Annotated in this window: 53 protein-coding genes (1 of these 53 running past the window's edge); 34 read left to right on the plus strand and 19 right to left on the minus strand. The window is 60.4% G+C overall.

The genetic code is table 11. From position 1 onward, the window contains the following. Nucleotides 1-150: 150 nt before the first annotated feature. Together ACOZK9_RS14205 and ACOZK9_RS14210 are read right to left on the minus strand one after the other, a co-directional pair. On the minus strand, nt 151-1542 hold the full coding sequence (locus ACOZK9_RS14205; RefSeq protein ID WP_058411654.1) for a sensor histidine kinase: 1392 nt from the start codon (nt 1540-1542) through the stop codon (nt 151-153). Continuing rightward, nucleotides 1520-2203: a response regulator transcription factor gene (locus ACOZK9_RS14210; RefSeq protein ID WP_003173528.1), complete on the minus strand. Its 684-nt coding sequence runs from the start codon at nt 2201-2203 to the stop codon at nt 1520-1522. Before ACOZK9_RS14210 ends, ACOZK9_RS14205 begins: the two co-directional genes overlap by 23 nt. 412 nt (nt 2204-2615) lie before the next feature. On the opposite strand from ACOZK9_RS14210, the gene ACOZK9_RS14215 reads away from it, so the two are divergent. Then, entirely contained in the window at nt 2616-3521 is a 906-nt protein-coding gene (locus ACOZK9_RS14215) for a hypothetical protein (RefSeq protein ID WP_421556071.1), read from the plus strand. 195 nt (nt 3522-3716) lie between these two features. On the opposite strand, the gene ACOZK9_RS14220 is transcribed toward ACOZK9_RS14215, so the two are convergent. Continuing rightward, entirely contained in the window at nt 3717-4637 is a 921-nt protein-coding gene (locus ACOZK9_RS14220; protein ID WP_058411651.1) for a MurR/RpiR family transcriptional regulator, read from the minus strand. A gap of 284 nt (nt 4638-4921) precedes the next feature. On the opposite strand from ACOZK9_RS14220, the gene ACOZK9_RS14225 reads away from it, so the two are divergent. The 15 genes from ACOZK9_RS14225 to ACOZK9_RS14295 all read left to right on the plus strand — a co-directional run bounded on the left by ACOZK9_RS14225 (nt 4922) and on the right by ACOZK9_RS14295 (nt 21676). Beyond that, on the plus strand, nt 4922-6859 hold the full coding sequence (locus tag ACOZK9_RS14225; protein WP_421556072.1) for a bifunctional 5-dehydro-2-deoxygluconokinase/5-dehydro-2-deoxyphosphogluconate aldolase: 1938 nt from the start codon (nt 4922-4924) through the stop codon (nt 6857-6859). A 46-nt stretch (nt 6860-6905) separates the two neighbouring features. Beyond that, complete coding sequence (iolE, locus tag ACOZK9_RS14230) at nt 6906-7796, plus strand: myo-inosose-2 dehydratase (RefSeq protein WP_421556073.1); 891 nt, start codon at nt 6906-6908, stop codon at nt 7794-7796. Then, a complete protein-coding gene (gene iolB, locus ACOZK9_RS14235) occupies nt 7796-8584 on the plus strand; it encodes a 5-deoxy-glucuronate isomerase (RefSeq protein ID WP_058411648.1) in 789 nt (262 codons plus the stop codon). Before iolE ends, iolB begins: the two co-directional genes overlap by 1 nt. Nucleotides 8585-8609: 25 nt before the next feature. Beyond that, a complete protein-coding gene (locus ACOZK9_RS14240; protein ID WP_058411647.1) occupies nt 8610-9431 on the plus strand; it encodes a TIM barrel protein in 822 nt (273 codons plus the stop codon). Between the two features lie 149 nt (nt 9432-9580). After that, nucleotides 9581-11512 (plus strand): 3D-(3,5/4)-trihydroxycyclohexane-1,2-dione acylhydrolase (decyclizing), encoded by a 1932-nt coding sequence (gene iolD / locus ACOZK9_RS14245; protein WP_421556074.1) that lies wholly within the window; start codon nt 9581-9583, stop codon nt 11510-11512. A gap of 19 nt (nt 11513-11531) precedes the next feature. Then, nucleotides 11532-12557, plus strand: coding sequence for a bifunctional inositol 2-dehydrogenase/D-chiro-inositol 1-dehydrogenase (gene iolG / locus ACOZK9_RS14250; protein ID WP_058411645.1), 1026 nt, complete (start codon nt 11532-11534; stop codon nt 12555-12557). Between the two features lie 301 nt (nt 12558-12858). Beyond that, nucleotides 12859-13719 carry a sugar phosphate isomerase/epimerase family protein gene (locus ACOZK9_RS14255; protein ID WP_421556075.1) on the plus strand — a complete coding sequence of 287 codons (861 nt, stop codon included), beginning with the start codon at nt 12859-12861 and terminating at the stop codon, nt 13717-13719. Nucleotides 13720-13745: 26 nt separating this feature from the next. Continuing rightward, nucleotides 13746-14774: a Gfo/Idh/MocA family protein gene (locus ACOZK9_RS14260; RefSeq protein ID WP_122250005.1), complete on the plus strand. Its 1029-nt coding sequence runs from the start codon at nt 13746-13748 to the stop codon at nt 14772-14774. Between the two features lie 127 nt (nt 14775-14901). Next, nucleotides 14902-15087: a hypothetical protein gene (locus ACOZK9_RS14265; RefSeq protein WP_421556076.1), complete on the plus strand. Its 186-nt coding sequence runs from the start codon at nt 14902-14904 to the stop codon at nt 15085-15087. A 48-nt stretch (nt 15088-15135) separates the two neighbouring features. Further along, complete coding sequence (locus ACOZK9_RS14270) at nt 15136-16071, plus strand: sugar ABC transporter substrate-binding protein (RefSeq protein ID WP_122250004.1); 936 nt, start codon at nt 15136-15138, stop codon at nt 16069-16071. Nucleotides 16072-16138: 67 nt separating this feature from the next. Next, complete coding sequence (locus ACOZK9_RS14275) at nt 16139-17692, plus strand: sugar ABC transporter ATP-binding protein (protein ID WP_058411641.1); 1554 nt, start codon at nt 16139-16141, stop codon at nt 17690-17692. 58 nt (nt 17693-17750) lie between these two features. Then, on the plus strand, nt 17751-18773 hold the full coding sequence (locus tag ACOZK9_RS14280) for an ABC transporter permease (protein WP_421556077.1): 1023 nt from the start codon (nt 17751-17753) through the stop codon (nt 18771-18773). A 399-nt stretch (nt 18774-19172) separates the two neighbouring features. After that, complete coding sequence (locus ACOZK9_RS14285; protein ID WP_058411639.1) at nt 19173-19577, plus strand: TraR/DksA family transcriptional regulator; 405 nt, start codon at nt 19173-19175, stop codon at nt 19575-19577. A gap of 547 nt (nt 19578-20124) precedes the next feature. Further along, complete coding sequence (locus ACOZK9_RS14290) at nt 20125-21357, plus strand: methyl-accepting chemotaxis protein (RefSeq protein ID WP_421556141.1); 1233 nt, start codon at nt 20125-20127, stop codon at nt 21355-21357. 115 nt (nt 21358-21472) lie between these two features. Further along, nucleotides 21473-21676 carry a hypothetical protein gene (locus ACOZK9_RS14295; RefSeq protein WP_421556078.1) on the plus strand — a complete coding sequence of 68 codons (204 nt, stop codon included), beginning with the start codon at nt 21473-21475 and terminating at the stop codon, nt 21674-21676. A gap of 6 nt (nt 21677-21682) precedes the next feature. On the opposite strand, the gene ACOZK9_RS14300 is transcribed toward ACOZK9_RS14295, so the two are convergent. From ACOZK9_RS14300 to ACOZK9_RS14310, 3 genes are all read right to left on the minus strand, one after another. Further along, complete coding sequence (locus tag ACOZK9_RS14300) at nt 21683-21919, minus strand: DUF2789 domain-containing protein (protein ID WP_058411636.1); 237 nt, start codon at nt 21917-21919, stop codon at nt 21683-21685. 121 nt (nt 21920-22040) lie between these two features. After that, complete coding sequence (locus tag ACOZK9_RS14305; RefSeq protein WP_058411635.1) at nt 22041-22271, minus strand: hypothetical protein; 231 nt, start codon at nt 22269-22271, stop codon at nt 22041-22043. Nucleotides 22272-22395: 124 nt separating this feature from the next. Further along, nucleotides 22396-22632 (minus strand): hypothetical protein, encoded by a 237-nt coding sequence (locus ACOZK9_RS14310; protein ID WP_058411634.1) that lies wholly within the window; start codon nt 22630-22632, stop codon nt 22396-22398. 407 nt (nt 22633-23039) lie between these two features. Between ACOZK9_RS14310 and ACOZK9_RS14315 the strand changes: the two genes are divergently transcribed. The 4 genes from ACOZK9_RS14315 (at nt 23040) to ACOZK9_RS14330 (ending at nt 27718) form a co-directional block, all read left to right on the plus strand. Beyond that, nucleotides 23040-23489 carry a hypothetical protein gene (locus ACOZK9_RS14315; protein ID WP_058411633.1) on the plus strand — a complete coding sequence of 150 codons (450 nt, stop codon included), beginning with the start codon at nt 23040-23042 and terminating at the stop codon, nt 23487-23489. A gap of 132 nt (nt 23490-23621) precedes the next feature. Then, nucleotides 23622-24638 (plus strand): ABC transporter substrate-binding protein, encoded by a 1017-nt coding sequence (locus ACOZK9_RS14320; RefSeq protein WP_421556079.1) that lies wholly within the window; start codon nt 23622-23624, stop codon nt 24636-24638. Nucleotides 24639-24804: 166 nt separating this feature from the next. After that, nucleotides 24805-27297 carry a TonB-dependent siderophore receptor gene (locus tag ACOZK9_RS14325; RefSeq protein ID WP_421556080.1) on the plus strand — a complete coding sequence of 831 codons (2493 nt, stop codon included), beginning with the start codon at nt 24805-24807 and terminating at the stop codon, nt 27295-27297. Between the two features lie 91 nt (nt 27298-27388). Continuing rightward, the gene (locus ACOZK9_RS14330; protein WP_058411689.1) at nt 27389-27718 is read left to right on the plus strand and encodes a hypothetical protein; all 330 of its coding nucleotides are present in this window, start codon (nt 27389-27391) and stop codon (nt 27716-27718) included. 33 nt (nt 27719-27751) lie between these two features. On the opposite strand, the gene ACOZK9_RS14335 is transcribed toward ACOZK9_RS14330, so the two are convergent. Beyond that, a complete protein-coding gene (locus ACOZK9_RS14335; protein ID WP_058411630.1) occupies nt 27752-28114 on the minus strand; it encodes an NUDIX hydrolase in 363 nt (120 codons plus the stop codon). 127 nt (nt 28115-28241) lie between these two features. Here ACOZK9_RS14335 and ACOZK9_RS14340 point away from each other — a divergent pair, with 127 nt between their 5' ends. Further along, the gene (locus ACOZK9_RS14340) at nt 28242-29222 is read left to right on the plus strand and encodes a Gfo/Idh/MocA family protein (protein ID WP_058411629.1); all 981 of its coding nucleotides are present in this window, start codon (nt 28242-28244) and stop codon (nt 29220-29222) included. Nucleotides 29223-29312: 90 nt separating this feature from the next. Then, complete coding sequence (locus ACOZK9_RS14345; protein WP_152750976.1) at nt 29313-29954, plus strand: ribonuclease T2 family protein; 642 nt, start codon at nt 29313-29315, stop codon at nt 29952-29954. A gap of 62 nt (nt 29955-30016) precedes the next feature. Here ACOZK9_RS14345 and ACOZK9_RS14350 read toward each other — a convergent pair whose 3' ends face one another. Next, the gene (locus ACOZK9_RS14350; protein WP_152750974.1) at nt 30017-30370 is read right to left on the minus strand and encodes a hypothetical protein; all 354 of its coding nucleotides are present in this window, start codon (nt 30368-30370) and stop codon (nt 30017-30019) included. 158 nt (nt 30371-30528) lie between these two features. On the opposite strand from ACOZK9_RS14350, the gene glsB reads away from it, so the two are divergent. After that, a complete protein-coding gene (glsB, locus tag ACOZK9_RS14355) occupies nt 30529-31437 on the plus strand; it encodes a glutaminase B (protein WP_058411627.1) in 909 nt (302 codons plus the stop codon). A 155-nt stretch (nt 31438-31592) separates the two neighbouring features. Here the strand turns inward: glsB and ACOZK9_RS14360 are convergent, their stop codons facing one another. From ACOZK9_RS14360 to ACOZK9_RS14370, 3 genes are all read right to left on the minus strand, one after another. Beyond that, the gene (locus ACOZK9_RS14360) at nt 31593-31928 is read right to left on the minus strand and encodes a DUF6124 family protein (RefSeq protein WP_152750972.1); all 336 of its coding nucleotides are present in this window, start codon (nt 31926-31928) and stop codon (nt 31593-31595) included. Between the two features lie 743 nt (nt 31929-32671). After that, entirely contained in the window at nt 32672-33916 is a 1245-nt protein-coding gene (locus ACOZK9_RS14365; protein WP_122249997.1) for a saccharopine dehydrogenase family protein, read from the minus strand. 28 nt (nt 33917-33944) lie between these two features. Next, nucleotides 33945-35042, minus strand: coding sequence for a carboxynorspermidine decarboxylase (locus tag ACOZK9_RS14370; protein ID WP_152750970.1), 1098 nt, complete (start codon nt 35040-35042; stop codon nt 33945-33947). A gap of 855 nt (nt 35043-35897) precedes the next feature. On the opposite strand from ACOZK9_RS14370, the gene ACOZK9_RS14375 reads away from it, so the two are divergent. From ACOZK9_RS14375 to ACOZK9_RS14405, 7 genes are all read left to right on the plus strand, one after another. Beyond that, nucleotides 35898-36917 carry a LacI family DNA-binding transcriptional regulator gene (locus ACOZK9_RS14375; RefSeq protein ID WP_099238605.1) on the plus strand — a complete coding sequence of 340 codons (1020 nt, stop codon included), beginning with the start codon at nt 35898-35900 and terminating at the stop codon, nt 36915-36917. Next, on the plus strand, nt 36901-37905 hold the full coding sequence (locus ACOZK9_RS14380) for an ABC transporter substrate-binding protein (protein ID WP_058415434.1): 1005 nt from the start codon (nt 36901-36903) through the stop codon (nt 37903-37905). Before ACOZK9_RS14375 ends, ACOZK9_RS14380 begins: the two co-directional genes overlap by 17 nt. Then, nucleotides 37906-38724, plus strand: a complete 819-nt coding sequence (locus ACOZK9_RS14385) for an ABC transporter permease (protein ID WP_058415433.1) — start codon at nt 37906-37908, stop codon at nt 38722-38724. Then, entirely contained in the window at nt 38721-39515 is a 795-nt protein-coding gene (locus ACOZK9_RS14390; RefSeq protein WP_421556081.1) for an ABC transporter permease, read from the plus strand. The genes ACOZK9_RS14385 and ACOZK9_RS14390 overlap by 4 nt, the downstream gene beginning before the upstream one ends. Beyond that, a complete protein-coding gene (locus tag ACOZK9_RS14395; RefSeq protein ID WP_152750597.1) occupies nt 39512-40543 on the plus strand; it encodes an ABC transporter ATP-binding protein in 1032 nt (343 codons plus the stop codon). The genes ACOZK9_RS14390 and ACOZK9_RS14395 overlap by 4 nt, the downstream gene beginning before the upstream one ends. Nucleotides 40544-40553: 10 nt before the next feature. Then, the gene (locus tag ACOZK9_RS14400) at nt 40554-41387 is read left to right on the plus strand and encodes a metallophosphoesterase (protein ID WP_172979875.1); all 834 of its coding nucleotides are present in this window, start codon (nt 40554-40556) and stop codon (nt 41385-41387) included. Between the two features lie 138 nt (nt 41388-41525). Further along, nucleotides 41526-42845 carry an OprD family porin gene (locus ACOZK9_RS14405; RefSeq protein ID WP_152750602.1) on the plus strand — a complete coding sequence of 440 codons (1320 nt, stop codon included), beginning with the start codon at nt 41526-41528 and terminating at the stop codon, nt 42843-42845. Nucleotides 42846-43016: 171 nt separating this feature from the next. Here the strand turns inward: ACOZK9_RS14405 and ACOZK9_RS14410 are convergent, their stop codons facing one another. Continuing rightward, nucleotides 43017-44660: a sensor domain-containing diguanylate cyclase gene (locus tag ACOZK9_RS14410; RefSeq protein ID WP_152750604.1), complete on the minus strand. Its 1644-nt coding sequence runs from the start codon at nt 44658-44660 to the stop codon at nt 43017-43019. A 248-nt stretch (nt 44661-44908) separates the two neighbouring features. Between ACOZK9_RS14410 and metE the strand changes: the two genes are divergently transcribed. Then, nucleotides 44909-47200, plus strand: coding sequence for a 5-methyltetrahydropteroyltriglutamate--homocysteine S-methyltransferase (metE, locus tag ACOZK9_RS14415; RefSeq protein WP_421556082.1), 2292 nt, complete (start codon nt 44909-44911; stop codon nt 47198-47200). Between the two features lie 234 nt (nt 47201-47434). On the opposite strand, the gene ACOZK9_RS14420 is transcribed toward metE, so the two are convergent. Further along, the gene (locus ACOZK9_RS14420; protein ID WP_152750606.1) at nt 47435-48589 is read right to left on the minus strand and encodes an acetyltransferase domain-containing protein; all 1155 of its coding nucleotides are present in this window, start codon (nt 48587-48589) and stop codon (nt 47435-47437) included. A gap of 110 nt (nt 48590-48699) precedes the next feature. After that, nucleotides 48700-48945, minus strand: coding sequence for a hypothetical protein (locus ACOZK9_RS14425; RefSeq protein WP_122249496.1), 246 nt, complete (start codon nt 48943-48945; stop codon nt 48700-48702). A gap of 143 nt (nt 48946-49088) precedes the next feature. Here ACOZK9_RS14425 and ACOZK9_RS14430 point away from each other — a divergent pair, with 143 nt between their 5' ends. Continuing rightward, nucleotides 49089-49733, plus strand: coding sequence for an ATPase (locus ACOZK9_RS14430; protein ID WP_421556083.1), 645 nt, complete (start codon nt 49089-49091; stop codon nt 49731-49733). Between the two features lie 45 nt (nt 49734-49778). Beyond that, on the plus strand, nt 49779-50120 hold the full coding sequence (locus ACOZK9_RS14435; RefSeq protein ID WP_152750609.1) for a hypothetical protein: 342 nt from the start codon (nt 49779-49781) through the stop codon (nt 50118-50120). Nucleotides 50121-50244: 124 nt separating this feature from the next. Here the strand turns inward: ACOZK9_RS14435 and ACOZK9_RS14440 are convergent, their stop codons facing one another. Continuing rightward, entirely contained in the window at nt 50245-50991 is a 747-nt protein-coding gene (locus ACOZK9_RS14440; protein WP_058414058.1) for a creatininase family protein, read from the minus strand. 30 nt (nt 50992-51021) lie between these two features. Further along, nucleotides 51022-51735, minus strand: coding sequence for a murein L,D-transpeptidase catalytic domain family protein (locus ACOZK9_RS14445; protein ID WP_058414057.1), 714 nt, complete (start codon nt 51733-51735; stop codon nt 51022-51024). A gap of 40 nt (nt 51736-51775) precedes the next feature. On the opposite strand from ACOZK9_RS14445, the gene ACOZK9_RS14450 reads away from it, so the two are divergent. Further along, complete coding sequence (locus tag ACOZK9_RS14450) at nt 51776-53362, plus strand: L,D-transpeptidase family protein (RefSeq protein WP_152751648.1); 1587 nt, start codon at nt 51776-51778, stop codon at nt 53360-53362. A 73-nt stretch (nt 53363-53435) separates the two neighbouring features. Here ACOZK9_RS14450 and ACOZK9_RS14455 read toward each other — a convergent pair whose 3' ends face one another. The 3 genes from ACOZK9_RS14455 to ACOZK9_RS14465 form a co-directional block, all read right to left on the minus strand. Then, entirely contained in the window at nt 53436-53939 is a 504-nt protein-coding gene (locus tag ACOZK9_RS14455; protein WP_152745946.1) for a P-loop nucleotide/nucleoside kinase family protein, read from the minus strand. 25 nt (nt 53940-53964) lie between these two features. Further along, entirely contained in the window at nt 53965-55026 is a 1062-nt protein-coding gene (locus ACOZK9_RS14460; RefSeq protein WP_421556084.1) for an alginate lyase family protein, read from the minus strand. Between the two features lie 113 nt (nt 55027-55139). Next, nucleotides 55140-55799, minus strand: partial view of a PAS domain-containing sensor histidine kinase gene (locus tag ACOZK9_RS14465; RefSeq protein ID WP_421556085.1) — the 3' portion only. 474 nt of this gene lie beyond the right edge of the window; only the last 660 of its 1134 coding nucleotides appear in the window; its start codon lies beyond the right edge, outside the window; it ends in the stop codon at nt 55140-55142.

A 55799-nucleotide genomic window follows, 5' to 3' on the forward strand; every position in this document is an offset into this window, starting at 1 on the left:
AAAAAACCAAAACCCACCTCCGGGGGGGCCGGCCCATCCCGGTTGGGGGGTGGCTCAAATAAAACCCCCCCACCCCCCCCCCCCCCCCCCCCCCCCCCCCCCCCCCCCCACAACAGCCCTTTTGATCTGCTTTAACCACTCAAGCCTGGTCTATTCGGGCATCAATTGCTGCCGGCATTCCAGCACCAGGCGCGCACCGCCGCGCTGGCTGCTGCCGACCACCAGCTTGAAGCCGTGCAAGTTGATGATCGCCGCCACAATCGACAACCCCAAACCGAAGCCGCCTTGTTGGTCGCTTTCATCCACGCGATAAAAACGCTGGAACACCGCATCGCGCTCCGCCGCCGGAATGCCCGGGCCGGAGTCGTGCACTTCGATGCGCGTGCTACCGGCATCATTGACCCCGCGCAAGATCACTTCACCGCCGGCTGGCGAAAACTTGATTGAGTTGCTCAACAGGTTCGACAGCGCTTCAAATAACAGCGCGCGGTCGCCGGTGATCCATGGCAGCGACTCGGGCACTTCGAGCAGCAATTGCAATTCGCCTTCTTCGGCCAAGGGCAGGTAGAAGTCATGCAGCTCGCGCAACAGCGGCAGCGGGTCCATCACCAAAAAGCCTGAGCGGCGCTGATGGTCTTCGAGTTCCGAGATGCGCAACAGCCCGCGAAAACGCGCCATCAGCGTGTCGGTTTCGGCAATCGCGTCGTCGAGTTTTACCGCGTAGACCGAATCTTCCTCGGCCTGTTGCTTGATGCGGTAGAGCTGCGCACGCAAGCGCGTGAGCGGTGTGCGCAGGTCATGGGCGATGTTGTCGCACACACCCTTGACCTCGTTCATCAGCTTCTCGATGCGGTCGAGCATGGCGTTGACGATCGCCGCGAGCATGTCCAGTTCGTCACGCCGGTCCGACAGCGGCAGGCGATGAGTCAGGTCCCCGGCGACGATTGCCTCGGCGCTGGCTTGTATCCCGCGAATACGCCGCAGCGGGCGGCGGCGTAATAAATGCCAGCCGGCAGCGCCCGGAATAATCGTCAGCGACAGTGCCCACAACAGCGCGTGCCAGATAATGCGGGTCACACCGAACAATGAACCGTTGGCGCGCACCAGTACCAGCCAGCGGCCGTCTTCGGTGTGGGTGGCCACGGCGTCGCAGCTGTCCTTGGGCAGTTTTGGGTCGTCGGAGTCGACGCAGTTGGCCAGCGCGTGGATCTTGCCGTCCAGCGGCAAGTCGGGCGGCACCGCGCGGATCGGCCCGCTGATAGGGCGAAATTGCTCGTCGAACAGGCCGTAAGCGTCTACGCCCTTCATGTCGAAGGTCATGCTGGTGGTCAGCGCTTCCACCAGTTCTTCGCCGTCGAAACGCTGGAACAAGTGCTGGCGCTGCAGCAGCGAGTGGCGCGACAAGTCGCTCAAGTAGCCGGATACTTCGTAGTACAGCACCCCCATGAGGATGCAGCTCCACGCTACAAACAGCGAACTGTACAGCGCCAGCAAGCGGCTACTGGAGGAACGCCAGCCTTTAGAGGGGTTCAGCAATGACATAACCGGAACCTCGTACCGTGCGAATCAGCGGCGTGAGGCCCGGCGGGTCGATTTTTTTGCGCAGGCGGCCGATGTGCACGTCGATCAGGTTGGTGCCGGGGTCAAAGTGATACCCCCAGACCTCCTCGAATATCATCATCCGCGAGAGGATCTGCCCGGTGTTGCGCATCAAGAATTCGAGCAGTTTGTATTCGGTGGGCAGCAGGGTCAGCGGTTGGTCGGCGCGGCTGGCTTCGCGGCTGATCAGGTTCAGTTCGAGGTCGGCCACGCGCAAGGCGGTTTCGAATTCCTTGACCGTGCTTTTGCGCCGCAACAGCACTTCGACGCGTGCGGCCATTTCATCCGAGGCAAACGGCTTGGTCAGGTAGTCGTCACCGCCAGCGCGCAGGCCGCGTACGCGCTCGTCGACGTCGGAGAGGGCGCTGATCATCAGGATCGGCGTCGACACACCGATGGTGCGCAGGGTGGTGACGATGGCCAAGCCATCGAGTTCGGGCAGCATGCGGTCGAGGGTGATGAGGTCGTAATCACCACTCACGGCACGCACCAGGCCTTCACGGCCGTTGTCTACCCAGTCTACGTCCAGTCCATGGCTGCTCAGCTCCGCGACAATCTCGCGGGCGGTTACGGCGTCATCCTCGATGGTCAAAATACGGGTCATAGGATTACCTGGTGAGCGATTCACACTAGAAGTAAGTGCATTTTGCCAATAAATCCCTGAACGCTTCCTAAATTAAACTTCATCTTGGCAAAACCGCTACACAGGATCGTCCCCACGCTGTGCCCGGGGAGGCCGCCTTGGACGCTCTGCGTCCAATGGTGGAGGCTGACGCGCAGCGTCACGGGGTGCGTTACCCACGCAGAGGTGGGAGCGATCTGTTTACCCACGCAGCGAGATTGCATAACGCCCGCTCCGATCAGGCATTTCTTGCATCTTGCATGGTTTAACTAAGTTCAATTTACTTAACTTGTTGAAATACAACGATTTTAATTTTTACCCCGGCTGGCACGCCGCCTGCACTGTCCTTTTTGAGACTTGTAACACTATTTTTCCTGCCGGGAGCAAAACAACAATGATCACCTCATCATCCACGCTACAAGAGTCGAGCACGCTCTCCGGGGTTTCCTGGGGGGCGATCTTTGCTGGCGCCGCCGCCGCCGCCGCATTGTCGCTCATTCTGGTATTGCTCGGCTTCGGCCTGGGCTTTTCCGCAGTATCGCCATGGGCCGACAGCGGCATCAGCGCCAAGGGCCTTGGCATTTCCACGATTATCTGGCTGGCATTCACCCAGATCGTTGCATCCGGCCTGGGCGGTTACATCGCCGGTCGTCTGCGCGTGAAATGGGCCAACATGCACGGCGATGAAGTGTACTTTCGCGACACTGCGCATGGTTTCCTCGCTTGGGCCGTCGCCACGCTGGTTACCGCAGTACTGGTAGTGGGTTCCGTCAGCAGCGTGGTCAGCGGCGGCGTTAAAGCCGGTGCAGGTGTTGCTTCAAGCGCCGCCAGTGGCCTCACTCAAGCCGCCGGCAGTGCCGCTCAAGGCGCCAACAGTGGCGACTTCGGCTACTACGTCGACAGCCTGTTCCGTGATGACCGCCCAGCCGCCGTCAGCGATGACGCTGTGCACGGTGTAGTGGCGCGCATCTTCACGCGCACCCTGAGCAACGATGGCCAATTGGCCGCCGAAGACCGTACCTACCTGGCCCAGTTGATCAGCCAGCGCACCAACCTGAGCCAAGCTGATGCCGAAGCGCGGATTGACAAGGTGTACGGCGATGCCAAAAAAGCCATCGAAGACGCCAAGCTTAAAGCCAAGCAAGCCGCCGATACCGCTGCGAAAGTCGCTGCTTACACCTCGCTGTGGACCTTCGTTGCGCTGTTGATCGGTGCGTTCTTCGCAAGCTTCGCTGCGACCTTCGGCGGTCGCCGCCGCGATGCGGTGGTGTATGTCGAAACCGAACACTTTACCCGTTAATTCCAGGCCCCTAATTTAAGGAAAACATCATGCGCTCATTACTGCTTTGGTTCCTCGGCGTACCGATCCCGCTGATCATCCTGATCGCGATCTTCATGCACTAAGCCCGAGCCTCGCTCGGTCCAATGTGGGAGGGGGCTGCCCCCGATAGCAACTGCTATCGGGAGCAAGCCCCCTCCCACTTTTTTTGCGCGTTTAATCGTCGAAGCCGACCTGCTCGTGAATCTCATCCACCTTCAATTCCAACCGGTACGCCACCGCAATAAACAGCGCCTGGCAAAGGCACAAGGTGGCGCTCAACGAGCGGAAGGCAAACGACGAACCCTCATTGACCAACAGCACTGCATTCGCGCGCTTGGCCAGTGGCGACAAGTTGCTGTCAGTAATGATCAAGGTTTTAGCCTGGTGGTGCTGGGCGATGCGCAGGCAGTGCTGGGTCTCTTTGCCGTAGGGCGTAAAGCTGATCGCAATCACCAGGTCATTCGCGCGCACGCTGCGCATCTGCTCGCGGTAGCTGCCGCCCAGGCCCGAGATCAGGTGGATACGCTTGTTGGTGTGTTGCAGGTTGTAGACCAGGTAGTCGGCCACCGCAAACGAGCGGCGCACGCCGACCACGTAGATATTGTCGGCGTTGACCACCAGGTCCACGGCTTTCTCGAAGGCTACGTCATCCAACTCCAGCCCCAAGCGCTCGATGCCCGAGAGGGTCGCGTTGACGCATTCGCGCGCGAGGTCGCCGCCGCTGGCCTTCTGCGATTTGTTGGCGATCATGCTGCGGATGCGCTGCTGGTAGTTCTGCACCGGCGTGGTTTTGTGGGTGTAGGCCTCGCGAAACAGCGCCTGCATTTCGCTGAACCCGCTGAAGCCGAAACGCTGCGAAAACCGCACGATGGCTGACGGGTGCACTTCGCATTCGCGAGCGATGTCGCTGATGCGGTCGACCATGATCCGGTCGCTTTGCTGGCTCATGTAGCTGGCAATGCGTTTGAGCTGGCGCGGCAGGCTTTCGTATTCGTCGGTGATCAGCTGCAACAAGCGCTCGGCATTGATCGGGGGGCTGGCGAGAGCGTCCTGCTGGGTGGTCTCGGGCGTGGCCGGCTGATCGGTGCTGGGCATGGGCAATCCTTCTGACGGGTTGTTCTGGTGCGCTGATAATGGGCGCAAGTCTACAGGGTAGGCGCAAAAAAATACCCCGGCATCACGGCGCGGGTGGCCTGCTGAAACGATCCACCCGGGTTGGCATGCCATTATGCCGAGGTATTGGAAAAAATATTCCACTAAAAATAATTATGGAATAAATATTGATTGGCGCCGCTGAACGTTCTAGTCTGCTTTCACCAAGAGCGTGTGCCGTCACCACGGTGGCACCACGCAGGCTGATAAAAATAACAGGAGCCAGCATGGGCCAGACTCGTTTTGCCAGTGGGCGTCAATTGGATCTGATTTGCCTCGGGCGCCTGGGCGTCGACCTCTACGCACAACAAGTGGGTGCGCGGCTTGAGGACGTGACCAGCTTTGCCAAATACCTCGGCGGGTCCTCCGCCAACATCGCCTTCGGCACCGCGCGGCTGGGGCTTAAGTCGGCAATGTTGAGCCGCGTGGGCGACGACCATATGGGCCGTTTCCTGGTGGAATCGCTGGCCCGCGAAGGCTGCGATGTCAGCGCCATCAAGGTCGACCCGGAACGCCTCACCGCGTTGGTGCTGCTGGGCCTCAAAGACCGCGAAACCTTCCCCTTGGTGTTCTATCGCGAAAACTGCGCCGACATGGCGTTGCGCGCCGAAGACATCAGCGAAGCCTTTATTGCCTCCAGCAAAGCCTTGCTGATCACCGGCACGCATTTCTCCACCGACGGCGTCTACACCGCGAGCATCAAGGCGCTGGACTATGCCGCCAAGCACAACGTCAAACGCGTGCTGGATATTGATTACCGCCCGGTACTGTGGGGCCTCGCGGGCAAGGCGGATGGCGAAACGCGGTTCGTCGCCGACCAGAACGTCAGCCAGCATGTGCAGAAAATCCTGCCGCGCTTCGACCTGATCGTCGGCACCGAAGAAGAGTTTTTGATCGCCGGCGGCAGTGAAGACTTGCTCACCGCGTTGCGCACCGTGCGCGAACTGACCCCGGCCACGCTGGTGCTCAAGCTCGGCCCGCAGGGTTGCACGGTGCTCCACGGCGCGATTCCCGCGCGGTTGGAAGACGGCGCGATCTACCCGGGCGTGCGCGTTGAAGTGCTCAACGTGCTGGGTGCCGGCGATGCATTCATGTCGGGTTTTCTCAGTGGCTGGCTGAATGACGCCGACGATGAGCGCTGCAGCCAACTCGCGAATGCCTGCGGCGGCCTGGTGGTGTCGCGCCACGCGTGCGCGCCGGCCATGCCCACGCCTGCCGAACTGGATTACCTGTTTAATAGCCCGGTGCCGATCACCCGGCCTGACCAGGACGCAACCCTGCAACGCCTGCACCGCGTCACGGTGCCGCGCAAACGCTGGAAGCAGTTGTTTGTGTTTGCCTTCGACCACCGCTGGCAACTGGTGGAGCTGGCGCAAAAAGGCGGCCAGGCCCCGGCGCGCATCAGCGACATCAAGCAGTTGTTTATTCAGGCCATCGAACGTGTCGAAAGCAAGCTGCGCGAGCAGGGTGTTGAAGCCGATGTGGGCCTGCTGGCCGACCAGCGTTTTGGTCAGGACGCGCTGAATGCCGCCAGCGGTCGTGGCTGGTGGATCGCGCGCCCGGTAGAAGTGCAGAACTCGCGGCCGCTGGCGTTTGAACACGGCCGCTCGATTGGCAGCAACCTCATCGCCTGGCCGCAGGAGCAAATCATCAAGTGCCTGGTGCAATTTCACCCGGACGATGAGCCGATGCTGCGCCTGGAACAAGAAGCGCAATTTAAGGCGGTGTACGAGGCCTCGCTGGTCAGCGGGCATGAACTGCTGCTGGAAGTCATCCCGCCCAAGGATCACCCGTCGACTTATCCCGACGTGCTCTATCGCAGCCTCAAGCGCTTGTACAACCTGGGCATCTACCCGGCGTGGTGGAAGATCGAAGCGCAGTCGGCTGAGGAGTGGAAAAAGCTCGACGCGCTGATCCACGAGCGCGACCCGTATTGCCGTGGCGTGGTGTTGCTGGGCCTGAACGCTTCGGCTGAATGCCTCGCCGAAGGGTTTCGCCAAGCCAGCCAGAGCAGTACGTGCCGAGGGTTTGCCGTGGGCCGCACGATCTTCCACGAACCGAGCCGCGCGTGGATGGCCGGGGAGATCGATGATGAGCGGCTGATTCAGCACGTGCAGGCTACCTTCGAACAGCTCATCACTGCCTGGCGCAGTGCCCGAAGCTAGACGCCGGTCCACATCTTAAGTCAGATAAAAACAAAAAGGTGCAGCCATGCCCGCAATCCGAATTGGCATCAACCCGATCTCCTGGAGTAACGACGACCTGCCGGCACTGGGCGGTGAGACGCCGCTGAGCACCGCCCTGAGCGAAGGCAAGGACATCGGCTACGAAGGGTTTGAACTCAACGGTAAATTCCCCAAAGACGCCAAAGGTGTTGGCGATGTGTTGCGCCCCTACGACCTGGCGCTGGTCTCCGGCTGGTACTCCAGCCGCCTCGCGCAGCGCTCGGTGGCCGAAGAAATCGAGGCCATCGCCGGCCACGTCGAGTTGCTCAAACACAACGGCGCCAACGTGCTGGTGTACGGTGAAGTCGCCGACTCGATCCAGGGTTCACACGTTCGCCTGATCGAACGCCCGCGCTTTCACAGCGAACACGCCTGGCAGGACTACGCCGACAAACTTACCGAACTGGCGCGCTTCACGCTGTCGCAAGGCGTGCGTTTGGCCTATCACCACCATATGGGCGCCTACGTTGAATCCCCGGAAGACATCGACCAGCTGATGCGCCGTACCGGCCCGGAAGTCGGCCTGTTGTTTGACTCGGGCCATTGCTACATGGGCGGCGGCGAACCTATCGAGGTGCTGCGCCGGCATATCGAGCGCATCTGCCACGTGCATTTCAAGGACGTGCGCAAGCCGGTGGTGCAGCTCGCGCGCAACCAGATGTGGAGCTTTCCCGACTGCATCGTCAACGGCACCTTCACCGTGCCCGGTGATGGCGACATCGACTTTGCCGCGTTGCTCGACGTATTGCTGGCCGCCCATTACAGCGGCTGGCTGGTGGTCGAAGCCGAGCAAGACCCTGCCGTGGCGCCCAGCTATGCCTATGCGAAAAAAGGCTATGACACCTTGCGGGCGCTGCTCAACCAGAGGACTAAGTGATGAGCTTGTTGGTAAAAAGCAGCAAACGCGGGCAAACCATGGTCGCGCTCGAAGCCGGGCGCCTGGAGTACGTGGGTTTTGCCGCCTACCGCTTGAGCCTCGGCGAAACCTTGCCGGTCACCGCAGGCGATCAAGAACTGTGCCTGGTGCTGCTGAGCGGCCGGGTGAATATCCAGGGCGAGGGTTTCAACTGGCAAAACCTCGGTGATCGCCAGTCGGTGTTCGAAGATAAATCACCCTTCGCCGCCTACCTGCCGCAGGGCACCGATGCCGAGGTTACGGCCTTGAGCGACGTGCAAATAGCCGTGTGCGCCGCGCCCGGTGCAGCGGGCTACGAACCCCGCTTGATTCGCCCGCAAGACTGCAAGCGCAGCGTGCGCGGCAAAGGCGCCAACACCCGCTATGTGTGCGACATTTTGCCCGACAGCGAACCCGCGCATTCGCTGTTGGTGGTGGAAGTGCGCACGCCCTCCGGGCATTCGTCGAGCTACCCGCCGCACAAGCACGACACCGACGATTTGCCGCATCAAAGCTTTCTTGAAGAAACCTACTACCACCAGATCAACCCGCCGCAGGGCTTCGTGTTCCAGCGCGTGTACACCGACGACCGCAGCATCGACCAGGCCATGGCCGTGGAACACAGCGACCTGGTGGTCGTGCCCAAGGGCTACCACCCGGTCAGCGTGCCGTACGGCTACGAGTCTTATTACCTGAACGTGATGGCCGGGCCAACGCGCGCCTGGCATTTCCATAACGACCCGCAGCACAGCTGGCTGCTGGACCTCTAACTGGTTTGAACGGAGAACAATAACAATGAAGTCGCCGCTACGTTTTGCCCTTAACCGTATGGTCGCGCCCAACCTGTCCTTGCCGGATTTCATCCAGTTGGCGGTGGCCCTCAAATGCGACGCCATCGAGATCCGCAATGATCTCAAGGGCAACCAAATCGAATACGGCACCCCGGCCAGCCGCGTGCGTGAGTTGTGCGCGGTGCAGGGCATCAGCGTGCTGTCGATCAACGCGCTGTACCCGTTTGATGTATGGAACGACGAGCGCCGCGCGCAAGCGGTCAACCTCGCCAGCTATGCGCGTGAATGCGGCGCACAAGGCCTGGTGATGTGCCCGCTGAACGAGCGTGGTGATACGCGCACCGAAGCCCAGCGCGCCGCCGGTTTGCGCACCGCGTTGAGCGAGTTGGCGCCGATCCTGCGTGAGCACGGCATTCTGGGGTTTATCGAACCTTTGGGCTTTGAAGAATGTGCGCTGCGCCGCAAGCGCGTGGCGGTCGACGCGATCCAGTCGATTGGCGGCCTGGACGTGTTTCGCCTGGTGCATGACACCTTCCACCATCACCTGGCCAGCGAGCATGAGTTCTTCCCGGAACTGACCGGGCTGGTGCATATCTCCGGCGTCGAGGATGCCGCCGCGCCGCTGAATTCGATTCGCGACGGCCACCGCGTGCTGGTGGGCGAGGGCGATATTCTCGGCAATGCAGCGCAAATCGACACCTTGCTCAGCACCGGCTACAACGGCTACCTGTCGTTCGAACCGTTTGCCGAAAGCGTGCACGCGCTGCCCGATATTCAGCAGGCCATTGGCGCAAGCATCGCCCACCTGCAACGCTCCCGAACCTGACGCCGCCCAACCTGTGGGAGCGGGCTTGCTCGCGATAGCGGTGTGTCAGTCACCTGATTCATTTACTGACCCAGCGCAATCGCGAGCAAGCCCGCTCCCACATTGGGTGGGGGTTGATCGACGGATTTGCATTCATACAAGGTGCGAACATGACCACGACAAGATTGACCATGGCCCAGGCCCTGGTGAAGTTTTTGGACAATCAATACATCGAAGTGGATGGCGTGCAGAGCAAGTTTGTCGCCGGCATATTCACGATTTTCGGCCACGGCAATGTGCTGGGGCTGGGCCAGGCGCTGGAACAGGACAGCGGCGACCTGGTGGTGCATCAGGGCCGTAACGAGCAGGGCATGGCCCACGCTGCGATTGGCTTTGCCAAGCAGCACCTGCGCCGCAAAATCTACGCGTGCACCTCGTCGGTTGGCCCCGGTGCGGCGAACATGCTGACCGCGGCGGCGACCGCCACGGCTAACCGCATTCCGTTATTGCTGTTGCCGGGCGATGTCTACGCCAGCCGCCAGCCCGACCCGGTGTTGCAGCAGATCGAACAGTTCCACGACCTCAGCATCAGCACCAACGATGCCTTCCGCGCCGTGAGCAAATACTGGGACCGCATCAACCGCCCCGAGCAGTTAATGACCGCCGCGATCCACGCCATGCGCGTGCTGACCGACCCTGCGGAAACCGGCGCGGTAACCCTGGCCTTGCCACAGGACGTGCAGGCCGAAGCCTGGGACTATCCCGATTACTTCCTGCAAAAGCGTGTGCACCGTATCGACCGGCGCCCACCCACCGAAGCGATGCTCGGCGATGCGTTGGCAGCCTTCAAGGGCAAGCGCAAGCCGCTGATTATCTGCGGCGGCGGGGTCAAGTACGCCGGTGCGAATGCCGCCCTGCAAGCCTTCGCCGAGCGTTTTGAGATTCCCTTTGCAGAAACCCAGGCGGGCAAAAGTGCGGTGGTCTCCAGCCACCCGCTGAACCTCGGCGGTATCGGCGAAACCGGTTGCCTGGCCGCGAACCTGCTGGCGCCCGAGGCCGACCTGATTATCGGCATCGGCACGCGTTACACCGACTTCACCACCTCATCCAAGTCACTGTTCAAACACCCAGAGGTGCAGTTTCTCAACCTCAATATCAGCCCGTGCGACGCGCTGAAACTCGACGGCGTTCAGTTACTCGCCGATGCCAAAGTGGGCCTGGAAGCGCTGGCGAACGCGTTGGGTGACTATCGCTCGGGCTGGGCCGAGCAGCCACGTAACGCCAAGGCGCAACTGGATGCCGAGGTGGACCGCATCTACCAGGCCGATTACCAGACCGAGAATTTTGTACCGGAAATCAACGACCACATGGACCCGGCCGTGCTGCGCGAATTCATCGAGCTGACCGGTTCGTGCCTGACCCAAAGCCGCGTGCTCGGCGTGCTGAATGAAAGCCTGGCGGATGACGCGATCATCGTCGCCGCTGCGGGCAGCCTGCCGGGTGATTTGCAGCGCAGCTGGCGCAGCAAAGGCGTGAATACCTACCACGTCGAGTACGGTTATTCGTGCATGGGCTACGAGGTCAACGCTGCGCTGGGCGTGAAGCTCGCAGAACCCGCGCGTGAGGTCTACGCGCTGGTCGGTGACGGCTCCTACATGATGCTGCACTCGGAGCTGGCCACGTCTATTCAGGAGCGGCGCAAGATCAACGTGGTGCTGCTCGACAACATGACGTTTGGCTGCATCAACAACCTGCAGATGGAACACGGCATGGACAGCTTCGGCACCGAGTTCCGTTTCCGTAACCCGCAAACCGGCAAGCTTGACGGTGGTTTCGTGCCGGTGGATTTCGCCATGAGCGCGGCGGCCTATGGCTGCAAGACCTACAAGGTCAGCAACGTCGAGCAACTGCACGCGGCGCTGGCCGATGCGCGCACGCAAACGGTGTCGACGCTGATCGATATCAAAGTGCTGCCCAAAACCATGATCCACAAATACCTGTCGTGGTGGCGGGTCGGTGTGGCGCAAGTCTCTACCAGCGCGCGGACTGACGCGGTGGCCAAACAACTCAATGAACGCCTGGCCAAGGCTCGGCAGTACTAATAACAAGAGGAGTGTTTGTATGTCTTTTCAATCAAGTTCGTTGCGCCTGGGCGTCATTGGTACGGGCGCTATTGGCCGTGACCATATTCGTCGTTGCAGCCAAACCCTGCTCAATAGCCAGGTGGTGGCGGTGACCGACATCAACCTTGAGCAAGCGGCCAAGGTGGTTGCAGATTTGCAGCTCAGCGCCGAGGTGTATGCGGACGGCCACGCGCTGATCAATTCGCCGCAGGTGGATGCGATTCTGGTCACTTCCTGGGGGCCGAGCCACGAAGAATTCGTGCTCGCCGCCATTGCCGCCGGCAAGCCGGTGTTTTGCGAAAAGCCACTGGCGGTGACGGCTGAGGGCTGCCGCAAAATCGTCGACGCCGAGGTGGCGCACGGCAAGCGCCTGGTGCAAGTCGGCTTCATGCGCCCATATGACCACGGTTATCGCGCGCTCAAAGCGGTGATCGACAGTGGCCAGATCGGCGAGCCGCTGATGCTGCACTGCGCGCACCGCAACCCGACGGTGGGCGAGAACTACAAGACCGACATGGCGATCACCGACACGCTTATCCACGAATTGGATGTGTTGCGCTGGTTGCTCAACGACGACTATGTGTCGGTGCAAGTGGTGTTCCCGCGCAAGACCAGCAAAGCCTTGGCGCACCTGCGTGACCCGCAGATCGTGCTGCTGGAAACCGCCAAGGGCACGCGCATCGATGTGGAAGTGTTTGTGAACTGCCAATACGGCTACGACATTCAGTGCGAAGTGGTTGGCGAGACAGGCATCGCCAAGCTGCCGGAGCCGTCGCACGTGCAATTGCGCAGCGAGGCGAAGCTGTCGAATGCGATTTTGATGGATTGGAAAGACCGCTTTATCGGCGCGTATGACGTTGAGTTGCAGGCGTTTATCGACAGCGTGCGCGCCGGCCAGGTCGGTGGGCCATCGGCGTGGGACGGGTTTGCCGCAGCAGTGGCAGCGGACGCGTGCATTGAAGCGCAAAGCAGCGAGCAGATCGTAAAGGTCAGCCTGCCACCACGCCCGCACTTCTACGGCTAACGCCCAACCCACTGACGGAACGCGTTCAGTGTGGAAGGGGGAGCAAGCCCCCTCCCACAGTAGATTGCATTCCAGCAGCAGATCCGGGAGGTTCTGAACATGCGTATCGCACTTGATCCTTAACCGTCACTTGCCACAACGTAACACCCAACCCACTGACGGAATGTGGCCAGTGTGGGAGGGGGCTTGCTCCCGATGGCGGCATAACAGTCAAACATTTTCCGACTGACCCACCGCTATCGGGAGCAAGCCCCCTCCCACAGTAGATTGTATTCCAACAGCAGATCCGTGAGGTTTGAACATGCGTATCGCACTTGATCCTTATATGTACCGTCACTTGCCGCTCGGCCAAATGGTCGACAAGGCCGCCGAGCTTGGCTACCAGCATATCGAGCTGTCACCGCGCGAAGACTTCCTGCCGTTCTACAAGGCCGCGCGCGTCGACCGTGCGCGCATCAAGGAGTTTCGCAAGGCCTTGAGCGATGCCGGCGTGCAACTCTCCTCGCTGCTGCCGATGTACCACTGGGCCGCTGCCGACGAAGGCCTGCGCGTGGCCGCGGTGCGCAACTGGAAACGCGCGATCCAGATCGCCGTGGAAATGGACTGCGAGTTGGTCAATACCGAATTCACCGGCCAGTCCGACAACCCGCTGGTCTGCGAAAACCAGTTCATGCGCTCGATGGACGAGCTGATGCCGGAGTTCGAACGCGAGGGCGTCAAGCTGGATATTCAGGCGCACCCCTACGACTTTTGCGAGCGTAACAACGAGTCGGTGGACATTATCCGCGGGCTCGACCGCGACTGGATCAACTACCTCTACGCCGCGCCGCACACGTTCTTTTATGACGATGGCAAAGGCGATATTGCCGCAATGCTCAAGTACGCCGGTTCCAAGCTCAGCCATCTGATCATCGCCGACACGTATAACCATCGCGCGTCGTCCAACCTGCGTTATATCGTCAACCCGCCGGGCGTGACCGCGACCGTGCACCAGCACTTGGACATCGGCCAGGGCGAGGTCAACTGGGACGTGTTTTTCGGCACCTTGCGCGAGATCAAGTTCGACGGCATCGCCACCGTCTCGGTGTTCGCCTGGGAAGACCGGCCGGACCAATCCAGCCGAATGATGCTGGAGCGGGTTACCCGTGAGCTGTGCCAGTAAGGCGCTAATTCAAACAAGGAGAATGTATGCGAATCGGACTAGTCGGCTACGGCCACGGTGGCCGGTTTTTTCACGCACCGTTGATAGCCACCCTGGCAGGCGCAACGTTTGTTGGCGTGGTAACGCGCTCGCCCGAGCGGCGCCAACAACTGGCGACTGATCACCCGGGCCTCAAGGCTTTTGATTCAATCGCCCAGATCGTCGCGGCGGGTGTCGATGCCCTGGTGATTTCCACCACCCTTAAAGGCCGCCCGGCGCTGGTGCTGGAAGCCATCGAGCATGGGGTTGCGGTGGTCAGCGACAAACCTTTTGCCAGCAACGCCGAACAAGCCCACGCCTTGATCACCGCCGCCGAGCGCCAGGGCGTGCTGCTCAGCGTCTACCAGAACCGGCGCTGGGACTCGGATTTTTTGACCTTGCGCAAACTGATCGACGCCGGTGCCTTGGGCGCTGTCACGCGTTTTGAGTCGCGCGTAGAACGCTTCAACCCGCAAGCGGTGGGCAATGCCAGCGGTGGCGGCTGGCTGCGTGACCTCGGCAGCCACCTCGTGGACCAGGCGCTGCAACTGTTCGGCCCGGTGGACCGGGTGTTCGCGCAATTGCAGTTCAGCGCCGAACACCCGACCCTCGACCATGCTTTTTTCGTCTCGCTGACCCACGCCAACGGGGTGGTTTCGCACCTGTGGGGCAGTGCGCTGCAAAACAGCCAGGGCCCGCGCTTTCGCGTCAGCGGCACGCTGGGATGCTACACGGTGGAGGGCCTGGACGGTCAGGAAGACGCGCTGATGGCCGGCAAGTCGCCGAAAACCGAAGGCGAACACTGGGGCGCAGAAGAACATCGGCGCTGGGGCTGGTTTGAACAAGGCGCAGAGCGCGAGCGCGTACCCTCCGAGAAAGGTTGCTGGACGCAGTTCTATCGCCAGTTGCAAAGTGCTGTGAACGGGCAGGGGCCGCTGCCGGTAGACGCCTATGATGCGCTGGAAACCACCCGTATATTGGACGCCGCACGCCTCAGTAATGAGCGCCAGCAGGTGGTTTCTACAAAAATAGAATAAAATTCTAAAATAGGTTGATATGGAAATTATTTTCCAATAAAGTCTTTTCCAGGTTGCATAAAGTACGTTCGAACTCGATTCGCGCGACTCAACAAAAACAAGATCAAAAACAACCAGGTACCGTCAGATGAAAATCTTCAACGCTGTACTGCGAGTTTTACGCCCTGCCCAAGCGCCACGCGGTCTGCCCCGCGCCCGGCCGTTCTACTTCTCCTTCCTTAATGTGCTGTGCGTCGAAAACCAGGGCGCGCTGGTCTGCTGCATTCCAGGCGCACCGATCGTTCGATTACCGTCTTCGCACACCCCGCTCTGATAAACGCAACGTCCAAAAAACCAACAATAATGTGGAGACAGACCGTTCATGAAGACTCCGATCCGTTTTACCGCGCTGGCCTTGTCCATGCTGCTTGCCAGCGGCGTTGCCGGCGCCGCCGACATCAAGGTGGGCGTGAGCATGTCCGCTTTCGATGACACCTTTTTGACCTACTTGCGCGAGGACATGGACAAGCAAGCCAAGTCCTACCCCAAGGGCGACGGCGTGCAACTGCAGTTTGAAGATGCCCGCGCCGACGTGGTCAAGCAACTGAGCCAGGTCGAGAACTTTATCAGCCAAAAAGTCGACGCCATCATCATCAACCCGGTCGATACCGCCTCGACCAAAAACATCATCAATGCCGCGACCAAGGCCGGCATTCCATTGGTGTTCGTCAACCGCCGCCCCGATCAGAAAGATTTGCCCAAGGGCGTGGTCGCCGTGACCTCGGATGATATTGAAGCCGGTCGCCTGCAAATGCAGTACATCGCCGAAAAACTCGGCGGCAAGGGCAAGATTGTGATCTTGCTCGGTGACCTCGCGAACAACGCCACCACCAACCGCACCAAGGGCGTTAAGGAGGTGCTGGCCAAATACCCCGGCATCACCATCGAGCAGGAGCAGACCGGCGTTTGGCTGCGTGACAAAGGCATGACCCTGGTCAACGATTGGCTGACCCAGGGGCGTGAGTTTAATGCGGTGGTGGCCAACAACGATGAGATGGCGATTGGCGCATCAATGGCGCTGAAGTCGGCAGGCACCAAGCCTGGCAGCGTATTGATTGCGGGCGTGGACGGCACACCGGACGGTTTGAACGCGATTACCAAGGGCGACATGGCCGTGTCGGCGTTCCAGGACGCCAAGGGCCAGGCGGTCGGTTCGGTTGAAGCCGCGCGCAAGATGGCCAGGCACGAGCCGGTTGAGCAGAACGTGATTATTCCGTTCCGGCTGATCACCCCGGACAACGTCAAAGACTTCAAATAGCCTTTCATAACAACAATAAGCGGGCAGGGTGGCCACGCACGGTCGCCCTTCCGATGGAGTACCCCCTATGCTTGCTCAAGCCACTGTCTCGCAGCCGCCCGGTGTGCAGCCGTTGCCGCTGGAAGAACCCTACCTGCTGGAAATCGTCAACATCAGCAAAGGCTTTCCCGGCGTCGTGGCCCTCGCCGACGTGCAACTGCGCGTGCGCCCAGGTTCAGTGCTGGCGCTGATGGGCGAGAACGGTGCGGGCAAGTCGACGCTGATGAAAATCATCGCCGGTATCTACCAGCCCGACGCCGGGGAAATTCGCCTGCGTGGCAAGCCCATCGTATTTGAATCACCGCTGGCGGCACAAAAGGCCGGGATCGCGATGATCCACCAGGAACTCAACCTGATGCCGCACATGAGCATCGCCGAAAATATCTGGATCGGCCGTGAGCAGCTCAACAGCTTGCACATGGTCAACCACCGCGAAATGCACCGCTGCACCGCCGAGTTGCTGGCGCGCTTGCGCATCAACCTGGACCCCGAGGAACACGTCGGCAACCTGAGCATCGCCGAGCGGCAGATGGTCGAGATTGCCAAGGCTGTGTCCTACGACTCTGACATCCTGATCATGGATGAGCCGACCTCGGCCATCACCGAAAAGGAAGTGGCCCACCTGTTTTCGATCATTGCCGACCTCAAGTCGCAAGGCAAAGGCATCGTTTACATCACCCACAAAATGAATGAAGTGTTCGCCATCGCCGATGAAGTCGCGGTGTTTCGTGACGGCCACTATATCGGCTTGCAGCGCGCCGACAGCATGAACAGCGACAGCCTGATTTCAATGATGGTGGGGCGTGAACTGAGCCAGTTGTTCCCGGTGCGCGAGACGCCGATCGGTGAGCTGTTGCTGTCGGTGCGCGACCTGTGCCTGGACGGCGTGTTCAAGGACGTGTCGTTTGACCTGCATGCCGGTGAAATTCTCGGCATTGCAGGCTTGATGGGCTCGGGCCGCACCAACGTTGCGGAAACCATTTTTGGCATCACCCCCAGCAGCAGCGGGCACATCACCCTCGACGGCACACCGGTACGCATCAGCGACCCGCACATGGCCATCGAGAAGGGTTTTGCCCTGTTGACCGAAGACCGCAAGCTCAGCGGGCTGTTCCCGTGCCTGTCGGTACTGGAAAACATGGAAATGGCGGTGCTGCCGCATTATTCCGGCAACGGCTTTATCCAGCAGAAAGCCCTGCGCGCGCTGTGCGAAGACATGTGCAAGAAGCTACGGGTGAAAACCCCCTCGCTTGAGCAGTGCATCGACACCTTGTCCGGTGGTAACCAGCAAAAAGCCCTGTTGGCGCGCTGGCTGATGACCAACCCACGCTTGCTGATCCTCGACGAACCGACCCGTGGCATCGACGTGGGCGCCAAGGCCGAGATTTACCGTTTGATTGCCTTCCTCGCCAGCGAAGGCATGGCGGTGATCATGATTTCCTCCGAGCTGCCCGAAGTGCTGGGCATGAGTGACCGGGTGATGGTGATGCACGAGGGTGAGCTGATGGGCACCCTGGACCGTGCGGAGGCGACCCAGGAAAAAGTCATGCAGTTGGCGTCCGGTATGTCCGCAGTCCACTGACGAACCGCCGCGCGGGCCTGCGGTTGGCCCGTGCCACAGAATAAGAAGGTGATTGGCTATGAACGCAATAACAGACAACAAGCCGGCCACGGCACCGGTCAAGCAGCGTCGGCGCTTGCCGACCGAACTGAGCATCTTTTTGGTACTGATCGGCATCGGCCTGGTGTTTGAACTGTTCGGCTGGATCGTGCGTGACCAGAGCTTTTTGATGAACTCGCAGCGGCTGGTGCTGATGATCCTGCAAGTGTCGATCATCGGCCTGCTGGCAATCGGCGTGACGCAAGTGATCATCACCACCGGTATCGACCTGTCATCCGGCTCGGTGCTCGCGTTATCGGCGATGATCGCTGCGAGCCTGGCACAAACTTCTGATTTTTCGCGGGCGGTGTTTCCCGGCCTGACTGACTTGCCGGTATGGATTCCGGTAGCGATGGGCCTTGGCGTCGGGCTGTTGGCGGGGGCGATCAACGGCAGCATCATCGCCGTCACCGGCATCCCGCCGTTTATCGCAACGCTGGGCATGATGGTCTCGGCCCGTGGCCTGGCGCGTTACTACACCGAAGGCCAGCCGGTGAGCATGCTCTCGGACTCCTACACGGCGATCGGCCACGGCGCGATGCCGGTGATCATCTTCCTGGTGGTGGCGGTGATCTTCCACATTGCCCTGCGCTACACCAAATACGGCAAGTACACCTACGCCATCGGCGGCAACATGCAGGCGGCGCGCACCTCGGGTATCAACGTCAAGCGCCACCTGATCATCGTCTACAGCATCGCAGGCTTGCTCGCGGGCCTCGCCGGTGTGGTGGCATCGGCACGCGCCGCGACCGGCCAGGCCGGCATGGGCATGTCGTATGAGCTGGACGCGATTGCCGCAGCCGTCATCGGCGGCACCAGCCTGGCGGGCGGAGTAGGGCGCATCACCGGTACGGTGATCGGTGCACTGATCCTCGGCGTGATGGCCAGCGGGTTTACCTTTGTCGGTGTGGACGCGTACATCCAGGACATCATCAAAGGATTGATCATCGTGGTCGCGGTGGTGATCGACCAGTATCGCAACAAGCGCAAGCTTAAGCGCTAACGCGCAGCGACAAGCTATAAGCTATAAGCTATAAGCGGCAAGCGACAAGCGACAAGCTATAAGCGGCAAGCTACAAGCTACAAGCTACAAGCTGTGAAACACAACTGGCTTGCAGCTTGTCGCTTGCAGCTTGCCGCTTATAGCTGCTTTCCGAACTTTCCTGCTATAAACGCACTCCGATAACCATTCGCCAAGCCCGTCCTGGTGCTTTTGGGGGTTAATTGGGAAAAATGCCTGTCATTTCAGTTGCTGAGCCCTCAAGTCGGCCTTAGACTGCCGCCCCTCGTAAATTGAGTGCCGAGTGGCGCTTGAAATGGACGGCGCCCTTCCGAGACCTGCAAAGGCCTGCCGGAACGCTCCCTTATTCGCCTTAATGCACGTATTTTTTAAGAGATATAAATGACAAAGGAAAAGTTGCTGGCCATGCCGGCGGATGACTACATGAATGCCGAACAGCACGCTTTTTTCGAGCAGTTGCTGCAAGACATGAAAGTGGAACACCACGCCCGCATTGAACAGAACCGCATCGCCATTGAAAGCCTGGACACCCCGGCTGACCCGGCTGACGCTGCTTCCGTGGAAGAAGAACGCACCTGGCTGGTAAATGCCATCGACCGCGACCAGCGTATGCTGCCGCAGCTTGAGCGTGCACTGGAACGCATCAAGGAAGATTCCTTCGGCTGGTGCGACGACAGCGGCGAGCCTATCGGCCTCAAGCGCCTGCTGATCAGCCCGACCACCAAGTACTGCATCGAAGCGCAAGAGCGCCACGAGCAGATCGACAAGCACCAGCGTCAAGCGTGATGCCGTAAAAATTGAGCGCCGTGCAGACGGCGCTCAAAGAAATACCGTTTACCCCGCCTGTTTATTGTCCGGTTGCACGCTACCCCACTAAAGGCCCATGGATAATGGCCCAATAGTGGCGTTTAATGCAGGAACAATAACGACAAGCAGTGGGGTGATGACAATGGCTGGAGACGGACCTCTGATGGGCGCAGCAGTACCGCCGCAAACGGTGGTGCGCGTGCTGCCCGGCTGGCTGACGCCGCTTATGCAGAGCATCGCCTTGGCGGTTTTACTGCCGGGCCTGACGTTTGCCAGCTTGCCGATGTACCTCTGCCTGCCACTGGCCTTGCTGGTGATCTGGCTACCTTCCCTTAAGTCTCGAACCTCTCGCGCAGTGCCACCCCCGGCCGCCGATGCGCTTGGCGACCTGACCCGCGACCTGTCTTACACCACCAGTCATAACGCGCTGTCCGCTGCGGGCGTGGCCTATTCGGTCAAGCAATTGGCGGCCCGGTTGCAGTCGCAACTGAGTGCAGCCAAGCAAATCGTCAGCAGCGCCGAAGTCATGATTGGCACCGAAAAGATCAATTCGCAGCTTGGCCGCCAAGCCTTGGGCGCGGCCAGCCAAGCCCATCAGCGCAGCACGCAGGGGCGTGAAGTACTGGCCCAGTCGATCACCCGCATGCACCAGCTCAGCGAGCGCGCCAATGCCAGCCGCCAGTTGATCGAGGCCTTGAGCCAGCGCAGCGAAGAAATCCAGCGCGTGACCCTGGTGATCCAGTCCATCGCCAGCCAGACCAACTTGCTTGCGCTGAACGCCGCCATCGAGGCGGCGCGCGCCGGCGAGCACGGGCGCGGGTTTGCGGTGGTCGCCGATGAAGTGCGTGGCCTGGCCGGCCGCACAGCGACGGCCACCGATGAAGTCGGGGTAATGGTCGCTGACATTCAGCAGCGCACCGCGCAAGTGGTGGAGCAAATTCGCCAACTGTCGACGGACCTGCACCTCGGCGTCGAGCAGGTCGAACACGCTGGCGAGCACCTGGAGAGCATTGCCAGCCTGGCGGCGGATGTGGAAGGGCAGGTGAGTGAAATTGCGCAGGGCACCGACACCAACCGTGCGCAGCTCGATAGCCTGTTCCATGCCGTAGAGCAGATGCGCAGCGATTTGTCGGTGAGCGACCAGCAGACCCGCCAACTTGCCGACGTCGCCGTGCAAATGGAAGGGCAGGCAGAAACCATCAGCGAACGCCTGGCGGAAGTCGGCTTGGACGATTATCACCAGCGCATCTACGACCTGGCCCGCGAAGGGGCCAGCCGGATTGCTGAACAGTTCGAGGCCGATGTACTGCAAAACCGTATCAGCCTGGATGACTTGTTCGACCGCAGCTACACGCTGATCCCGAACACTCGCCCGAGCAAATACCACACACGGTTCGATGGCTACACCGACCAAGTGTTGCCGGCGATCCAGGAGGCGCTGCTGCCGCGTCACGAAGGGCTGGTGTTTGCGATTGCCTGCACGCCGCAGGGCTACGTGCCGACGCACAACAAGGCGTTCTCTCATGCTCTGACCGGTGATGCGCAAACCGACGCGGTACAGAACCGCACCAAGCGCAAGTTTGACGACCGCACCGGTATTCGGTGCGGCAGCCATCAGCAAGCGGTGTTGTTGCAAACCTACACCCGCGACACCGGCGAGCTGATGCACGATTTGTCAGTGCCGATCATGGTCAAGGGGCGGCATTGGGGCGGGTTGCGCCTGGGCTACAAACCGGAAGAAGCAAGGAATGCACGCTAGGGATTGTTGCGGTTTATGCAATGGAGCTATTCAGCCGATAGCTTTTTCCGAGGGCTGGAAAACCGTAATATCGCAATTATTGTTAGCAGGCTAACTAAATGTTCGGAGAGGCTCCATGCAAAACAAAGTCGACGTGGCGGTGATGATCGGCAGTGGCGTACCCCAAGCGTTGCGTGCGCTCGGGCAGAAGGCTTGCTGGGTGGTGCTGTTGAATGGCGAGCAACGCGGCACGGCATTCGCCAGCCGCGGTGAAGCAGAGGAGTGCAGAACTGCCTGGGAATCCATGATGCAACTGGAGCGGCCAGCCAGCCTGCATTGAGTCGGCTTAGTGGGGCTGATGCAGGCGCTGGTTCAGCTCGTCGACGGGAATTGCCCATTCGGCGTCGTCACGCAGTTCTTCTTTCAAAAACGCCGCTTGTTGCGGCGTCCAGAACGGTGCATCGATCAACTTAACGTCTTCGGTCAGCGGGTGTGCGCCGATGAATGCGTCGATTGCCTCGGGTGTCGAGTCCAGGCCGAGCTGTTCGAACAGGGTTTCAAGCGTAGGGATGGGCGCGTCCATAGTGGGTTCTCCATGCAGGTTGATAGGTCTTGTGCATGTGAGGCTTGGGGCGCGGCAGAGTTCTACTGGATTTGTTCTATTGAATGAAGTGTTCTATCGGATGAGGCGAGCAATCGGCGTGTCAGGAATTCAGCGCACCAGCGTCCACTTCGCTTTTCAGGGCTTTGGCCGAATCTTTTGCAGCGATGGCGGCGGCTTCGGCAGTTTTGAACCAACGATCTTTTTCTACCTGGTGCGTTATGATCTTGGTCAGCGGTGGTTTGGCCCGCATGATGATGACCGCTTGAAACTCGCCGTCTACTTCCCTCGCATCGCCATGGATGAAATATTCGCCAATATCAAATTCCGTCACGTATCGCCTTCCCTTCAAGGTAACTGCTCAAGGTAACTGCACTGATGAAACCTGACCCACAGCGGGGCAAACCTCAATCGACGGTTCAGTATGGCAGTAGTTGAGGGACGGTGGCGCAGTAAAGTTATTCGGCAGCCGAAACCACGCCGCCGTACTGGTCGTGCAAGCTGGCTTCGAGCATTTTGGCCAATTCGCAGGCGCGGCTATGATGACTGCGAAAACCTTTGATCCTGCCGCTGGTCACTTCCAGGATATGAAAAAAATTGCGGCCGGCGGGTACCACTTGGTAAAGAACTGAATTGGAGTACCCGTTCAGGCGGGGCAGGCAGTAGTATTGGCGCTCGTGTTGACGTGGTTGCATGGTCAGCTCCTGTCGATCGATCCTGTTGACCCACCAGCAGCGTTTCGGGTGGTTTTGAACCCTGCTGCTGTTTTAGTATTGTCGTCGGCAGTCGAAGCCTGGTTCCAGGCCAAGTATTTTGTTATGTGTTGGTTGTCGGAAACTGCGTTTTTATTTGGGTTATTCTCTGAAGCTCATCGGTCCGTATTCTCGGGCCGTTGAACCTGTGTTTTCCTGTAACGCCGGATGACCTGCAACAGGCCCATCGCGCGGGTCTGTACTAGTCTTGCAGCGCAACAGTGGGTTCTATTCAGTTTTTTAACGACTGTGTGATCGTGCCGTTAAGGCCGTTTTTTTGTGCTGTCCGCTCAGGCGGTCAGTGCTTTTTTTGATGTGGGGGCGTTTCCTTGGCAGTCAGTAATCTGGATATGCACGCGTTGTTCGTGCTGGGTGATTTGCGCGCAAAGTTGGTCAAACAGTTTCAATCTCGCTTCGTTTACATCACTGAACAGACGCCGGAAGGCATCTACATCGCCGAGATCGATACCGAAACGTCGTTGGTTGTGGATGACAAGCCGCGCCTGGAGCTCAAGGTCGGCGACCATTTTCGCGCCGCCGTGTTGCCCAGCCGTGAAGGCGGCAAGTTCGAACTGAAGTTTCGCGATATAAAGTTGACCGTGTACGGTCTGGGCGATTATGCCTTTGTCTCTTCGACCGAAGGCCAGGGCATCGTGTTCAAGGAAGGCCACAGCGTGATGCTGGTGTTTGCCGCCAATGAACAATTGCAGGAAGGCCTGACCAAAACCCTCAAAGCCGTCACCGGCAAGGCCGCCAAGTGGCGCAAGGGTGAGCTGGTGACCTTCAAGGCCAGCGAGTAATCGATGAACCCGTTGTGTGTTTTTGCTCTCCCGGAACCTCTACTACAGTTGAGTTGACTTAACCAATGCGGGGTTTCGCGCATCAGCAGCAAAGCCGTCCGCCAGTGCTGTGAAAACGCGAGGTGCAAAGGCATGAAAGGATTGAGATTGCTGTTGGCCGCGTCGCTGACGACCTGGGGGTTGTCGGTGGCCTCATTGCCGGTATCGGCTGCCCAGGCACCGGTGCATTTCGCCGACCTGAACTGGGAAAGCGGCAGCCTGATTACCGAGGTGTTGCGCTTTATCGTCGAGAAGGGCTATGACCTGCCCACCGATACCTTGCCCGGCACCACCATCACCCTCGAAACCGCGCTGTCGAAAAATGACATCCAGGTGATCGGCGAAGAATGGGCCGGCCGCAGCCCGGTATGGATCAAGGCCGAGGCCGAGGGCAAAGTGGTGGGCCTGGGCGACACGGTCAAGGGTGCCACCGAAGGCTGGTGGGTACCGGAATACGTGATCAAGGGCGACCCCGCGAAAGGCCTCAAACCACTGGCCCCCGACCTCAAAAGCGTGCAAGACCTTGTGCGCTACAAGGACGTGTTCAAAGACCCCGAGTCACCAGGCAAGGGGCGCTTTCTCAACAGCCCCATTGGCTGGACCTCCGAAGTGGTCAACAAGCAGAAGCTCAAGGCTTACGGCCTGGATGACAGCTATGTGAATTTTCGCAGCGGCTCGGGCGCGGCCCTGGATGCCGAAATCGCGTCGTCGATCCGTCGCGGCAAACCGGTGTTGTTCTACTACTGGTCGCCGACGCCGCTGATGGGCCGCTACAAACTGATCCAGCTCGAAGAACCGCCGTTTGACGCCGATGCCTGGAAGACCCTGACCGACGCGGATAACCCCAACCCCCGGCCGACCCGCTCGCTGGCATCGAAGTTGAGCATTGGCGTGTCGACGCCGTTCCAGCAGGCCCATCCGCAGATTGCCGACTTTTTCACCAAGGTGCAGTTTCCCATCGAACCGCTTAACAAAGCTCTGGCTTCGATGAGCGAGCATCACACCGCGCCACGTGAGGTTGCACAGGTGTTTCTCAAGGAACACCCTGAGGTGTGGAAGGCCTGGCTGACCGCCGACGTGGCGCAAAAAGTCGAGGCAAGCCTCAAGTAAAATGCGGGAGCGAGCGCGCTCCCACATTTGTTTGCATTCCAGCCGAAATTACCCACGAAAAATCTCATTGCAAGAAAGTTTCTTAAATAAAAACGACTCGCATGCTTGCCCGATTTGCGCACTTGGCCGTCTTCGTTAATAGAACCTTTATTACGCAGGATTTCCCATGTCGCGCCTTGCTCGTCCCTTGCATCCGCTGGCCCTTTCGGTGGCGATGGCATTTGCCGCCGTGCCGTTGTTGACCGTCCAGTCGTCCTTCGCTGAAGAAAGCAGCAGCGCGTTGCGCGGTTTCTCGATTCCTGCCGGTGATTTGAGCCAAGCCCTCAATAGCCTGGCCGAGCAGGCCGGCCTGGTCCTGGCGTTTGATGCAAGCTTGACGCGCGGCAAGCGCAGCCAGGCATTGAGCGGGCAATACGACACCGACGCAGCGCTGACCCAATTGCTCGCCGGCAGCGGTTTGCAGGCGCTGAAAATCGGCACCGACCGCTACCGCCTCGAAGCGCTGCCGGATAACGGCGGCGCCATGGAGTTGCAGGCCACCAACATCAGCGCTGCGTACGCCAGCGAAAGCCCCACCGGGCCGGTCGCCGGTTATGTCGCGACCCGCAGCCTGTCGGGCACCAAGACCGATACCGCGCTGATCGAAACCCCGCAGTCGATCTCTATCGTCACCAAGGACCAGATGCGCGCGCAGAACGCCGAAAGCCTCAACCAGATTCTGCGTTACAGCGCCGCCGTCGTGCCGGAGACCCGTGGCGCCACGGCGTCGCGTCTCGACCAGCTAACCATCCGAGGCTTTGCGCCTGCCACCTACCTTGACGGCCTGCGTATGCCTTCAAGCCGTGACGCCTTGCCACAAAAAGACGCCTTTGACCTGGAGCGCGTTGAAGTGCTGCGCGGCCCGGCGTCGGTGCTGTACGGGCAGGGCACGCCCAGCGGGGTGATCAACATGGTCACCAAGCGCCCGCTGGATACAGCGTTTCATGAAGTCGGCGTTGAATACGGCACCTTCAACAAAAAGCGCACCACCTTCGACCTGAGCGGCCCGATGGACGACCAGGGCGTTTATTCCTACCGCCTGGCGGGGTTGTTCGACGACGCCGATGGCCAGGTCGAACACACCGAGACCCGTCGCCAATCGCTGTCGAGCGCCTTCACCTGGCGCCCGGACGATGCCACTTCGCTGACCCTGCTCGGGCATTATCAGAAGGACCCCAAAGGCGCGTCCTACGGCTCGGTGCCCGCGTGGGGCTCGGTGTTGCACAGCCCCACCGGGCGCAAGATCGACGTGGATTTTTACGACGGTGAAAAGAACTTCGAAAAAAGTAACCGTGAGTATTATTCGGTCGGCTACGCGTTCGAACATCACTTCAACGATGTGTGGACCGTGCGCCAGAACGCGCGCTACCTGCGCGCCGAGGGCGTCTACCGGAGCATTTACAACAGCAACCTGAAGGCTGATTACCGCACCTCCAAGCGTTCGACCATCGCCACCGATGTCGACATGGACGCCTACACCCTCGACAACCAGTTACAAGCCAAATTCGACACTGGCCCGTTGCAGCACACGCTGTTGATGGGCCTCGATTACCAGAACACCAGCACCGACACCAAAGCCGGTTATGGCAATGGGACTGACCTGGACATCTTCGATCCGGTCTACGGCGCGCCCGTTACCACACCGGATTTCACCACCGACGCCACGTCGCGCAGCGAGCAGACCGGCGCTTACCTGCAAGAGCAAATGAAGTGGAATCAGTGGGTGCTGCTGCTGGGCGGTCGTTATGACTGGGCCAGCACCGACAGCACCACCACAACTATAAAATCCGGCGCCAAGAGCAAGTCGTCGCTGGACAGCAAGGCGTTTACCGGCCGTGTGGGCCTGGTTTACCTGTTCGACAATGGCCTGGCGCCGTACGCCAGCTATGCCGAATCGTTCAACCCGCAATCAGGCACCGGTTACGGCGGTTCGGTGTTCAAGCCCACCGAAGGCAAGCAATACGAAATAGGCATCAAGTACCAGCCACCGGGCAGCAACAGCTTTATTACCGCGGCGATTTTTGACCTGCGCCAGAGCAACGTGCCGACGCTGGACCCGGACCCAAGCCACCTGTGCGGCAACGGCCGTTGCAGTATCCAGGACGGCGAACAACAGTCGCGTGGCTTTGAGCTGGAAGGCAAAGCCAGCCTCAACGACAACCTCGACATTACGGCGGCCTACGCCTACCTGGACAACCGCGCCAGCAAGTCCAACAGCACCGTGCAATACGCGCCCATCAGCGACATCGGCACCGGCCCGGCCATTCCCGTCGAAGGCACCACCACCTATGGCGTGCCGCGCCATACGGCGTCGGCGTGGGCCGACTACACCTTCCACGACGGCCAGCTCAAAGGCTTTGGCGTGGGCGCGGGTGCGCGCTATGTCGGTTCGTCCTGGGGCGATACCGCCAATACCTTGAAGGTGCCGGGCTACACCTTGGTCGATGCGGCCGTGCACTACGACATCCCGAATATCGCCAACCCCAAAGACAATCTGCGCCTGGCGCTGAACGCCACCAACTTGGCGAATAAAGAGTATGTCGCGTCGTGCTACTCGTATTCGTGGTGCTGGTATGGCTCGCAGCGCACTGTGCAGGCGAGCGCAACCTACCAGTGGTGACACGCCACCGATAAGGCAATTTAATGGCCCCTTTGTAAGCAAATTCTCGCCAGAATCACTTTTATTTTCAGGTGGTTAGGCGGGAATGCTGATGCGCAATGTTGGAATCATGCTGATTGCTTGTTCCCTGGCCGGCGGCGCGGCTGCCGTGCAAGCGCGCGAATTGCGCGAGGGTGACAAGTACATGTGCAGCTGGGGCGCAGGCACTGCCGCGAGGGCACAGGAACTCAAGTTATCGGGCGTGTCGCTGTACGCGGCGCGGCAGAAGATTCAAACCATAAAGTTTAACAAGTCGTGGATGCGCATGATGGCCATGGGCATTACCGAACAGACCTATGACAGTAGCTCGCGGCTTAAACCCGAGGCGATTCGCACAAGCTTTTATCAGGATTGCCTGCGCTACAAAGTGGCGCGTAAATAATCGACTGCCTGAACGGCATGCAGTTGCAAGGGTTCATAGGCGCCGCACAAACGCTTTGACGATGTGCCGGGTGGCGTCGGTCGTGTCCAGCTCGTCCATGGCGCCGTAGGCGTGCCAGCGGCAATCAACGATCTCGTTGCGCGGCCGCGCGTCAGCAATATTGACCACCGAGGCTTCGAACACATGGTGCACGGTGTCGCGTGCTTTCAACTCCTGCAAGTACAGCAAGCCGTCTACGTTCAACCCGGTTTCTTCTTCGAGCTCGCGTTCAGCCGCGCCGACCGGGCGCTCGTTGCGCTCGACCCTGCCGCCCGGCAACGCCCATTTTGATCTGGCCTTGCGCACAAACAGGATATGCCCCTCGTGTTCGCAAATCACCGTTGCCCTAATTTTCATCGTGTGTGCCCTCACAACGGCATGACTGTCATAAAAGTGTAATGCAATTGTCATGCTTGATGCGGCTGGCGTACCCCCGTTTTGATGTGGATACTGACCGATTGATAGAAACGGACGAGGACTACAGATGAACACCGTACGTTGGGGCATGATCGGCTGTGGCAGTGTCACTGAAGTCAAGAGTGGACCCGCATTCTACAAAGCGCCAGGTTCGGCGCTGGTTGCGGTGATGGGGCGCCGTGAGGAGGCTGTGCGCGATTATGCGGCACGCCACGGCATCGCGCGTTTCTACACCGACGCCCAGGCATTGATCGACGACCCCGAAGTAGACGCGGTGTACATCGCCACACCGCCCGACAGCCACCTTGAATACAGCCTGATGGTGGCGGCGGCGGGCAAGCATTGCTGCGTCGAGAAACCCATGTCACTCAACGCCGAGCAAAGCGCGTTGATGCAGCGCACATTCGAACGTGCCGGGCTGCATTTGTTTGTGTCCTACTACCGCCGTTCGTTGCCGCGCTTCCAGCAAGTGCGCGACTGGCTGCGCGAAGGGCGCATCGGTGAATTGCGTCAGGTGAGCTGGACCCTGTGCAAGCCCCCGGGCGCCGCAGACGCGAGTGCCGCCAATTGGCGCACCGACCCCGCCATCGCCGGCGGCGGCTACTTTGCCGACCTGGCCAGCCACGGCTTTGACCTGTTCCAGTTCCTTGCCGGCGACATTGTTGAGGTCACCGGGTTTACCGCGCGACAGGTTGGGAATTATGCGGCGGAGGATGCGGTAACGGCGTGCTGGACCTTCGGTTCCGGCGCGCTCGGCATGGGCTGCTGGAACTTTGTGGCGGACCGCCGCGAAGACCGCGTCGAGCTGATCGGCAGCCGCGGGCGCATTACCTTCGCGGTGTTCGAAGACCAGCCGCTGCGCCTGGAAGGCGAGGTTGACGAGGTACTTGAAGTGCCTTGCCATGCCCATATCCAGTGGCACCACGTGCTGGCCATGAACGCGCACATACGTGGGGACGCCGAGCATCCTTCACTGGCGATCGAGGCGTTGAAGACTGACCGGATTCTGGACAAGGTGCTGCTGCGCAATCCGAACCTTCCCGGGTAGCTTTCCACGCCGATGGGTTGCAGTTGGCTGCTGGCGGACACGGCCACTGTTCTCGACAATGCTGGCTTGTTTTTTTCAAGGAACAAACGGATGAAACACACGGCAGCCTGGAGTGCACTTTGGCTGGTGCTGGCCTGTACGGGGACGCAGGCGGCGCCACGCGAGCAGCGCCCGGCAGGCGATTTTGATTTTTATGTGCTGTCGCTGTCGTGGTCGCCGACCTTTTGCCTGACACACCCGAACAATGAGCAGTGCTCGGGCAAAGGCTACGGTTTTGTGCTGCATGGTCTGTGGCCTCAATACGCCAAAGGTGGGTGGCCGGCGTCGTGTGATGCGCAATCGCGGCTGTCTGCGGATGAGCTGGCCAAGGGCGCGTTGATGTTCCCCACACAAGCGTTGCTCAAGCATGAGTGGGCCAAGCATGGCACCTGTAGCGGGCTTGGCGCTTCGGGCTATCTGGACGCGACCGATGAGGCATTGGCGACCGTGCACATTCCGCAGCAACTGCAGCCGTTCAACGTACCGACTTACCTGGCGGCACGCGACATCGAGAAGCTGTTTCGTGAGAGCAACCCGGGCATGGGTGACCATGGTGTGGCGGTCATCTGCAAGGGCAAGGTGCTGTCCGAAGTGCGCGTGTGCCTGAGCAAAGAGCTGCGCTTTGCGGGCTGCCCCAAGAGTGTCAAAACCCAGTGCCGTGCGGGAGATATTCGCGTTCCGGTACAACGCTGAAAAGCGCGTTTGACCTACACAGCCAATGTGCTTTCTGTGGGAGCGACAACCCCACGTGTCGCTTAGTCCACACAAATCGCCCGGCCCAGCGTGCCTTTTTCAACCCTTGCCGAACACCCGAAGTGGCTGTTATCCACCTGGCACGCGCCCGTCACCGGCCCGTTACCAGACTGCGTGTTAACGCTGGTCTGGCACTCACCCTGGCACTGGCTCGAGTCGGTGCAGGCCTTGCCGGCATCCTTGTACGGCGTGATGCACTTCCAGCTCTGCAACCTGCCAACCTGCTTCATCGTGCCGCCGCCCGCCAGACAGGTCGACGCGGCAGCGTTCTGTGCAGGTGCAGGCGCAGGGGCGTGAGTGGTAGTCGTGCACGCCGATACCAACAGCAGGGCGGTCAAGCCAATCATCAATTTCATGCAGCGGTCCTCAAAGAGTAAGCACAGCGCTGCAGTGTACGGGCAATTGGGTGGGGCGCGCGCGCCGGGTGGTCGAGATAGGCTGGGGCTTTCGCGCGCATTGAAGTATCCTCCGCGGCCCGCTATCACTGATTCAACGACACATGACCGGACAAGACATGCAGGCGCTGTTAGAGTCGATCCTCGACGAAGTTCGTCCACTGATCGGCCAGGGCAAAGTCGCCGACTACATCCCCGCACTGGCCGATGTACCCGCCCACCAACTCGGCATCGCCGTGTACGGCAACGACGGCTCGGCCTACTGCGCAGGTGACGCCGATACACTGTTCTCGGTGCAAAGCATCTCCAAAGTGTTCAGCCTGGTGCAGGCCATCGACCACGGCGGCGAAACCATCTGGGAGCGCCTCGGCCACGAGCCTTCAGGGCAACCGTTCAACTCGATGGTGCAGCTTGAATTCGAGCGCGGCCGCCCGCGCAACCCCTTCATCAACGCCGGTGCGCTGGTGATTTGCGACATCAACCAGTCGCGCTTTGCCGTGCCGATTCTGTCGATGCGCGACTTCGTGCGGCGCCTGTCGGGCAACCCGCAGATCCTCGTCAACAGTGTGGTCGCCGACTCCGAAGCCCAGCACGGCGCGCGCAACGCGGCCATGGCGTACCTGATGAAATCCTTCGGCAACTTCCACAACGAAGTCGACGCCGTGTTGCACAGCTACTTCAACTACTGCGCGCTGCAAATGAGCTGCCTGGATTTGGCCCGGGCGTTCAGCTTCCTCGCCAATGAGGGCGTGAGCGCGCACAGCGGCGAGCACGTCTTGACCGCGCGCCAGACCAAGCAAGTCAATTCGATCATGGCCACCAGCGGGCTGTACGACGAGGCGGGCAACTTTGCGTATCGCGTTGGGTTGCCGGGCAAGAGTGGGGTAGGCGGCGGGATTGTCGCGGTGGTGCCGGGGCAGTTTACGGTGTGTGTGTGGTCGCCGGAGTTGAATGCGGCGGGGAACTCGCTGGCGGGGATGAAGGCGTTGGAGTTGTTGAGTGAGCGGATTGGGTGGTCGGTGTTTTAGCGGGGCATTTTTTATCGTTCCCAGGCTCTGAGTGGGAATGCCGCTTGGGACGCTCTGAGTCCGGCTGTAGACGCCGTTCTGGAGTCTTGCGCATTGGTGACGCTGAGCGTCACGGGATGCATTCCCACGCGGAGCGTGGGAATGAGCTTAGAGCTTTAGGCTGCGGGGTGGGCTACGTTCAGTGCCTTGTCTACCAGCAGTTGCACGCCTTCGAGCATTCGGCAGATGCCGAGCGCGACGTTGCGTTGCGAGCCTTCGATTTCAAATGCCAGGTGGTTGGCGATGTCGCAGATGGACGCCAGGTCCTGGGATGCGTTGACCAGCAAGGTTTCTGTGCCGAGGTCGGCGCGCACGGTGAACAGCCCGTCGCTGGGTTCTGGTAGGGGTTTGCCGGGATTGAGGTAGTGGTTGATCGCGCGGTAGGCCACTTCGTGCAGGGTACTGGTGTCGAAGTCTGAGTAGCTTGGGGGATTTGGACTGTCTTTGATCATGATGTAATTCCGTTGACAAGTGAAGCTGCCAAGGCTCGCGGTCAAGCGGGTTAAGGTGGCAGCTGTACGCGGGTTGACCGACCGGTCGTCAACGAACCCGGCATACCCAAAGGTATCCCGCGCACAACTGCCGCGACACAATACCTCAGGCATAAAAAAAGCGCCTGAGATTGAGGCAGGGCATAGCGATTCGTTAACAAGGTCGGACGGTCAAATCCGGTCGCTGAATTGGCAGCGACGGCACAGAGGTTAGACAGCCGAGTTCCGAGCCACAACCTGAAACGGTCGTGGGAAATGTCCGAGAGCAGGGCGCGCACGGCATTCAATTGTGGGAGGGGGCTTGCTCCCGATAGCAGTCTGTCAGCTAGCATCTCTGGTACTGACACATCGCCATCGGGAGCAAGCCCCCTCCCACAGTTTGATCTTCACTAGTCTTGCGGGTTTGTGTTTGACCAAATAAAAGTGCGCCGATTCGGTCAGTTGGAAAAACATCTGAATGGGCACAGTACCTGTGAGGTGGGGCTTGCTCCCACAGTTTGATCTTCACTAGTCTTGCGGGTTTGTGTTTGACCAAATAAAAGTGCACCGATTCGGTCAGTTGGAAAAACATCTGAATGGGCACTGTCCCTGTGGGAGGGGGCTTGCTCCCGATAGCAGTCTGTCAGCCAGCATCTCTGGTACTGACACACCGCCATCGGGAGCAAGCCCCCTCCCACAGTTTTTGTTCGGTCTGCTATCGCCTGTCAGGCAATTGCATCCCAGGCACGGTCGCCGTTCTCGTCTTTAATCCGAGTCGGCAAGCCCATCACGTCCAGCGCTTTGAGGAACGGCTTAGCCGGCAGCTCCTCGACGTTGGCCATGTGTTTCACGTCCCACTCGCCACGTGCAACCAGCAGCGCGGCGGCTACCGGTGGTACGCCTGCGGTGTAGGAGATGCCCTGGCTGTCGGTTTCAGCGAAGGCTTCTTCGTGATCCGCCACGTTGTAGATGAACATCTCGCGCGGCTGGCCGTTTTTGCTGCCTTTGACCAAATCGCCGATGCAGGTTTTGCCGGTGTAGCCGGGGGCGAGCGAAGACGGGTCGGGCAGTACGGCCTTGACCACTTTCAACGGCACGACTTCCAGGCCTTCGGCGGTTTTGACCGGCTTTTCAGAGAGCAGGCCGAGGTTTTTCAGTACCGTGAACACGTTGATGTAGTGTTCGCCGAAGCTCATCCAGAAGCGCACGTTGGGCACGTCGAGGTTTTTCGACAGCGAGTGCACTTCATCGTGGCCGGTGAGGTACAGGTTCTGCGAACCGACTACCGGCAGGTCGTCGGTGCGTTTGACTTCGAACATGGTGTTGCTGGTCCACTGGCTGTTCTGCCAGCTCCACACCTGCCCGGTGAACTCGCGGAAGTTGATTTCCGGGTCGAAGTTGGTGGCAAAATATTTGCCATGGCTGCCGGCATTGACGTCGAGAATGTCGATCGAATCAATACGGTCGAAATGCTGTTGCTGCGCCAGCGCGGCATACGCGTTGACCACACCCGGGTCGAAGCCCACGCCAAGAATGGCGGTGATGTTCTTCTGTTTGCACTCTTCCAGGTGGTTCCATTCGTAGTTGCCGTACCACGGCGGGGTCTCGCAGACCTTGCCCGGCTCTTCGTGGATGGCGGTGTCGAGGTACGCAACGCCGGTATCGATGCAGGCGCGCAGCACCGACATGTTGAGGAAGGCGGAACCTACGTTGATGACGATCTGCGACTCGGTCTCGCGGATCAGGGCCTTGGTCGCTTCCACGTCCAGGGCGTTCAGCGCAAAGGCCTGAATGTCGGCGGGTACCTTGAGGCTACCCTTGGCCTTGACGCTGTCGATGATGGCCTGGCATTTGGAGATGTTGCGCGACGCGATAGCAATACGACCGAGTTCGTCGTTGTGCTGCGCGCACTTGTGGGCCACCACCTTGGCGACACCTCCTGCACCAATGATAAGAACGTTCTTTTTCAATTGCTTTAGCTCTCCTATATCCGCCAGCTTACGAAAGGCTGGACAGGTAGTCTTCATAACCAAATTCACGAACCACCTCGACTGTACCGTCGAGTTGTTTCACTACGATGGACGGCATTTTCAGGCCGTTGAACCAGTTTTTCTTAACCATGGTGTAGCCTGCGGTGTCGATAAACGACAGCCGATCGCCGATGGCCAGCGGACGATCAAATTGATACTCACCGAAGATGTCGCCGGCCAGGCAAGATTTGCCGCACACCATGTAGGTGTGTTCGCCCTCGCTCGGCGCCAGCTTGGCGTTGAGGCGGTAGATCAGCAGGTCCAGCAGGTGGGCTTCGATGGAGCTGTCTACCACGGCGAGGTGTTTGCCGTTGTAGAGGGTGTCGAGTACGGTCACTTCCAGCGAGGCGCTATTGGTGATCGCGGCTTCGCCGGGTTCCAGGTAAACCTGTACGTCGTACTTTTGCGAGAAGGCTTTCAAGCGCGCGCAGAACGCATCCAGCGCATAGCCTTCGCCGGTGAAATGGATGCCGCCGCCGAGGCTGACCCAGTTGACCTTGTGCAGCAGCTCGCCGAAGCGTTCTTCGATGGTGCCGAGCATCTTGTCGAACAGGCTGAAATCGCCGTTCTCGCAGTTGTTGTGGAACATGAAGCCCGAGATGTGTTCGATCACGCTTTCGATCTTCACCGGGTCCCATTCGCCCAAACGGCTGAACGGGCGCGCCGGGTCGGCCAGCAGGTAGTCGGAGCTGCTCACTTGCGGGTTCACGCGCAGGCCGCGCGTCTTGCCTTCGGAACGTTCGGCAAAGCGCTGCAATTGGCTGATCGAGTTGAAGATGATCTTGTCGCAATTAGCCAGCATTTCTTCGATTTCATCGTCGGCCCAGGCCACGCTGTAGGCGTGCGCTTCGCCTTCGAACTTCTGGCGACCGAGCTTCAACTCATACAGCGACGACGAGGTGGTGCCGTCCATGTATTCCTGCATCAAGTCGAACACCGACCAGGTAGCAAAGCACTTCAGCGCCAGCAGGGCCTTGGCGCCGGACTGCTCGCGCACGTAAGCAATCTTCTGCATGTTGAGCAGAAGCTTCTGTTTATCGATGAGGTAGTACGGCGTTTTGATCATTTTTGAGAGCCTGCGGCGGTGCCTGCCAAAAAAGGACACGCATTGTGCCCGCACTTGGATCAGATCGAAAGGTTAGCGGGCGGAATTTGCGCGCCCGGTTTCCAAGGGTAGCGCCCGAGTATGACTTTCTTTGAATACACGCCGACCAAATGTGGGAGGGGGCTTGCTCCCGATAGCAGTCTGTCAGCCGGCACATCTGGCACTGCCACACCGCCATCGGGAGCAAGCCCCCTCCCACAGTTTGGTCTTCATCAGTCTTGGGATTTGTATTCGCCCAAATAAAAAAGTGCTGATGCAGAAGGGGCTCAACCAGCTGCAGAAACATCTGGCTGAGCACTGTCCCTGTGGGAGGGGTTTGGTCTTCATCAGTCTTGGGATTTGTGTTTACCCAAATAAAAAAGTGCTGATTCAGAAAGGGCTCAGCCAACTGCAGAAACATCTGGCTGGGCACTGTCCCTGTGGGAGAGGGCTTGCTCTCGATAGCAGTCTGTCAGCCGGCATCTCTGGCACTGACACACCGCCATCGGGAGCAAGCCCCCTCCCACAGTTTGGTCTTCATCAGTCTTGGGATTTGTGTTTGCCCAAATAAGAAAGTGCTGATGCAGAAGGGGCTCAGTCAGCTGCAGAAACATCTGACTGGGCACTGTCCCTGTGGGAGGGGGCTTGCTCCCGATAGCAGTTCAGTCAGCCGGCACATCTGGCACTGACACGCCGCCATCGGCAGCAAGCCCCCTCCCACAGTTTGATCGGTGTACATCAGGTGCGCTGCAATCAAACTGTCATCTGCTCACCACCTTCCTGCCATATTCCGCCGTTACTGTCCTCGCCAATGAGATCGATCTCAAGCGAGTAACAATGACTGATTTAAAAGACGTTGCGCGGCTGGCCGGCGTGTCCCGCGCTACCGCCGCCCGCACTTTTGCTTCCCCCGATCAGGTGCGCCCGGCCACCCGTGAACAGGTGTTTTCCGCCGCGCGTGAGCTGGGCTTTCGGCCGAATTTGCTTGGCCGCCAACTGCGCCTGCAAACCACCCAACTGATCGGCGTGGTGGTGCCCAACCTGCTCAACCCGGTGTTCGCCGAACAATTCCAGGCCATGGAACGTGCCGCGCGGTTACGCGGCTACAGCCTGTTGCTGGCGACCACCGACTACAGCAGCGAGCGCGAATGCATTGTGGTCGAAGAGCTGCTGCGCCAGCGCGTCGATGGCCTGGTGCTGACGGTCACCGATGCCGAAAGCAACAGCGTACTCAGCAGCCTGAACACCGAGCAAACCCCGTTCGTGCTGGCTTACCACCAACCGAGCAACCCCAACTACAGCGCCGTGTCGGTCGACAACCGCGCCGGTATGGCACTCGCCACGCGCTACTTGCTGGAAGCCGGGCACCGCCGCATCAGCATGGTTGCCGGCCCCGCCTTGCAGTCCGACCGGGCGCGCCTGCGCTACGCAGGTTACTGCGATGCGATGAAGGAATACGGCCTGAAAAGCCGCGCGGTAATCGAAATGCCCGCGCATACCCAGGCCGAATTCGCCGCCATCGCGCCGTACCTCAGTGGCCCCGACGCACCCACCGCGTTGGTGTGCTCCAACGATTTTTTGGCGATCAGCCTGATCGCCGAACTGCGCCGTAACGGCTGGAATGTGCCCGAGCAACTCTCGGTCATGGGCTTTGACGGCATCGCCCTCGGCACCCAGATGCACCCCACGCTGTGCAGCGTGGTGCAGCCCATCGCCTTGCTCGCCAGCACCGTGATTGACCAGTTGCTGGCGCAGATCGCCGGCAACGCTCCGATTTCCCATTGCCTGCCTTGCCACATCCGGCCAGGCGAAAGTACTCAACCCCATGAGGAGACCCTCGATGCGCGCATTCAGTAAAACCCTGGCCGCCGTGCTGCTGTGCGGCGCGGCCAGTTTGGCTCAGTCTGCAGAGACCGCGATTTGCTACAACTGCCCGCCGGATTGGGCCGATTGGGGCGCGCAGCTCAAGGCGATCAGCGCCGACACCGGCGTGCAAGTGCCGCTCGACAACAAGAACTCCGGCCAGTCGCTGGCGCAACTGGTGGCTGAAAAAGCCGCACCGGTCGCCGACGTTGTGTACTACGGCGTGACCTTCGGCTTGCAGGCGCAAAAGGCCGGCGTGGTCGAGGGCTACAAGCCCAAGGGTTGGGAGCAGATCCCCGCGGGTTTGAAAGACCCTGACGGCCACTGGTTCGCGATCCACTCCGGCACCTTGGGCATCATGGTCAACGTCGATGCGCTGGGCGGTTTGCCGGTTCCGCAAAGCTGGGCCGACCTGCTCAAGCCTGAATACAAAGGCATGGTCGGTTACCTCGACCCGTCCAGCGCGTTTGTTGGTTACGTCTCGGCGGTGGCGATCAACCGTGCCATGGGCGGCGACCTCGACAACTTTGCCCCGGCCATCGAGTACTTCCAGAAGCTCGCGAAAAACGCGCCCATCGTGCCCAAGCAAACCGCCTATGCGCGGGTGCTTTCCGGCGAGCTGCCGATACTCGTCGACTACGACTTCAACGCCTACCGCGCGCGCTATAAAGACGGCGCCAACGTGGCCTTCGTGATCCCCAAGGAAGGCAGCATCAGCGTGCCGTACGTGATGAGCCTGGTGGCCAACGCGCCGCACCGCGCGAATGGCGAAAAGGTGCTGGATTTTGTGCTCTCCGATCAAGGCCAGGCCTTGTGGGCCAAGGCGTATCTGCGCCCGGTGCGCCCGGTAAAAATGCCCGCCGAGGTCGCGGCGCAGTTCTTGCCCGACAGCGATTACGCGCGTGCCGGTGTGGTCGATTATCAAAAAATGGCCGCTGTGCAGGAAGCCTTCGCCGCCCGTTACCTGAACGAGGTCAAGTAAGTGGCCGCATCGGCAAAACACGCAGCCTGGGCCTTGGCCCCGGCGTTTGCAGTGCTGCTCGCGTTCTGGTTGTTGCCGTTGGCCCACCTGATCGTACTCGGCACTGAACGTCGCGACAGCCACGGCAGCGGCTATTGGCAGGTACTCAGCAGCGCGCAGTATTTGGGCAGCCTCGGGCAAACCCTGGTACTTGCGCTGGTGGTCACACTCGCGGCGTTATTGGTGGGTGGCATCAGCGGCGTATTCCTCGCACGCCAACAGTTTTTCGGGCGCTCGGCGCTGGTGGCGTTGCTCACGTTTCCGCTGGCGTTTCCCGGCGTGGTGGTGGGGTTTTTGGTGATTTTGTTGGCCGGGCGTCAAGGCTTGTTTGCGGCACTCGGCCTGCAGTTGGCGGGTGAGCGCTGGATCTTTGCCTACTCGCTGGCGGGGCTGTTTGTCGGCTACCTGTACTTCTCGATTCCGCGGGTAATCCTCACGGTGATGGCCGCGTGCGAAAGCCTCGACCGCAGCCTTGAAGAAGCCGCGCATTCGCTGGGGGCAGGGCACTGGCGCGTGGTCTGCGACGTGATCGTACCGGGCCTGGCGCCGGCGTTGGCATCCTGCGGGGCCATCTGTTTCGCCACCTCGATGGGCGCTTTCGGCACCGCGTTTACCTTGGGCACACGCCTGAATGTGACCCCGGTGGCCATCTATAACGTGTTCACCAACTACGCCAACTTCGCCGTCGCGGCGGCACTCTCGGTGGTGCTCGGCGCGGTAACCTGGGCGGTGTTGTTGCTGACCCGGCGCCTGGTGAAAAACGCGGGGACAGTCCTGTGAAGCGCTCATCGCTGTTTGTGCTGCAACTGCTGTTTACCTTGCTGGTGTGCGCCTTCATGCTGGTGCCGGTGCTGATGTCATTGCTTGCCGGGCTGACGCGCAACTTCTTCGTCGGTGTGTCCAGCGGCTTGACCTTCGACTGGTTGATTCAAGTGTGGCAGGCCTATTCGCCGACCGTTTGGCTGTCGCTGCAACTGGCCGTGGCGTGCGCGGTGTGCGTGTGTGTGGTCGGCGTGCCGGCGGCCTACGCCTTGGTGCGCATGAACAACCGCTTCAGTCGCGCCTTCGAGGAATTGATGGTGCTGCCGGTGGCCATGCCGGGCCTGGCCAGCGCCTTGGCGTTGCTGCTGACCTACGGCCAGTTCGGCACGTTTCGCAGCAGTTGGTTATTCATCCTGGTCGGCCATGTGCTGTTCACCTTGCCGTTTCTGGTGCGCCCGGTCATGGCGGTGATGCAGCGCCAGCAACTGCCGCTGTTGGAAGAGGCGGCGGCCAGCCTTGGTGCGGGGCCGATCAAACGCTTTTTCAGCGTGGTGGTACCGAACTGCCGCGCGGGCATTCTGGCCGGCGTGTTGATGGTGGTCACCCTGAGCCTGGGTGAATTCAACCTGACCTGGATGCTCCACACGCCCATGACCAAAACGCTGCCCGTGGGTCTGGCCGACAGCTACGCCTCGGCGCGGCTGGAAATTGCCAGCGCCTACACCCTTATCTTTTTGCTGATGATCGTGCCGCTGCTGATTGCGTTGCAGGCCATCAGCGCCCGTTTGTCCCGTGGAGAGCGTCGATGACCGCTATCACTATCCGCCTGCAAGGCTGTCGCAAGGCATTCGCCGACGGCACCGTGGCCGTGCATGACCTGAACTTGACCGTGGAGGGCGGTGAAACCCTGGCGATTCTTGGCCCGTCCGGTTGTGGCAAAACCACCACCTTGCGCCTGATTGCGGGGCTGGAACGCCCGGATGTCGGCCAGGTATTTTTTGGTGACCAGGACGTGACGCGCCTGCCCATTGAGCGCCGCGACGTGGGCATGGTGTTCCAGAATTACGCGCTGTTTCCCAACCTGGATGTGGCTGGCAACATCGTCTATGGCTTGAAGGTTCGCGGTGTGGCGGCGCAGGAGCGTAGCCGGCGCTGCGACGAATTACTAGAACTGGTAGGCCTGCGCAATCATGCCAAGCGCAGCATTCATGAGCTGTCGGGCGGCCAACGTCAACGCGTGGCACTTGCGCGTGCCCTGGCGCCGCGCCCCAAAGTGCTGTTGCTGGATGAACCACTGGCGGCGCTGGATGCGCAACTGCGCGAGCGCCTGCGCAGCGAGCTGGATCAACTGTTGCGCAGCCTCGGGATTACCGCAGTGTTTGTGACCCATGACCAGGGCGAAGCCATGGCGCTGGGCGACCGCATTCTGGTGATGGAGCAGGGGCGTGTCGCGCAACTGGCCAGCCCGCGGCAAATCTACCAGCAACCGGCTAACGCGTTCGTGGCAGGTTTTGTCGGCAACCTGAATGCCTTCGCGGTGCTTGAGCGCACTGCGCATGGCCTTAAAGTCTGCGGCGGCGAACTGCCGTGGCACGCGTTTGAGCAGCCCGCCACCGTGTACTGCCGCCCCGAACACTTGCGCGTGATGGAAGGCGAGGGGCACTTGCACGGCCACCTACTGGCGCAGTTTTTTCAGGGCGCGCAAAGCCGTTTGTTAGTGGACGTGGGCGGCCCGCAACCGCTGCTGGTGGACAGCAGCGACAACCACTTTTACGCCGTCGGTGCGCCGATTGCCTTGGCCATCGCGCCGCACATGTTGTTTACCCTGAATGCGTGAGACTTTGCTTGTGAACCGTCCATTTCTAGTTGCGCAGATCAGCGACCTGCACCTCAAAGCCGGCAACCGCCTGACCTATGGCGTGGTCGATACGCTAGGCGCGCTGCGCCGCGCCGTCGACCACTTGAACGCGAGTCACCCACGCCCTGACATCGTGGTGATCAGCGGCGACCTGGTGGATTTTGGCCGCGCTGATGAATACGCCGTGCTGCACCCCGAACTCGCGCGCCTGCACATGCCGTGCTATCTGGTGCCCGGCAACCACGATGCGCGCGCGCCGTTGCTGGCGGCGTTTGCCGATCACGCTTACTTGCCGGCGTCGGCAGACGGCCCGCTGGATTGGGTGGTGGACGACTATCCGCTGCGCCTGATCGGCCTCGACTCGACCATTCCCGGTGGCCACGGCGGGCAGTTGTTGCACAGCCAGTTGCAGTGGCTCGACCAACAGTTGGCGCTGCGCCCCGAGGCACCGACGTTGCTGGTGCTGCATCACCCGCCGTTTATCAGCGGCATCGGGCACATGGACCAGGAACCGTTTATCAACGCCGACGCGTTTGAGCACGTTGTCGCCCGCCACCCGCAAGTGGAACGCCTGCTGTGTGGGCATTTGCACCGGCCACTGCAGCGGCGTTTTGGCGGCAGTTTCAGTTGCGTGTGCCCCGGCACCTCGCACCAGATTGTGCTCGACCTGAAAGACGCTGCACCCGCGCATTTCAACCTGGAGCCGGCGGGTTATTTGTTGCACCGCTGGGATGCGCAACACGGTTTGATCAGCCACAACGGCGTGTTCGGAGAATACCCGGGGCCGTATCCGTTTTATGACGCTCATGGATTGATTGACTGAAGTTTTACGGAGGTTCACTTCGCCCAACCAAGTACTTGAACGTTAGTTAACGCACCGGCCAACTTAACGATGGCCGTGTGCTTCCTGCTGCCTGTTTTATGCGCCCGGAACTTGGATTCCGCGCCGGAGTTCGTCCTGATGAAAGCTACTTTGACTGTGTTAAGCGTACTGACTGGCGGCGTGGGCATTGCCCTGAGCCCCTTGGCCTCGGCTGATTTTTTAAGCGACAGCAAAGCCAGTGTGAACATGCGCAATTTCTACTTCAATAACGACAACCGCGATGGCGCCGCTGCGCCGTCCAAGACCGAAGAGTGGGGCCAGGCGTTTATCCTCAACTACCAATCGGGTTTTACCGACGGCACGGTTGGCGTTGGCCTCGACGCCATCGGCATGCTCGGCGTGAACCTCGACAGCGGCACCGGCCGCCATGTCGGCAGTTCGATGATCCCCACCGACGATGGCAAGGCAGCGGACAGTTGGGCACGTGCAGGGGCGACGGCCAAGGCGCGTTTTGCCAAAACCGAAGCGCGTTACGGCTACCTGCGCCCAAACCTGCCGATTCTGGTGAGCAACGATGGCCGGCTGTTGCCGCAGTCGTTTGAAGGCGCGCAAGTCACCAGTAAAGACATCGACAATCTGACACTGGTCGGCGGCCAATTGCAGCACACCACCGGGCGTGGCTCCAGCGACCGCAGCGGCCTGGCAGCGGCGGGCGGCACCCAGGAAAGCAATAAATTCAACTACGCCGGCGGCGACTATCAAGTCAACAAGGACCTGATGGTCCAGTACTACTATGCTAACCTCGAAGACTATTACACGCAGCACTTTGCCGGCTTGATCCATGTATTACCGTTGGGCGACTACGGTTCATTAAAAACCGATTTGCGTTACTTCAAAACTACGTCTGACGGCAAAAACAGCAGCGTCGCCGGCCGCGCCGAAGGTTATAAGTTGGGCGGTTATACCAAGAACGGTAATGGCGAAATCGACAACAACACCTGGAGCGCCGCATTCATTTACTCGCTGGGGCCGCACGCGATTACTGCCGGTTACCAGCAAGTCTCGGACGACAGCAACTTCGCCCAACTCAACCAGGGCGGCCTGGTCAACAAAGGCGAGGGCGGTGCCAGCCTTTACCTCTACACCGACCGCACCGTGCAAACATTCATCCAGGCCGGTGAACGCACGGCCTTCGCGCAATACGCCTACGACTTTGTCGCACTCGGCCTGCCGGGCCTGAAAGCGTCGGTGATGTACTTGAAGGGCGACCATATCCTCACCACCGCCGGCAACAATGCCAGCGAATGGGAGCGCGATATTTCGCTGGATTACGTGGTGCAAAGCGGCACGTTCAAGAACCTCGGTTTCGGCTGGCGCAACGGCGTGTCACGCAGCGAAGTGGCACGCGACCAGGACCAGAATCGGCTGTTCGTGAGTTACTCGATTCCGTTGATGTAAAAGCTCGGCGCGCTTTTGTGGGAGCGATCAACTTATCAATCAGGCACACCGAGGTGACTGCATCGCGAGCAAGCCCGCTCCCACAGTTGAGCGGGTTTGGCTTGGGGAGCTGGGGCTGCGCAGCGGCCCCAGCGCCAGGCACCGTGGCGCGCCAGGTAAAACCAGGGCGGCTTACGCCACTCGGTTGCGACCCGTACCCTTGGCTTCATACAGCTGCAAATCCGCACGCTTGAGCAGCGCCAGTGAATCCCGATCCGACGGCGTGGCCACGCCCACACCAATGCTCACGGTGACGTGGCCCACGCTTGGGAAGATTGCCGCCGCGACTGCCGCGCGGATCTTCTCGGCAACCACGTCGGGGCTGTCCGGCGCTTCGACTTCGGGCAATAACACGGCAAATTCTTCACCGCCATAACGCGCGACGAAGTCGGTGGCGCGGGTGGCGCTTTCGATCACGGCGGCGAGTTGGCACAGCACGTCATCACCGACGGCGTGGCCGTAGGTGTCGTTGACGCGCTTGAAGTAGTCGGCGTCGATCAGCAGCAGCGCGAAGGTGCGGCCGGTGCGCTGGAACAGCAGGCTGTACTCGGCGAGTTTTTCGTCGAAGCGACGGCGGTTGTACACGCCGGTCAGCGCGTCGTGAGTCGCCAGGCTCAAGAGGTCGGCGTTGGCTTGCGTCAGGTCGGCAGTGCGTTGCGCCACGGTGGCTTCCAGAGACGCGTTGGCCTCCTGCAACTCGCGCTCCTTGTTGAGCAACGATTGGGTCATGCTACTGATGGACTGGCCCAGTTGGGCGATTTCGAGCACCGCATGCTGTTGCGCGAACACGGCGCCGGGCTTCTGCTCCTGCACCTGTTTGGCGGATTTGGCTAACTGCTCGATAGGTCGGCTCAAAGTCGACGCCAGGTAGTACGCCACGAGGGCGAACACGATGGCGGCAAGCATGCCCAACACCAACAATTTGTACAGCAGCTCGCGGGCCGGGTGCAGCGCTATTGCCAGCGGCTGGCGCACCACGATGTACCACGACAGGTTGGCGTTGGAAGGGCTCGGCAGCGCGACCGCAGCAGTGACGTAGCCATCTCCGGTGCTCCAGCCCGACGGCGCGCGCAGGTTAATCTGCGGCATTTGCTCGCCCGTGAGCAGCTCGGGGTAAAGCACCTTGCCGTTGGCGTCGATGATCAGTGCTTCAAGTTTGAGTGCAGGGTTCTTTTGCATCACCGCCGAATCGACGATCTGAGTCACCCAGCGCCAGTGCGCGTGGGCACCGAGTACACCAATCGTCTCGCCCTTGGCATTGCGAATCGGCGCGGCAAAGTCGATAAAGCGCAACGGCTCGTCATTGCTGACACTCGGCAGCAGCTTGGCGAGCAACACCGCTTCATGTGGATCGCCGGTGTACTCGTTGCGCATGCCGGCCTGAAACCAGGGCCGCTGTTGCACCGATTGGTTGACCAGCATGCCATTGACTGCCTGGCGCACACGGCCCTCGGCGTCGGCCACGCCCATCCACGCATATTCGGCGCGCGATTGGGTGCGCAGCTCCATCAACGTCAGGATGTCCGGCGCATCCAAGTCGCCTTGGCGAAACCGCGGTGCCTTGCTCAGCAGCGACACTTCAAGCTGACGCTCACGCAACTCCACGGCCAATAACGCCGCGCTGGAGCGCGCGGTGCTGAGCAATGCGTTACCGCTGGCTTGCTTGACCTGCTCAGTGGCGATATGCCCGATGTAAAAGCCCACGATCAACAACGTCAGTAATGATAAACCGGCAAACCAGAGGGTCAGGTGGGTACGCAGGCTGGCTTTGATCATGGGTCACTGTCTAGGGCAGTTGAGTCTTTGCATGGTAGGCGCTATGGCAGGCAAAGTGCTAGCAGTGGCAATCACAAACGTTCAAGAATCGGCGTGATTGCGCTCAGTAGACTTGGCCGACTTCTTCTACTGCAGGTCGCTCCAACATGAAAGAAACTCGCGGTCATCTAGAGTAAAATGAGTTTGTTTCACTATCGTCGCTTGCAGACAATGGCCGTCATCAAATATCGGCATTGGAGTTGTAAGTCATGGCAGTCGCTCATTCCCTCGGATTTCCGCGCATTGGACGCGATCGTGAACTGAAAAAAGCGCAGGAAGCGTTTTGGAAGGGTGAGCTCGACGAAGCCGGCCTGCGCGCCGTTGGCCGTGACCTGCGCAAAGCGCACTGGGCGCTGCAACAGCAAGCCGGCATCGAACTGCTGCCCGCCGGCGATTTTGCCTGGTACGACCAGGTGCTGACGCACTCGCTGATGTTCGGTGTGGTGCCTGAACGTTTCCGCCCAGCGGATGGCAAGGCCACGTTGCACACCCTGTTCGGCATGGCGCGTGGCGTCAGCGACAGTTGCTGCGGCGGTGCCCATGCGCAGGAAATGACCAAGTGGTTCGACACCAACTACCACTACCTGGTGCCTGAGTTCAGCGCCGACCAGCACTTCCACCTGGGCTGGGATCAACTCTTCGAAGAGGTGCAAGAAGCCCGCGACCTCGGCCACACCGTCAAGCCGGTGGTGATCGGCCCGCTGACCTACCTGTGGCTGGGCAAGGCCAAGGGCGGCGACTTCGACAAGCTCGACCTGCTCGACCGCTTGCTGCCGCTGTACGGCCAGATCTTCCAGCGCTTGGCGGAGCTGGGCGTTGAGTGGGTGCAGATCGACGAGCCGATCCTCGCGCTGGACCTGCCGCAAGCCTGGAAAAACGCGTTTGAGCGTGCCTATAACCAGATCCAGCGTGACCCGCTGAAAAAACTCGTGGCCACCTACTTCGGCGGCCTCGAAGAAAACCTCGGCTTGGCCGCCAACCTGCCGGTGGATGGCCTGCACATCGACCTATTGCGTGCGCCGGAGCAGTACCCGACCATTCTTGACCGCCTGCCGGCGTACAAAGTGTTGTCGTTGGGCGTGGTCAACGGGCGCAACGTTTGGCGCTGCGACCTGGAAAACGCCTTGGCCACGCTGCAACACGCGCATCAAAAGTTGGGTGAGCGCCTGTGGGTTGCGCCGTCCTGTTCGCTGCTGCACAGCCCGGTAGACCTGGGCCGTGAAGACTCGCTGGATGCCGAGCTGAAAAGCTGGCTGGCGTTTGCCGTACAGAAGTGCGAAGAAGTGGCGCTACTGGCCAAGGCCGTGGGCCAGCCCGATGCGCCTGAGGTACGTGCGGCGCTGGCGCAAAGCCGCGCCGTGCACGCCGCGCGCGCCGCTTCGCCACGTATCCACAAGCCTGCGGTGCAAGCCCGCGTGGCGGCGATCAGCGCCGAGCACAGCCAACGCCAATCGCCGTTTGCGCAACGTATCCAGAAGCAGCGCGCCGGCCTTAAGTTGCCGCTGTTCCCGACCACCACCATCGGCTCGTTCCCGCAAACCGCGTCGATTCGTCTGGCGCGCCAATCGTACAAGGCCGGCAAGTTGAGCCAGGCCGACTATGTTGACGCCATGCACAGCGAGATCAAACACGCCGTCGAAGTGCAGGAAAACCTCGGCCTGGACGTGTTGGTACACGGTGAAGCCGAGCGCAACGACATGGTTGAGTACTTCGCCGAGCAACTCGACGGCTATGTATTCACCCGCTTCGGCTGGGTGCAGAGCTACGGTTCACGGTGCGTGAAACCGGCGGTGATTTTTGGCGACCTGAGCCGCCCGCAGGCCATGACTGTGGCGTGGACGCGCTACGCCCAAGGCCTCACGCACAAGGTGATGAAGGGCATGTTGACCGGCCCGGTAACGATGCTGATGTGGTCGTTCCCGCGTGAAGACGTAAGCCGTGAAGTGCAGGCCCGCCAGTTGGCCTTGGCGATTCGTGACGAGGTGCTCGACCTGGAAGCGGCGGGCATCAAGATCGTGCAGATCGACGAAGCGGCTTTTCGCGAAGGCTTGCCGCTGCGCCAGGCGCAGTGGCAGCACTACCTGAATTGGGCCACCGAAGTGTTTCGCTTGTGCGCTTCGGGTGTGCGCGATGAAACCCAGATTCATACGCACATGTGCTACAGCGAGTTTAACGATGTGATCGAGTCCATCGCGGCGATGGACGCCGATGTGATTACCATCGAAACCTCGCGTTCGGACATGCAGTTGCTGGAGGCGTTTGAGGTGTTTGCTTACCCGAATGATATTGGGCCAGGGGTGTATGACATTCACTCGCCACGGGTGCCCGAGGTTTCGCAGATGGTGAACTTGCTGCGCAAGGCGGTTAAGCGGATTCCGGCGGAGCGGTTGTGGGTGAACCCGGATTGCGGGTTGAAAACCCGGGGTTGGTTGGAGACTGAAGCGGCGTTGGTTCACATGGTAGCGGCGGCGCGTCAGTTGCGGGCTGAGGTGGCTGAGTAGATTGAGCGGTTGAAACAGGCCAAAGGCGGCTTTTGCATACACAGCAGATGCGCTTCTGCTGTTTGTGGGAGCGGGCTTGCTCGCGATAGCAGTTTTACAGTTGATACATGCGTTGACTGACCACCGCCATCGGGAGCAAGCCCCCTCCCACAGTTTGACCGAGTTCGGCTTGTGATTTTGATCCGAGAAGCGCCGCGCAACGGATAGACACCCAAAAGCCCAAACCCCATCAGGTCACAGGTATTTAAGCCATGCAAGGTCCCGACGCCGCGCTTTGAGGGCGGCAAACCAGCGTACTGGCATGTACAACGCCAGCGGCAATAACAGCGCCACCACCCAAACCCCGCCAATGCCGTCGAAACCGAAATAGTTCCCCTGATTCAGCCCAAACACCGCCACACACGCCACATACAGCACTTTAAGCACATACAGGTGCAGCAGATAAAAGAACATCGGCGCTGCCCCGAATACGCTCAACACCGCGATCCAGCGTCGATCTCCGGCGCGCTCAAACGCGCGCAACACCAGCAGCCCGATCCCCAGCGTCAACGCCAGAAACAGCAGCGAAGGCGGGTATTTGGTGACGTTGAAAAAGCTCATCACTGTGTGCACGGTGCTTTCAGACACCCGCCAGGGTTTTTCGCCATACCCATTGAGCGCGCGCAACAGCACGAACCCGAGCATTGCCCCCACGCCGGCCAACAACAGATAACGCTGACGCAACGCCGGCTGCACGCCATTGGCAAACCACGGGCCTATGCCGTAGCCCAAGGCAATCACGCCAATCCACGGCAGCACCGGGTAGGTGGTGCGCAGGCGCAGCGTGTCACCGACGCTGATCCAGCTGCGTTCATGCAGGATCGCCCACACAGTTTGCGCTAGCGAACCCGGCGCGAAGTGCACGCCGTCCAGCAGGTTGTGCCCGCCTATGATCACTGCCGCGATAGCCAGCAGCAGCGCGCGTGGCAACCACACCAGCACGGCGAGGGCGAGCATGCTGACGCCGATGGCCCAGATCACTTGCATATAGATCACGCTGGGCGGCATCTGGAAGGTCCAGGCGAAGTTGACCAGGGTGAACTCAAGCACCACCAGGAACAGCCCGCGTTTGAACAGAAACGCCGACACATCGCGGCGCCCCTGGTATTTCTGGCCGTACAGCCAGGCGGATAAACCCGTTAGCAACACAAACACCGGCGCACACAGGTGGGCGAGGGTGCGGCTGATAAACAGCGCGGGCTCGGTGTCCTGAATGCTCATCGGGTCAGTGACCTGGCGGTGCATCAAGAAGGTTTCGCGCACGTGGTCAAGCAACATAAACAGAATCACTAAACCGCGCAAAGCGTCGATGCAGAGCAGGCGTTGGCGTAAGGGAACAGCGTCATTCATGGGCAAGCACCATCGGCAACGGCGAAAATTTGACGTTATTCTATAACATTATTCGCCGTGCTGCGTGCCGCGCTATTCCCGCAAGGAATGCCCCCATAAAAACCCGGAAATTACAGCCATTCTTGAGAGACGCGGCGGTCGAGGTCTTCCCAATCGGCCATGCCCAGCACCCGGGTGGTGTTCAAGCCGCGCAAGTAACCGCGCAACTGTTGGGCGCTGGCGCTGCGCGTGGCGGCGTCGGCGGCGGCGTCCTGCAACACACTTTCATAGTCGACCAGGTAATCGGCGACCCGCTCACGAAACTCCGGCAATACGGCTTCGCGGATGCGGTCGAAGGTTTTCTGGTGGGGCTTCATGGCGTGGTCCTTATAGGTTTTATGGGGGCAGGCGGCGCGACACTATCGCTTCAGATAATAGTCACCATCATGCAACGCAAGTTCTGTTTTTACGCCAAAAGCGGACAATCGCCACATCGAAACACGGTTCAAGGAAAGGCGCGATGAGGATGATTATCCAGTTGGGTTTAATGCTGCTTATGCTTGGCACGTCGGTGCTGGCCACCCCGGCAATCGCGGATGAACTGCGCACGGGCCATTTTCTGCCACTCGCCGGTAGCGTAGACTCCCTGCGGCGCGAGCAGTCGGTGGGGGTGTTGTACAGCGAAAATACCCGCGAAAACCTCAGTTACCTTGAGCGCTACCACGCGATGGCCATGCAGGGCGCCAAGGGTGCCCTCGATGGGCGCATCCGCGATGCGTTCGTCAACAGCTCCGACCCGGAACTGGCGATTGACTGGTTAATGAGCTCGCTGCAAAGCAATTTTCGCAGCGTGACGTTCTATCGCAGCCTGGATGAGCTGATGCAGGCGCATCCCGATGTGGTGGTCATGCTCGATGCGCATAACCAATTGCTCACCCAGCATAACGACCAAGTGGATGCGCGTTTTGTTGCGCGTTTCTATGACGCAAACCTGCAGTACATCGCCAAGGCTGAAGGCTCGGTACACAAGCAGGTGTCGTCGGTGTGGGTGCATGGCAAGGCGGCGCCCGGGATTGCCGCGCAGATTGAACAGCAGCGTGATGTACAGCAAGGTGCCTTGAAGCAGTTTGATGCGTCGCTCAAGGCGCTTGTCCGCGCAGGATGACGCGCGGATTGATGTGAACCCTATTGGTTATTTTCAGGAATGTTTATGCGCTCTTTTTTCGTCCCGGCCCTGGCGTTTGCCAGTGTGTTACTGACCGGTTGTATGACGGCTCCCAATGCTCCGACCTTGACCCTGCTGACTGACAAAACCCCTGAAGGCTATGTGCAATGCGTCGTGCCCAAGCTCGAAAAGCACCGCATTACCTCGACCGTGACGCAGAACTCGCGCCACGCCAAGGTGCTGTTGACCAGCAAGATTGCCGCGGATGATGTGCTGGAGGCTTATAAGTCGCAGGACGGCACCAAGGTCTTTGTGTATGAGCGCAAGCCGTTGGCTTCGGCGATCAAACCGTCGCGGCTTGAGCAAGCAGCGCAGGATTGCAAGTAGGCTGGGCTGACACCGCTTTAAGTGCGGGCTTGCTCGCGATAGCGGTAGATCAGTCGGTAAATATATCAACTGATACACCGTTATCGCGAGCAAGCCCTCACCCACATTTGGCTAGGTGCAGGGCTTAACGTGTTGGCTCGTTGCTGAAGCTGTTCACGGTCTTGACCAGCCCTTTGGCCGCCAACGCTACCAATTCACCGCCTTTTTCCACCGTCGCCAGGGCCGGGTCCGACCCCATGCGCCCATCGGGGAAGCGTGCGCGAAAATCCAGCGCTTCACGGATCGGCCCGGTGTTGGCAATTTGGGGCGAATAGTCGGCTGACTTGATCGCGTGCGGATATGCCCACTGCGTCACCGCGATTTCCGAGGGTGTGGCATGGCTGCCGTGGCCGACCGGGAATTGACGGTGGGCCAGGTCGGTGACGCCTTCCAGGTCCCACCAGTTCACCAGCTTCAGCGCGAACCCGGCCGGGCGGCGGGCGAAGCTGGCCTCGGCGTACAGTTCGGAAAACGCCGCTTCGATGGTCGCAATGTTGCCGCCGTGGCCATTCAGAAACAGGATTTTTTCGAAACCGTGCCCGGCCAACGAGCGCACCCAGTCGCCAATTGCGGCGATGAAGGTGGAAGGGCGCAACGAAATGGTGCCGGGAAAACCCAAATGGTGCTGGGCCATGCCGATATTGAAGGTCGGGCCGATCAGGATGTCGGCGTTCTTCTGCGCCTCATGGGCGATGATCTCCGGGCACATCCAGTCGGTGCCCAACAGGCCGGTGGGGCCGTGTTGTTCGTTGGAACCGATGGGGATCACCACCGTGCGGCTGCGTTCCAGAAACTGCCCGATCTCGATCCAGGTGGAGGTGTGTAAAAGCATGCGGCGCTCTCTTTTATCTGTGGGGACAGGCTAACCACCACGGAGTGTACGACTAGTTGCCACCTGTTGGGGTTTGCAGTTGAGGTACGTCGATGACTTCAACCAGCGCTGGTCCGGGTACCAGGAAAACATGAATTGCCCATCCTTGAGTTTATCCACCACCTGACGCGCCACCTGCGGGCGTACGGCCGGGCAACCCTGGCTGCGGCCGATACGGCCTTCGCGCTTGCTCCAGGCGGAGTTGACGTAGTCGGCGGCGTGAATCACCAACGCGCGGTCGCGGGCCAGGTCGTTGAAGCCGGGCTCCAGGCCGTCCATGCGCAACGAATAGCCGTGGGTGCCGAGGTAACTTTCCTGGGTGCGGAACAGGCCGAGGCTGGATTGGTGGCTGCCTTCGAGGTTGGAGAACTGGGTGGCGAAGTTTTCCCCGGAGTTTGCGCCGTGCGCCACCAAGTCGCGTAACACCAGGGTCTTTTTGCGCAAATCGAAAATCCACAGCCGACGGGCGGTCGAGGGCTGCGAGTAGTCAATAACCGCTAGGCGATCGGAGCGTTCCTCGCCGTTATTAACCGCGCACTGCACTGCATTCAGAGCGCTTTTCAGTACAGTGGGATTGAGTTCTGGAGCCGAGCGCGCCAGGCTGCTATATAAGTTAGGCGTAGTGCGATTGGCGGCGAGCGCAAGATTGCTCAGCATCGCCAGGGTCAAGGTGATCAAGCCGAGACGGCGCATTAAAGTCAGCATCTGCGGTACTTCCCCCGGCCGTGGATTGGAGCCAAGTCAATTGTTCAAAAAACACGCATGTTACTTGAGCCTTTGCCTGCTCGTTGCACCACTGGTCGCCACAGCGGATGAGTTGCCGCTGGGCGAGGTTGCGGTTATTCCTGCCAGCCCTGTGCAACAGGCGCTCGCGCAGTTGGCCAGCGTTTGCCCCGGCCTTGCCCCGCCTATCGATGCGGCGGCGCAATTGCGTTTGCAAGCGCTGTACCAGCAGCAGGGTGATGTACCGCTGTGGTCTGACGAAGATCGGCGCCAGGCATTGCATGCGCAGTTGCTGATGCTGGCCGATGATGGCCTGGACCCGGCGAGTTACAGCCTGCCGAACCCGGACGCCACGGGCAACGTGCTGTGCGCCGACATCAGCACCAGCCAGCATTACCTGCAAGCCTTGCAAGACCTGCATTACGGGCGTTTGCAGCAATCGCGTTTCGAGCCACTGTGGCATTCGCAGCCGCCCGTGCGCGACCCGAATACCGAGGTGCTGGCTTTTGCCGCGAGCGGCCTGCAAAACATGGCCCAGGCGTTCGATCAAGCGCGCCCCAGCGCCGATCTTTACCGTAGTTTGCGCAACGCCTATTCCAGCGTGCGCCTGCAACCGTTGCCGCATTGGGGGGCCGTCGCCGCCGGCCCGTTACTGCGCCCTGGCATGGAAGACCCGCGCGTGCCGGAGCTGGCGCAGCGTTTGTACAGCGGCGGCTATTTGGCCAAGGCGCCCACCGGCAACGGCAAGCAGTATCAGGATGAACTGGTCAAGGCGGTCAAGGCCTTCCAGCTCAGCCACTCGTTGCAAGCTGACGGCGTGATCGGTGTGGGCACGGTGGCCGAGCTCAACATCAGCCCGGCGATGCGCCGCGACCAGTTGCGCATCAACCTTGAGCGGTTCCGTTGGCTGGCCCAGGACCTGGAGCCCGAAGGCGTGCTGGTCAACGTCGCCGCCGCGCAACTCAGCGTTTACCAGAGCGGCATTCCGGTGTGGCAAACGCGCCTGCAAGTCGGGCGTGCCGAACGCCAGACGCCGTTGCTCAAATCACGCATCACGCGGCTGACCCTCAACCCGACCTGGACGATTCCGCCGACGATCATGCGCGAGGATAAACTGCCGGCCATCCGTTTGAACCCGGAATACCTGCGCCAGCAGAACCTGCAGGTGCTCGACGCCGAAGGCAATGCGCTGGCGCCGGAGCAGATCGACTGGGCGCGCCCCGGCAACATTCTATTGCGCCAGGAAGCTGGCCCGCGCAACCCGCTGGGCAAGATCGTGATGCGCTTTCCCAACCCGTACTCGGTGTACTTGCACGACACGCCGAGCCAGCCGCTGTTTACCAAGGGGCCGCGTGCGTTCAGTTCAGGCTGCGTGCGGGTTGAGCAGCCATTGCTGTTACGCGACCTGCTGGTGACCCCGGCCGAACGCGCACGCACCGATGAGCTGTTGGCCACGGGCGTGACCCACGAATTCAGGCTGGCCACGCCCGTGCCGGTGCTGTTGGGTTACTGGACGGTGGAAGTCGATCGTCAGGGCGAGTTGGTGTACGCGCCGGATATTTATGGGCGCGACCTGGTATTGATGAAGGCCATGGGCACAGTGCTTTGAGGCGTAAGCTGTAATCTGTGCGGTGGCAAGCGGGCTGTTGTGGGGCGCGGGCTCGCCACACAAACCCGGCCCATTACCCAAGGCTAACCCGCGCCAAAATCAGTGCAACAGCCTCTTGCGCCGTCAGCAGCGCCGTATCAACCGTCAACGGCGTCTCATCCCAAACCTCATACTCATGCGCTGCTACAGATTGCCAACTCGGCGGCACCAGCCCGGGAATATCACCCGCGCGGCTTTCCACGCGGCGTTGGTGTTCTTGCCGATCAGAGCAAATCACCTGAATACCCAGCAATTCAACACCCGCCTGCTGGGCGACCACTGCCCACGCCTCGCGGCTCTCGCGCACAGGGTTCACACAATCGGCGATCACCGCGCGACCCAAGCGCAAATTGCTCAGCGCCACTGCATTCGCCACGGCATAACCGCTGGCGCCGACATCGCCAGCCAATACACCCGAACCGCGCAGCGCCTGCTCTATCACATCAATGCGCAGATAAACCGCGCCCGTTCGGCGCGCCAGTTCGCTGGCAATCGTGGTCTTGCCGGTGCCGGGCAGGCCGCTGAAGACAATAAGCATCATTAATCCTTTAAGACGAGGCCGGTCAGTCTAGCCGTGCTGACTTCAAATAGCAGGCGCTGATCCAATCCGCTGGCTGGGCCGCCAATTGCTTGGCCACCGGCAAATAACGCGGGTTCAACTGCGCCGCCAGCCAAAACAGCGTCGCGCTGCTTTTGGGCTCCCACGTACCGCTGTAGCCGGCTTCGCCAACGCCTGCGCGGGCTTTGTCGAATGGCACGTGGGTGTGCACGAATTCCTGGTGGCTGCGTTGCCCATTGGCATACGGCACCAGCCAATCCAGGGCGGCGCCCAACGAGGCGCCATTCGCAGTGATGTTCAGCCAGTCGCCGCCGATGCCGTAGGGTTTGGCTGCCAAGGCGGCTTGCACCAACGGCTCCAGGTCATACACCACATAATGCAGGGCATCGCGGTCGTGGAAGTCGGTCACCGAGCCGTCGGCCAGGATGTTATCGGCGACCTGCTGTTTAAACAGTTGGTAAGCCTGCTCCAGCATGGCCCGATCGCCCAATGCGGCGGCGGCCACGCTGATCAATTTGACGCGATGGCTCTGCCAATTATTGGTTTGAGTGGTTTTTTTTGGCCCATGCACTTGCTGAATATGCGCGATGTAGCCGTTGCCCAGCGTGCTGATCAATCGACGGCTGGCGTCGCGGGTTTGCGCGCGCAAACTGTCGGCCGTGAGTGCATAGGCCGTGATCAGCATGTCGAGGTTGGTTTCGTCGATCGGGTTGAAGTCCGGCTGATACACCTCGGCCCACGCGGCGAGGTAGTCGTCAACTTGCTTGAGGTAACGCGGGTCGCCACTCAAGCGCCAGGCCAGCGCCGCCTGACGCATCACCGGCCAGTCCTTTTCGGCGGCAATACTGGCGTCGCGAATGCCCTGGTGAGGCAGCGTGCCTTCGGTGTGCACATGCGGCAGCGGCGCCGGCTGATCGGCCACATGCCGTTGGGCAGCGGCCAGAAAGGCTTTGGCCGCCGGGTTCGAGGCCGCCGGTTGGCACAGGCTGGGCGGTTGCGCAGCCGCGGTGGCCGCCTGGTAAAACGCAGCCAGCAGAGCGGCCAGCGCGAGGTTGGTTTTTTTCATCGCAAAGTCTGCCGAACGAGGTCGCGCCCACGCTAGCACAGGGCCGAATCGGCGTTGATGAAACTGCCGTATGCTTAGCGTTCCATTCAGCTCGCCGCCGCGCGCATCAAGTTCTAGAATTTTACGGTAAACGTGGTGCCGTTGGTCGCGCAGGAACTCACCGCCACATCGCCGCCATGCACCCTGGCCAGCTCGCGCACGATATACAAACCCAAGCCCACGCTGCGCACATCGCTGCCTTGGTCGGTGCCACGTGTCATCGGCTCGAACAGCACCGCTATCAGCGCTGCGGGGATCACCGCGCCATGGTTGTGTACCGAGATTTCGCAGCCGCCGGCGCCCAGACGCGAGGTGATGGTGATCGGCCTGAGCAGGTCGCCATACGCCACACTGTTGGCCACCAGGTTGCCGATAATTTGCTGCACACGGTCGGCGTCCAGGCAAGCCTGGCCAGTGCCTTCGGCTTGATGCTCAAGCATGGCCTTGGGAAACGCCACGCGCAGTTCGTCTACAGCGCGCTGAATCACCTCGTGCAAGTCCAGCGCCGCCGCCTTGATCGTGATGCCGTGGCCAACGCGCGCCTGGGTGAAGTCCAGCAGGTCGGCGATCATGCGCTGGGCGCGTTCGGAGGACTGGGCGATATGGCCCAGTAATTGGCTCTCTTTGGCGGTGCGTTGGTCACGGCTGAGAAAGTCCGACGCCATGCGGATGGCCGTGAGCGGATTCTTCAAGTCGTGACTGACGATTGCCACCATCTGCTCGGCAAACAACGC

The organism is Pseudomonas kitaguniensis, assembly GCF_049199985.1.
Taxonomy (GTDB): domain Bacteria; phylum Pseudomonadota; class Gammaproteobacteria; order Pseudomonadales; family Pseudomonadaceae; genus Aquipseudomonas; species Aquipseudomonas kitaguniensis.

What these genes read in the sequence shown, in the direction of transcription:
- ACOZK9_RS14220 (WP_058411651.1), bottom strand. Translation starts at nt 4,637, where the DNA reads ATGCCCAGCACCGATCAGCCGGCCACGCCCGAGACCACCCAGCAGGAC.
- ACOZK9_RS14285 (WP_058411639.1), top strand. Translation starts at nt 19,173, where the DNA reads ATGACAAAGGAAAAGTTGCTGGCCATGCCGGCGGATGACTACATGAAT.
- ACOZK9_RS14420 (WP_152750606.1), bottom strand. Translation starts at nt 48,589, where the DNA reads ATGAATGACGCTGTTCCCTTACGCCAACGCCTGCTCTGCATCGACGCT.
- iolD (WP_421556074.1), top strand. Translation starts at nt 9,581, where the DNA reads ATGACCACGACAAGATTGACCATGGCCCAGGCCCTGGTGAAGTTTTTG.
- ACOZK9_RS14255 (WP_421556075.1), top strand. Translation starts at nt 12,859, where the DNA reads ATGCGTATCGCACTTGATCCTTATATGTACCGTCACTTGCCGCTCGGC.
- ACOZK9_RS14295 (WP_421556078.1), top strand. Translation starts at nt 21,473, where the DNA reads ATGCAAAACAAAGTCGACGTGGCGGTGATGATCGGCAGTGGCGTACCC.
- ACOZK9_RS14310 (WP_058411634.1), bottom strand. Translation starts at nt 22,632, where the DNA reads ATGCAACCACGTCAACACGAGCGCCAATACTACTGCCTGCCCCGCCTG.
- ACOZK9_RS14340 (WP_058411629.1), top strand. Translation starts at nt 28,242, where the DNA reads ATGAACACCGTACGTTGGGGCATGATCGGCTGTGGCAGTGTCACTGAA.
- ACOZK9_RS14370 (WP_152750970.1), bottom strand. Translation starts at nt 35,042, where the DNA reads ATGATCAAAACGCCGTACTACCTCATCGATAAACAGAAGCTTCTGCTC.
- ACOZK9_RS14225 (WP_421556072.1), top strand. Translation starts at nt 4,922, where the DNA reads ATGGGCCAGACTCGTTTTGCCAGTGGGCGTCAATTGGATCTGATTTGC.
- ACOZK9_RS14345 (WP_152750976.1), top strand. Translation starts at nt 29,313, where the DNA reads ATGAAACACACGGCAGCCTGGAGTGCACTTTGGCTGGTGCTGGCCTGT.
- ACOZK9_RS14300 (WP_058411636.1), bottom strand. Translation starts at nt 21,919, where the DNA reads ATGGACGCGCCCATCCCTACGCTTGAAACCCTGTTCGAACAGCTCGGC.
- ACOZK9_RS14215 (WP_421556071.1), top strand. Translation starts at nt 2,616, where the DNA reads ATGATCACCTCATCATCCACGCTACAAGAGTCGAGCACGCTCTCCGGG.
- ACOZK9_RS14435 (WP_152750609.1), top strand. Translation starts at nt 49,779, where the DNA reads ATGCGCTCTTTTTTCGTCCCGGCCCTGGCGTTTGCCAGTGTGTTACTG.
- ACOZK9_RS14335 (WP_058411630.1), bottom strand. Translation starts at nt 28,114, where the DNA reads ATGAAAATTAGGGCAACGGTGATTTGCGAACACGAGGGGCATATCCTG.
- ACOZK9_RS14290 (WP_421556141.1), top strand. Translation starts at nt 20,125, where the DNA reads ATGATTGGCACCGAAAAGATCAATTCGCAGCTTGGCCGCCAAGCCTTG.
- iolG (WP_058411645.1), top strand. Translation starts at nt 11,532, where the DNA reads ATGTCTTTTCAATCAAGTTCGTTGCGCCTGGGCGTCATTGGTACGGGC.
- ACOZK9_RS14405 (WP_152750602.1), top strand. Translation starts at nt 41,526, where the DNA reads ATGAAAGCTACTTTGACTGTGTTAAGCGTACTGACTGGCGGCGTGGGC.
- ACOZK9_RS14375 (WP_099238605.1), top strand. Translation starts at nt 35,898, where the DNA reads ATGACTGATTTAAAAGACGTTGCGCGGCTGGCCGGCGTGTCCCGCGCT.
- glsB (WP_058411627.1), top strand. Translation starts at nt 30,529, where the DNA reads ATGCAGGCGCTGTTAGAGTCGATCCTCGACGAAGTTCGTCCACTGATC.
- ACOZK9_RS14350 (WP_152750974.1), bottom strand. Translation starts at nt 30,370, where the DNA reads ATGAAATTGATGATTGGCTTGACCGCCCTGCTGTTGGTATCGGCGTGC.
- ACOZK9_RS14440 (WP_058414058.1), bottom strand. Translation starts at nt 50,991, where the DNA reads ATGCTTTTACACACCTCCACCTGGATCGAGATCGGGCAGTTTCTGGAA.
- ACOZK9_RS14455 (WP_152745946.1), bottom strand. Translation starts at nt 53,939, where the DNA reads ATGCTTATTGTCTTCAGCGGCCTGCCCGGCACCGGCAAGACCACGATT.
- ACOZK9_RS14315 (WP_058411633.1), top strand. Translation starts at nt 23,040, where the DNA reads ATGCACGCGTTGTTCGTGCTGGGTGATTTGCGCGCAAAGTTGGTCAAA.
- ACOZK9_RS14210 (WP_003173528.1), bottom strand. Translation starts at nt 2,203, where the DNA reads ATGACCCGTATTTTGACCATCGAGGATGACGCCGTAACCGCCCGCGAG.
- ACOZK9_RS14320 (WP_421556079.1), top strand. Translation starts at nt 23,622, where the DNA reads ATGAAAGGATTGAGATTGCTGTTGGCCGCGTCGCTGACGACCTGGGGG.
- iolE (WP_421556073.1), top strand. Translation starts at nt 6,906, where the DNA reads ATGCCCGCAATCCGAATTGGCATCAACCCGATCTCCTGGAGTAACGAC.
- ACOZK9_RS14380 (WP_058415434.1), top strand. Translation starts at nt 36,901, where the DNA reads ATGCGCGCATTCAGTAAAACCCTGGCCGCCGTGCTGCTGTGCGGCGCG.
- iolB (WP_058411648.1), top strand. Translation starts at nt 7,796, where the DNA reads ATGAGCTTGTTGGTAAAAAGCAGCAAACGCGGGCAAACCATGGTCGCG.
- ACOZK9_RS14280 (WP_421556077.1), top strand. Translation starts at nt 17,751, where the DNA reads ATGAACGCAATAACAGACAACAAGCCGGCCACGGCACCGGTCAAGCAG.
- ACOZK9_RS14205 (WP_058411654.1), bottom strand. Translation starts at nt 1,542, where the DNA reads ATGTCATTGCTGAACCCCTCTAAAGGCTGGCGTTCCTCCAGTAGCCGC.
- ACOZK9_RS14275 (WP_058411641.1), top strand. Translation starts at nt 16,139, where the DNA reads ATGCTTGCTCAAGCCACTGTCTCGCAGCCGCCCGGTGTGCAGCCGTTG.
- ACOZK9_RS14360 (WP_152750972.1), bottom strand. Translation starts at nt 31,928, where the DNA reads ATGATCAAAGACAGTCCAAATCCCCCAAGCTACTCAGACTTCGACACC.
- ACOZK9_RS14425 (WP_122249496.1), bottom strand. Translation starts at nt 48,945, where the DNA reads ATGAAGCCCCACCAGAAAACCTTCGACCGCATCCGCGAAGCCGTATTG.
- ACOZK9_RS14330 (WP_058411689.1), top strand. Translation starts at nt 27,389, where the DNA reads ATGCGCAATGTTGGAATCATGCTGATTGCTTGTTCCCTGGCCGGCGGC.
- metE (WP_421556082.1), top strand. Translation starts at nt 44,909, where the DNA reads ATGGCAGTCGCTCATTCCCTCGGATTTCCGCGCATTGGACGCGATCGT.
- ACOZK9_RS14430 (WP_421556083.1), top strand. Translation starts at nt 49,089, where the DNA reads ATGAGGATGATTATCCAGTTGGGTTTAATGCTGCTTATGCTTGGCACG.
- ACOZK9_RS14325 (WP_421556080.1), top strand. Translation starts at nt 24,805, where the DNA reads ATGTCGCGCCTTGCTCGTCCCTTGCATCCGCTGGCCCTTTCGGTGGCG.
- ACOZK9_RS14240 (WP_058411647.1), top strand. Translation starts at nt 8,610, where the DNA reads ATGAAGTCGCCGCTACGTTTTGCCCTTAACCGTATGGTCGCGCCCAAC.
- ACOZK9_RS14395 (WP_152750597.1), top strand. Translation starts at nt 39,512, where the DNA reads ATGACCGCTATCACTATCCGCCTGCAAGGCTGTCGCAAGGCATTCGCC.
- ACOZK9_RS14445 (WP_058414057.1), bottom strand. Translation starts at nt 51,735, where the DNA reads ATGCTGACTTTAATGCGCCGTCTCGGCTTGATCACCTTGACCCTGGCG.
- ACOZK9_RS14260 (WP_122250005.1), top strand. Translation starts at nt 13,746, where the DNA reads ATGCGAATCGGACTAGTCGGCTACGGCCACGGTGGCCGGTTTTTTCAC.
- ACOZK9_RS14270 (WP_122250004.1), top strand. Translation starts at nt 15,136, where the DNA reads ATGAAGACTCCGATCCGTTTTACCGCGCTGGCCTTGTCCATGCTGCTT.
- ACOZK9_RS14265 (WP_421556076.1), top strand. Translation starts at nt 14,902, where the DNA reads ATGAAAATCTTCAACGCTGTACTGCGAGTTTTACGCCCTGCCCAAGCG.
- ACOZK9_RS14460 (WP_421556084.1), bottom strand. Translation starts at nt 55,026, where the DNA reads ATGAAAAAAACCAACCTCGCGCTGGCCGCTCTGCTGGCTGCGTTTTAC.
- ACOZK9_RS14410 (WP_152750604.1), bottom strand. Translation starts at nt 44,660, where the DNA reads ATGATCAAAGCCAGCCTGCGTACCCACCTGACCCTCTGGTTTGCCGGT.